This is a genomic window from Granulicatella sp. HMSC30F09 (genome assembly GCF_001806915.1).
Classification (GTDB): domain Bacteria; phylum Bacillota; class Bacilli; order Lactobacillales; family Aerococcaceae; genus Granulicatella; species Granulicatella adiacens.
The window spans coordinates 1-55,906 of the sequence record NZ_KV786418.1 but is presented as its reverse complement, the minus strand read 5'-3'; the positions used below and the strand labels follow the sequence as shown (position 1 = coordinate 55,906).

General features: G+C 42.0%; 54 protein-coding genes and 1 pseudogene. 40 read left to right on the top strand and 15 right to left on the bottom strand.

Going from position 1 to position 55,906, the window contains the following annotated elements:
- Positions 1-463: 463 nt before the first annotated feature.
- Entirely contained in the window at positions 464-598 is a 135-nt protein-coding gene (locus tag HMPREF3103_RS09680) for a hypothetical protein (RefSeq protein WP_256365583.1), read from the bottom strand.
- Positions 599-932: 334 nt separating this feature from the next.
- On the opposite strand from HMPREF3103_RS09680, the gene HMPREF3103_RS03435 reads away from it, so the two are divergent.
- From HMPREF3103_RS03435 to HMPREF3103_RS03390, 10 genes are all read left to right on the top strand, one after another.
- Entirely contained in the window at positions 933-2,210 is a 1,278-nt protein-coding gene (locus HMPREF3103_RS03435) for a DUF6161 domain-containing protein (protein ID WP_070437221.1), read from the top strand.
- 226 nt (positions 2,211-2,436) lie between these two features.
- Entirely contained in the window at positions 2,437-2,709 is a 273-nt protein-coding gene (locus HMPREF3103_RS03430) for a hypothetical protein (protein WP_070437220.1), read from the top strand.
- A complete protein-coding gene (locus HMPREF3103_RS03425) occupies positions 2,651-2,941 on the top strand; it encodes a helix-turn-helix domain-containing protein (RefSeq protein WP_070437218.1) in 291 nt (96 codons plus the stop codon). Before HMPREF3103_RS03430 ends, HMPREF3103_RS03425 begins: the two co-directional genes overlap by 59 nt.
- A 94-nt stretch (positions 2,942-3,035) precedes the next feature.
- Positions 3,036-3,281, top strand: a complete 246-nt coding sequence (locus HMPREF3103_RS03420; RefSeq protein ID WP_070437216.1) for a DUF2922 domain-containing protein — start codon at positions 3,036-3,038, stop codon at positions 3,279-3,281.
- Between the two features lie 227 nt (positions 3,282-3,508).
- Complete coding sequence (locus HMPREF3103_RS03415; RefSeq protein ID WP_070437214.1) at positions 3,509-4,432, top strand: hypothetical protein; 924 nt, start codon at positions 3,509-3,511, stop codon at positions 4,430-4,432.
- Positions 4,425-4,991 (top strand): restriction endonuclease subunit S, encoded by a 567-nt coding sequence (locus HMPREF3103_RS09450; protein ID WP_070437212.1) that lies wholly within the window; start codon positions 4,425-4,427, stop codon positions 4,989-4,991. Before HMPREF3103_RS03415 ends, HMPREF3103_RS09450 begins: the two co-directional genes overlap by 8 nt.
- Positions 4,992-8,063 carry a type I restriction endonuclease subunit R gene (locus HMPREF3103_RS03405; protein ID WP_371440377.1) on the top strand — a complete coding sequence of 1,024 codons (3,072 nt, stop codon included), beginning with the start codon at positions 4,992-4,994 and terminating at the stop codon, positions 8,061-8,063.
- 1 nt (position 8,064) lies between these two features.
- On the top strand, positions 8,065-9,294 hold the full coding sequence (locus tag HMPREF3103_RS03400; protein WP_246826950.1) for a restriction endonuclease subunit S: 1,230 nt from the start codon (positions 8,065-8,067) through the stop codon (positions 9,292-9,294).
- 16 nt (positions 9,295-9,310) lie between these two features.
- Positions 9,311-10,924 (top strand): type I restriction-modification system subunit M, encoded by a 1,614-nt coding sequence (locus HMPREF3103_RS03395; RefSeq protein ID WP_070437208.1) that lies wholly within the window; start codon positions 9,311-9,313, stop codon positions 10,922-10,924.
- A gap of 40 nt (positions 10,925-10,964) precedes the next feature.
- On the top strand, positions 10,965-11,519 hold the full coding sequence (locus HMPREF3103_RS03390; protein WP_070437206.1) for a restriction endonuclease subunit S: 555 nt from the start codon (positions 10,965-10,967) through the stop codon (positions 11,517-11,519).
- Here HMPREF3103_RS03390 and HMPREF3103_RS03385 read toward each other — a convergent pair.
- Positions 11,508-12,440 carry a site-specific integrase gene (locus tag HMPREF3103_RS03385; RefSeq protein WP_070437204.1) on the bottom strand — a complete coding sequence of 311 codons (933 nt, stop codon included), beginning with the start codon at positions 12,438-12,440 and terminating at the stop codon, positions 11,508-11,510. The two genes, HMPREF3103_RS03390 and HMPREF3103_RS03385, sit on opposite strands and share 12 nt — an antisense overlap.
- A 220-nt stretch (positions 12,441-12,660) precedes the next feature.
- Here HMPREF3103_RS03385 and HMPREF3103_RS03380 point away from each other — a divergent pair, with 220 nt between their 5' ends.
- The 3 genes from HMPREF3103_RS03380 (at position 12,661) to HMPREF3103_RS03370 (ending at position 15,460) form a co-directional block, all read left to right on the top strand.
- The gene (locus HMPREF3103_RS03380; protein ID WP_246826949.1) at positions 12,661-13,122 is read left to right on the top strand and encodes a methyltransferase family protein; all 462 of its coding nucleotides are present in this window, start codon (positions 12,661-12,663) and stop codon (positions 13,120-13,122) included.
- A 70-nt stretch (positions 13,123-13,192) separates the two neighbouring features.
- On the top strand, positions 13,193-14,269 hold the full coding sequence (locus HMPREF3103_RS03375) for a hypothetical protein (RefSeq protein WP_070437202.1): 1,077 nt from the start codon (positions 13,193-13,195) through the stop codon (positions 14,267-14,269).
- A 408-nt stretch (positions 14,270-14,677) separates the two neighbouring features.
- Complete coding sequence (locus HMPREF3103_RS03370; RefSeq protein WP_148128798.1) at positions 14,678-15,460, top strand: hypothetical protein; 783 nt, start codon at positions 14,678-14,680, stop codon at positions 15,458-15,460.
- Positions 15,461-16,011: 551 nt separating this feature from the next.
- Here the strand turns inward: HMPREF3103_RS03370 and HMPREF3103_RS03365 are convergent.
- Complete coding sequence (locus HMPREF3103_RS03365) at positions 16,012-16,776, bottom strand: class I SAM-dependent methyltransferase (protein WP_049554899.1); 765 nt, start codon at positions 16,774-16,776, stop codon at positions 16,012-16,014.
- A gap of 552 nt (positions 16,777-17,328) precedes the next feature.
- Positions 17,329-18,681, bottom strand: a complete 1,353-nt coding sequence (locus HMPREF3103_RS03360) for an MATE family efflux transporter (protein ID WP_070437224.1) — start codon at positions 18,679-18,681, stop codon at positions 17,329-17,331.
- 280 nt (positions 18,682-18,961) lie between these two features.
- Between HMPREF3103_RS03360 and HMPREF3103_RS03355 the strand changes: the two genes are divergently transcribed.
- The 6 genes from HMPREF3103_RS03355 (at position 18,962) to mscL (ending at position 24,732) form a co-directional block, all read left to right on the top strand.
- The gene (locus tag HMPREF3103_RS03355) at positions 18,962-20,377 is read left to right on the top strand and encodes a Y-family DNA polymerase (RefSeq protein WP_070437200.1); all 1,416 of its coding nucleotides are present in this window, start codon (positions 18,962-18,964) and stop codon (positions 20,375-20,377) included.
- Positions 20,374-20,736, top strand: coding sequence for a hypothetical protein (locus tag HMPREF3103_RS03350; RefSeq protein ID WP_070437199.1), 363 nt, complete (start codon positions 20,374-20,376; stop codon positions 20,734-20,736). Before HMPREF3103_RS03355 ends, HMPREF3103_RS03350 begins: the two co-directional genes overlap by 4 nt.
- A gap of 88 nt (positions 20,737-20,824) precedes the next feature.
- Positions 20,825-21,523 carry a GNAT family N-acetyltransferase gene (locus HMPREF3103_RS03345; RefSeq protein WP_070437198.1) on the top strand — a complete coding sequence of 233 codons (699 nt, stop codon included), beginning with the start codon at positions 20,825-20,827 and terminating at the stop codon, positions 21,521-21,523.
- Positions 21,524-21,674: 151 nt separating this feature from the next.
- Positions 21,675-23,123 (top strand): amidase, encoded by a 1,449-nt coding sequence (locus HMPREF3103_RS03340; protein ID WP_070437197.1) that lies wholly within the window; start codon positions 21,675-21,677, stop codon positions 23,121-23,123.
- 11 nt (positions 23,124-23,134) lie between these two features.
- Positions 23,135-24,256: an NAD(P)/FAD-dependent oxidoreductase gene (locus tag HMPREF3103_RS03335; RefSeq protein WP_070437196.1), complete on the top strand. Its 1,122-nt coding sequence runs from the start codon at positions 23,135-23,137 to the stop codon at positions 24,254-24,256.
- A gap of 92 nt (positions 24,257-24,348) precedes the next feature.
- The gene (mscL, locus tag HMPREF3103_RS03330) at positions 24,349-24,732 is read left to right on the top strand and encodes a large conductance mechanosensitive channel protein MscL (RefSeq protein WP_070437195.1); all 384 of its coding nucleotides are present in this window, start codon (positions 24,349-24,351) and stop codon (positions 24,730-24,732) included.
- Positions 24,733-25,695: 963 nt separating this feature from the next.
- Here the strand turns inward: mscL and HMPREF3103_RS03325 are convergent.
- Complete coding sequence (locus tag HMPREF3103_RS03325; protein WP_070437194.1) at positions 25,696-26,490, bottom strand: nucleotidyltransferase domain-containing protein; 795 nt, start codon at positions 26,488-26,490, stop codon at positions 25,696-25,698.
- Positions 26,491-26,612: 122 nt separating this feature from the next.
- Between HMPREF3103_RS03325 and HMPREF3103_RS03320 the strand changes: the two genes are divergently transcribed.
- Complete coding sequence (locus tag HMPREF3103_RS03320; protein ID WP_070437193.1) at positions 26,613-27,026, top strand: EamA family transporter; 414 nt, start codon at positions 26,613-26,615, stop codon at positions 27,024-27,026.
- Positions 27,027-27,066: 40 nt separating this feature from the next.
- Here the strand turns inward: HMPREF3103_RS03320 and HMPREF3103_RS09380 are convergent, their stop codons facing one another.
- Positions 27,067-27,411 (bottom strand): hypothetical protein, encoded by a 345-nt coding sequence (locus tag HMPREF3103_RS09380; protein WP_083278716.1) that lies wholly within the window; start codon positions 27,409-27,411, stop codon positions 27,067-27,069.
- Between the two features lie 855 nt (positions 27,412-28,266).
- On the opposite strand from HMPREF3103_RS09380, the gene tet(32) reads away from it, so the two are divergent.
- From tet(32) to HMPREF3103_RS03260, 12 genes and pseudogenes are all read left to right on the top strand, one after another.
- Entirely contained in the window at positions 28,267-30,186 is a 1,920-nt protein-coding gene (gene tet(32) / locus HMPREF3103_RS03310; RefSeq protein WP_002602099.1) for a tetracycline resistance ribosomal protection protein Tet(32), read from the top strand.
- A gap of 81 nt (positions 30,187-30,267) precedes the next feature.
- A pseudogene (locus HMPREF3103_RS03305) lies at positions 30,268-30,722 on the top strand (helix-turn-helix domain-containing protein).
- A gap of 213 nt (positions 30,723-30,935) precedes the next feature.
- The gene (locus tag HMPREF3103_RS03300) at positions 30,936-31,703 is read left to right on the top strand and encodes a class I SAM-dependent methyltransferase (RefSeq protein WP_002602097.1); all 768 of its coding nucleotides are present in this window, start codon (positions 30,936-30,938) and stop codon (positions 31,701-31,703) included.
- A 204-nt stretch (positions 31,704-31,907) separates the two neighbouring features.
- Positions 31,908-32,354, top strand: coding sequence for an RNA polymerase sigma factor (locus HMPREF3103_RS03295; protein WP_002602096.1), 447 nt, complete (start codon positions 31,908-31,910; stop codon positions 32,352-32,354).
- A complete protein-coding gene (locus HMPREF3103_RS03290; RefSeq protein WP_002602095.1) occupies positions 32,344-32,547 on the top strand; it encodes a helix-turn-helix domain-containing protein in 204 nt (67 codons plus the stop codon). The genes HMPREF3103_RS03295 and HMPREF3103_RS03290 overlap by 11 nt, the downstream gene beginning before the upstream one ends.
- A 533-nt stretch (positions 32,548-33,080) precedes the next feature.
- Positions 33,081-33,479 carry a plasmid mobilization protein gene (locus HMPREF3103_RS03285; protein WP_002602094.1) on the top strand — a complete coding sequence of 133 codons (399 nt, stop codon included), beginning with the start codon at positions 33,081-33,083 and terminating at the stop codon, positions 33,477-33,479.
- A complete protein-coding gene (locus tag HMPREF3103_RS03280; protein WP_002602093.1) occupies positions 33,451-35,073 on the top strand; it encodes a relaxase/mobilization nuclease domain-containing protein in 1,623 nt (540 codons plus the stop codon). The genes HMPREF3103_RS03285 and HMPREF3103_RS03280 overlap by 29 nt, the downstream gene beginning before the upstream one ends.
- Before the next feature lie 186 nt (positions 35,074-35,259).
- The gene (locus HMPREF3103_RS09550) at positions 35,260-35,451 is read left to right on the top strand and encodes a hypothetical protein (RefSeq protein ID WP_006058351.1); all 192 of its coding nucleotides are present in this window, start codon (positions 35,260-35,262) and stop codon (positions 35,449-35,451) included.
- A complete protein-coding gene (locus tag HMPREF3103_RS03275; protein ID WP_002605636.1) occupies positions 35,441-36,199 on the top strand; it encodes a phage replisome organizer N-terminal domain-containing protein in 759 nt (252 codons plus the stop codon). The genes HMPREF3103_RS09550 and HMPREF3103_RS03275 overlap by 11 nt, the downstream gene beginning before the upstream one ends.
- Positions 36,196-37,053, top strand: coding sequence for an ATP-binding protein (locus HMPREF3103_RS03270; protein ID WP_002605635.1), 858 nt, complete (start codon positions 36,196-36,198; stop codon positions 37,051-37,053). The genes HMPREF3103_RS03275 and HMPREF3103_RS03270 overlap by 4 nt, the downstream gene beginning before the upstream one ends.
- Positions 37,050-37,232, top strand: a complete 183-nt coding sequence (locus tag HMPREF3103_RS03265) for a transposon-encoded TnpW family protein (protein WP_002605634.1) — start codon at positions 37,050-37,052, stop codon at positions 37,230-37,232. The genes HMPREF3103_RS03270 and HMPREF3103_RS03265 overlap by 4 nt, the downstream gene beginning before the upstream one ends.
- Before the next feature lie 100 nt (positions 37,233-37,332).
- The gene (locus tag HMPREF3103_RS03260; RefSeq protein WP_002605633.1) at positions 37,333-38,943 is read left to right on the top strand and encodes a recombinase family protein; all 1,611 of its coding nucleotides are present in this window, start codon (positions 37,333-37,335) and stop codon (positions 38,941-38,943) included.
- Between the two features lie 111 nt (positions 38,944-39,054).
- Here HMPREF3103_RS03260 and HMPREF3103_RS03255 read toward each other — a convergent pair whose 3' ends face one another.
- The 4 genes from HMPREF3103_RS03255 to HMPREF3103_RS03240 are packed head-to-tail and all read right to left on the bottom strand — an operon-like array spanning position 39,055 to position 40,530.
- On the bottom strand, positions 39,055-39,393 hold the full coding sequence (locus HMPREF3103_RS03255; protein ID WP_070437192.1) for a hypothetical protein: 339 nt from the start codon (positions 39,391-39,393) through the stop codon (positions 39,055-39,057).
- Positions 39,394-39,408: 15 nt separating this feature from the next.
- The gene (locus tag HMPREF3103_RS03250) at positions 39,409-39,759 is read right to left on the bottom strand and encodes a hypothetical protein (RefSeq protein ID WP_070437191.1); all 351 of its coding nucleotides are present in this window, start codon (positions 39,757-39,759) and stop codon (positions 39,409-39,411) included.
- A gap of 30 nt (positions 39,760-39,789) precedes the next feature.
- Positions 39,790-40,122 (bottom strand): hypothetical protein, encoded by a 333-nt coding sequence (locus HMPREF3103_RS03245; RefSeq protein ID WP_070437190.1) that lies wholly within the window; start codon positions 40,120-40,122, stop codon positions 39,790-39,792.
- A gap of 15 nt (positions 40,123-40,137) precedes the next feature.
- A complete protein-coding gene (locus HMPREF3103_RS03240) occupies positions 40,138-40,530 on the bottom strand; it encodes a hypothetical protein (protein WP_070437189.1) in 393 nt (130 codons plus the stop codon).
- A gap of 89 nt (positions 40,531-40,619) precedes the next feature.
- On the opposite strand from HMPREF3103_RS03240, the gene HMPREF3103_RS03235 reads away from it, so the two are divergent.
- Complete coding sequence (locus HMPREF3103_RS03235; RefSeq protein ID WP_168132815.1) at positions 40,620-41,354, top strand: YaaA family protein; 735 nt, start codon at positions 40,620-40,622, stop codon at positions 41,352-41,354.
- Positions 41,355-41,397: 43 nt separating this feature from the next.
- Here HMPREF3103_RS03235 and HMPREF3103_RS03230 read toward each other — a convergent pair whose 3' ends face one another.
- The 4 genes from HMPREF3103_RS03230 to HMPREF3103_RS03215 form a co-directional block, all read right to left on the bottom strand.
- Positions 41,398-42,027, bottom strand: coding sequence for a hypothetical protein (locus HMPREF3103_RS03230; RefSeq protein WP_070437188.1), 630 nt, complete (start codon positions 42,025-42,027; stop codon positions 41,398-41,400).
- Between the two features lie 179 nt (positions 42,028-42,206).
- Entirely contained in the window at positions 42,207-42,947 is a 741-nt protein-coding gene (locus tag HMPREF3103_RS03225; protein ID WP_070437187.1) for a MerR family transcriptional regulator, read from the bottom strand.
- A gap of 369 nt (positions 42,948-43,316) precedes the next feature.
- Positions 43,317-43,730: a peptide deformylase gene (locus tag HMPREF3103_RS03220; RefSeq protein WP_070437186.1), complete on the bottom strand. Its 414-nt coding sequence runs from the start codon at positions 43,728-43,730 to the stop codon at positions 43,317-43,319.
- 12 nt (positions 43,731-43,742) lie between these two features.
- Positions 43,743-44,288 (bottom strand): TetR/AcrR family transcriptional regulator, encoded by a 546-nt coding sequence (locus tag HMPREF3103_RS03215; RefSeq protein WP_005606218.1) that lies wholly within the window; start codon positions 44,286-44,288, stop codon positions 43,743-43,745.
- A 136-nt stretch (positions 44,289-44,424) separates the two neighbouring features.
- Between HMPREF3103_RS03215 and HMPREF3103_RS03210 the strand changes: the two genes are divergently transcribed.
- Together HMPREF3103_RS03210 and HMPREF3103_RS03205 are read left to right on the top strand one after the other, a co-directional pair.
- The gene (locus HMPREF3103_RS03210; RefSeq protein WP_005606217.1) at positions 44,425-45,126 is read left to right on the top strand and encodes an ABC transporter ATP-binding protein; all 702 of its coding nucleotides are present in this window, start codon (positions 44,425-44,427) and stop codon (positions 45,124-45,126) included.
- Between the two features lie 14 nt (positions 45,127-45,140).
- Positions 45,141-48,596, top strand: coding sequence for an FtsX-like permease family protein (locus HMPREF3103_RS03205; protein WP_070437185.1), 3,456 nt, complete (start codon positions 45,141-45,143; stop codon positions 48,594-48,596).
- Between the two features lie 334 nt (positions 48,597-48,930).
- Here the strand turns inward: HMPREF3103_RS03205 and brnQ are convergent, their stop codons facing one another.
- A complete protein-coding gene (gene brnQ / locus HMPREF3103_RS03200) occupies positions 48,931-50,247 on the bottom strand; it encodes a branched-chain amino acid transport system II carrier protein (RefSeq protein ID WP_070437184.1) in 1,317 nt (438 codons plus the stop codon).
- Between the two features lie 168 nt (positions 50,248-50,415).
- Here brnQ and HMPREF3103_RS03195 point away from each other — a divergent pair, with 168 nt between their 5' ends.
- The 5 genes from HMPREF3103_RS03195 to HMPREF3103_RS03175 all read left to right on the top strand — a co-directional run bounded on the left by HMPREF3103_RS03195 (position 50,416) and on the right by HMPREF3103_RS03175 (position 55,592).
- On the top strand, positions 50,416-51,354 hold the full coding sequence (locus HMPREF3103_RS03195; RefSeq protein WP_070437183.1) for a nucleoside hydrolase: 939 nt from the start codon (positions 50,416-50,418) through the stop codon (positions 51,352-51,354).
- Between the two features lie 130 nt (positions 51,355-51,484).
- The gene (locus HMPREF3103_RS03190) at positions 51,485-52,249 is read left to right on the top strand and encodes a hypothetical protein (protein WP_083278713.1); all 765 of its coding nucleotides are present in this window, start codon (positions 51,485-51,487) and stop codon (positions 52,247-52,249) included.
- 108 nt (positions 52,250-52,357) lie between these two features.
- Positions 52,358-52,819, top strand: coding sequence for a Dps family protein (locus tag HMPREF3103_RS03185; protein ID WP_049554872.1), 462 nt, complete (start codon positions 52,358-52,360; stop codon positions 52,817-52,819).
- A gap of 769 nt (positions 52,820-53,588) precedes the next feature.
- A complete protein-coding gene (locus tag HMPREF3103_RS03180) occupies positions 53,589-54,647 on the top strand; it encodes a PTS sugar transporter subunit IIC (protein ID WP_039848954.1) in 1,059 nt (352 codons plus the stop codon).
- A gap of 18 nt (positions 54,648-54,665) precedes the next feature.
- Positions 54,666-55,592, top strand: coding sequence for a 2-dehydropantoate 2-reductase (locus HMPREF3103_RS03175; protein ID WP_070437181.1), 927 nt, complete (start codon positions 54,666-54,668; stop codon positions 55,590-55,592).
- The last annotated feature ends 314 nt before the right edge of the window (positions 55,593-55,906 follow it).

The window sequence follows — 55,906 nt, the reverse complement described above, 5'->3', positions numbered from 1 at the left end:
TTTTATTTCTGGAGAATAATAATTATTTCTCCCTTTTTTAACTATCTCTAACCCATAACGTTCAATCAATTTAATCATGTAGGAAAGATTTCTCGCATCTATACCGAACATATCTGCAAGTCGTGAGCCGGTGCCAATCGTCATCTCAGGACCTGGCATCCGTCAGGATAAGGTCGAACATTACGACGAAATCTCTTGTGACGAAGGAGCCATCAACCGCATCAAAGGCCGCGAATTCGTCTGGACACTGCTCGATTATCTAGAGGTGGTGCCGAAACAGGGGAACTAAAAACATTAGAATAAAATCAAAATCGAACAAACATAAGAAACCAGGGCGAGGGCTCTGGTTTTTTTAGAAAACAATACTATAGAAATTTCATTTGAAAAATAAAACGCAGTCCAAAAGCTAGATTTTCGGTCTAACCTTTGGACTGCGTTTCAAGATCCTGGTCTTAAATTTTGGTTATAGAGGCTCTGCCATGCAAGCTACCCATCGTGTAATCGTATCTAAGTAATTTTGAATATTGTTTAAGATGATAAAATTCGAAGCATCAATTAGCAATTGTAAAGTTGAAATAATTAATGAGATTTTTTCCATCGTAATCACCTCACTAGTAGTCTTTTTTTGAAAACTTACTGTTTTGGTCATTTTATAATAAATTACAACGATTAAGGGTAGCCACATGAGACCGTGCGTTTGCACGGCACAACCTCTAAAAACAATATTATACTATTAGTTTTGAACTGTAAATAATTTTATGATTCAATAATACATTTATGAATTAATATAAATATAAGAGCAAAGTAATACTATAAAAGAGCAAAATTATCATCAAAGATAAAGACTATATATGATAAGTTTAATTTATGGAGAGGAAGAAGCATTTAGAATTACGAGAGAAATAGTAGATTTTATTTAGAAAGGTGTTTTTATGGGCTTTACGAAGAAACAGATATCTAATTTTTTGGACGATAAAATTTTATTTAGATTTTCGATAGAAGAAGAATATGTAATCAATTATAATCGACAGAGTGAGGAATATACTTTTGATGAATTAGAGAAAATTGCTAAAAGTAATTTTGAATATTGGGATTCAGTTTCGGAAGATTATTTTTCTCAAGAATGGGCGAATTTAAGTAGGAATATTACTAGAGTAAGAGAATATCTATCAACTATAGAAGAATTAGACTTACAGAACATACGTAATTATTTCTATAACAATATACCAAGTAATCGAGAAGAGATAGATAAAAATAAATATTTGTATATAATTTCAATTAAGTCGCCTATCGATAAAGATACAGAATTTGGAGCAATTAAAAACTTTGTTTCATTCTATACTCAACATTTCACAAATTATCTTAATGAGGCAGTAAAAAATTTTATTAGATTATCCAAAAATATGCATGAGGTTGGTCATGATTTAACAAGTACATATCGATATGATTTTTATCCTGCGTTATATCTGCTGAAACAACATCTCTCAGATCTTAAGGAAAGTAAGGATAATTTTGAAACTAATATAGTGTTACCTATAAAGAGTAAACTACAAGAAATAAGTGATGATTCAGACGAACAATATAAAGAAATAACAACTTTTATAGAAACAAAACACAACGAAATTCAGAAACAGTTTGACGAAAAAACTATAGAGTTGAAAGAATTTCAGAGTTCTATGGATACCTGGAAAGAACAAAAACAAGCTCAATTAAATGATTTAGAGGAAACGTATAAAAATAAACTGTCTTTAGAAGCACCTGAAAAACATTGGCATATTTGTTCGAAAGAATATAGAGAGAAAGCAAAAAGTTGGACATGGGTACTTATTGTTGCTGTATTAGTTCTAATATGTTCTTTAGCAGGACTAGTAATGGTTATACATGATTATTCGCTGGATACTATTCAAGAAATTCCTTTTGTTTCTAAATCATTTATATTAATTTCTATTATATCTTTCTTTGTGTACATAATCAGAGTTCTGATAAAGATTGTAATGTCAAATCATCATCTGGCCACTGAATACGAACAAAAAGCTGCATTGACGAGGTTCTATCAAGCTCTAACTAAGGCGGGGACAGATATTACAAAAGAAGAAAGGATTATAATAATTCATTCTCTATTTAGTAAAACCGAGACAGGTTTGGTAAAAACAGATAGTTCAAATGATGTTGAAGCGATTCTTTCAGTTTTATCGAAGAATGCTAAATAATATAGAATGACTTAAGTAGTTAGCTGCTTAAGTCATTTTTTATTTATTCATATCTAATATTTTCACCTATACAATAAATTTTGGGCGTGTCGTGTAGATACTAAAAAGTAAACTACTTTGGAGGAGAATTTTTTACAAGAAAAGCAAAACAGTAACAGAAAAAAGCAAAATTAACATATTTGTTAATTAACATATATGTTAATTTTAGAATAGGGAGGTGGGGCATATGAAGCGAAAATTCATAGCATCAAAAGAATTGGTGGATCGGTTAGATAGTTATGATTATGATTATGATGAGATGGTGAAATTAGCTGCAGTGCTAAAAATGCTAGAAGAAGATGGTGTAACTGAAGAAATGATTCAAAAATGGGGAGTACATTATAAAGGAAAAAGTTATTTAGAGGTTGTAATAAGCAAGAAGAAAAAGGAGGAGACAGACGATGAGTACGTATCTAACTTCCAAACTAAAAAAGTTCGCATTGGAATACCCGAATTTTAATAAAGATCTTGAAAAGACTATTTTTTTACAAAGGGTAGCGCTACAGATGGTAAAACTTCAAAATGATAGTGGATTGGCGTTAGAAGAATTTGCACGAGAGCTTGAATTGCCGAACTCTCACATTTCAAGGTTGCAAAGCGGAGAACATAATCCAACGATACTCACTTTATTGGATATTGCTGAAAGATGTGGATATAAGTTAGAAATTAAAGTTAAAAAGAGTCGGAAATAAAATATTTTTCATAGTACATAGCTATTTAACCTCTAAATTTATTCTTATTAGTGTAGAGAGTAAAAAACTACCAAAATAAATCAGGAGGGAAAATATGGGACATGAAACAATTGTCGATAAAAAACTACATTTAGTCTTCAAAGGGAGTGATGGAGAAACAAAACGCCTTACTATTGCACGACCTCAAGATGAATTAAAGAAAATTGTCGCTGAAGCAGCAATGGATAAAATTAGTGAATCTAACCTATTTGAAAACGAAGGTGTACTATTATATACAGCTAAAAAAGATGCTTATTATAAGACGTGTAGAGTAGATGTGTTTTGCTATGATGAGAATTAAGATTAGAAGGATAGAAATGGGGCGTGTTTAGATTTTAAGTGCAGGGTTTCCGTCTCTAGAATTAAACTAGAGGATGGAAATCCTCTTTTTTTTAAAATTTTAAATCATCAGAATAGAACGATAATAATAAATTATTACAAAAAACGTTGATTTCGAATTATAGAAGTGTTATTATAGGTTTGTAGTAATAATTCATAATTACATTTTAAATAAAAGGAGATGCGGTTTTGGAATTTTGGGGATTGATAAAAAAGAATTGGTATAGAGTTATTCATACGGCGTTTGCGTTTTTTATTTATTTTTTTACTACTACTCAAGATGTTAGTAAGTTAGTGAAGATAATAAGTTTTTGTTATATTTTATTGCTAGGTATTATGTTTAGCTTTAATTTATACAAGAATAGGGCCTCATTTGAATATAATAAAAAAGATTCATTTGCAGAAGTGATATGGAAATGGTGCTTTAAAGTAACTACTTTATTGTTGATATTGTTTGCTTTGATTCTGATGAGAGATACGTTTGGTCTGAAGAGGATAGTAATAAATATTGGCTTTATTGTCGTTATATTGGCGGGTGTTTTTGAATTTGAAACTCTCGTATTTCTCATGATGGTATATTTTAAAAGAAAATTAGGATATTTACATATATTTTTGGGGATCCTATTTATCTCGCTCTTAAATAATATACATTTTATTAATTTGCTATTCGGTTCTGTGGGTATACTCTTTGTTTCTCAATTTATACTATCAGATAACTTTCTTGATTATTTAAAAAATCATTATTCTGAATATGACATGATTACAATCAAAAGATACATGAAAGCAAACAAGACTAGATTCTTAGCGTTTGCTTACCTGATAACATTTTCTGGGAATGTAATATTTGTGATTAAGCATTTGTTGCCAAGTGAGATCAAGGATGGTCTAAAAAGTATGATTCTTAATGCTTATAATTGGGTAAGTAGAACTAATATCCCAAATGAATTTGCGGACTTATTTTTGATCAATACTATAATCTTAGGAATCATCATTCTATTTTATACGCTCATAGACAATTTTTTAAAAGGGAAATTTAAAAAGAAAAAAGCTTCTATTTTGAAGTACATGAGAGAAAATTTACAAGAAAAGAAGGTGGGGAACAGTCATGGATAGAAGATTTTCAGATTATGTAACGTTTGTATCTGGCGTTAATCCGACTCGTGCTAGTAAACAAATAGACGATGTAATAGTCTATTACGAGCAGAGTGATTTTAATAATGATTTTAATCATTTGGATGGATATGAGATTGAAGAAAATCCTTCTGACTTTGGGAAACAGACGCTAAAAGAAGGGGACATTATTATCAGTAATATTCAACAAAAAGCTGTGATGATTGGGAAGAGTAATGCTGGTAAGGTGATTCCGTTGAATTTTACAAAAGTAGAATTTAATAAACAGACGCTTGATAAGAATTACTTTTTGTATCTATTTAACAGTAATAAATTTATACAACGCCAAAAAGAGAGGGAGCAACAGGGGAATTTACTTCAAAAGCTTTCGACAAAGGCCTTAGGTGATTTGAAAATTCCCGTAATTCCTTTGGAAAAGCAAAAGAAAATTGGGGAGGCATATAGTGAAACTTTAAAATTACAAGGAGAATTAATTAGGTATTCAGATTTATTAGAGCAATTTTCAACACAAATTTTAGAAAAAACATTACAAGGGGATTAGATGATGGTGGATGAATTAAATAAAAGCGAATTAATATTTGAAAATAAAGTGATTGATTATCTTACTAAAATCGGTGGCACAAAACAATGGGAATATCGTCCTGAAATTAAAGATACAGAAGCTTTATGGGACAACTTTAAACGTATTCTAGAACAAAATAATAGAGGCCGATTAGACAAGGAACTTTCAATTGTTGAGTTTAACCAGGTGAAAAGGGTTATTAACCAATTAGATACGCCGTATAAAGCTGGGCAATTCCTGTATGGGGTCAATGGTGTTAGTCAAGTTGAAGTGGACTTAGACAATGGGGAACATGTCTTTTTAACCGTTTTTGACCAAGCGCAAGTAGGCGGAGGAAATACTGTTTATCAAGTGGTGAACCAAATCGAGCGAGAAAAGGTGATTCCAGGGAAACCAAATAGACGTTTTGATGTGACGCTGTTAATCAACGGATTACCAATTATTCAAATCGAATTGAAGAGTGCGATGCGTCCCGCCAATGAAGCACTCAATCAGATGGAACAATATATTGCAGAAAGCCAGTACAGCGGTATTTTCTCAACATTACAGATTTTAATTGCCATGACGCCTAATGAAATTAAGTATATGGCAAATACAACTAGAGACAAATTTAACAAGGCTTTTGCGTTCAAGTGGCAAGATGAGGAAAGTACAAAACCAATCAATAACTGGATGGAATTTGCAGATAAGGTATTGTCGATTCCGATGGCACATGATTTATCTACTCGTTACATGGTATTAGATGGAACGAAGAACAAGGAAAGTATTAAAGTGATGCGTCCTTACCAAGTTTATGCAACGAAAAGAGTGCTTGAAAAAGTAGCTCAATATGACTTTAAATATGATGATGGCAAACTTGGGTATGTATGGCATACAACGGGCTCGGGCAAAACGATCACAAGTTTTAAAACAGCATGGTTAGCAAGCCGTCTTCCGAACGTTAATAAGGTTGTGTTCTTAGTGGACCGAATCGCTTTGACCAGACAAACGGTTGATGCCTATCAAGCTTATGATCCGCTTTCTAGAGGGGAAGGCGAATCAGGAGTTGTCAATGATACAGCTAATGTGTCTGATTTAAAGACAAAATTAACAAGAAAAAGCGATAAGAATATTATCGTAACGAGTATTCAAAAGATGGCACGTTTTGTATCGAGAGATTCTTTCAAGCCTTTGAATCATAATATTCTATTTATCGTTGACGAAGCTCACCGTTCAACGGGAGATGGTTCTGATACAGAAGGGATGCTACAAAGTATTCGCAAAGCTATTCCAAACGCTGCTTGGGTAGGGTATACAGGAACGCCTCGTTTTGAAGGGCAAAAAACAAAAGAAGTCTTTGGAAGTTTACTTCATGCATATACGATTAAACATGCGATTGCGGACCATAATGTTCTAGGATTTAACGTTGAATTCAAAGAAACGATTGAACCAATGGAAAATCCTTCAGAGGAAGATATCGATGATATGATTCGTGCTAGCGTGTATGATACTGATCCTGTACACGTGGAATTAGTCGTTCAAGATGTCTTGTACAATTGGAAAGAAAAATCAAATAATTATAAATATAATGCATTGTTTACAGTTCATGTAGGTGGCAATAAACCTTCAATTCCTCGTGCGATGGAATACTTTGATAAGTTTATGGAGGAAAATCAAAAGTTAGAAGAAAGACGATTAAAGATTGCGATTATCTTCTCGGCTGATACGTCAAATAGTGATAGTCAGTTGCAAACGAATGAAAGTCTTGATCGTGCACTTGCCTCATATAATCAAATGTTTGGAACGACCTTTGATCGTACGACACTAAAAGCATACTCTGAAGACTTAGCTAGACGATTAAACAAAACAGCTGATGATAGAAAATATTTGGATTTAGTGATTGTTGTTGATCAACTATTAACAGGGTTTGATGCACCAGAGTTGAATACTTTATATGTGGATAGAACGTTGAAAGGTGGAAATCTGATTCAAGCGTACTCTCGAACAAACCGTGTTCATGACAGTGTAGCTAAACCTTGGGGGAACATTGTAAATTATCGTTGGCCAAAACAAAATGAATATGAAATGAATAAGGCTTTTGCGGTTTATTCGGATAGGCACTCTGCTGATGAGCAAGTCGACCTGATCGATCTGATTGAGGTGAATATAGAAGATAAAATTATCTCTAAACCATTTGGTGTTGCAGTAAATGATATGAAAGAATTAGTCGATGAGTTAAGAGATTTAACGGATAATTTTGATAGAATTCCGCCTAGCGAAGAAGATCAGAAACAATTATTTGAGAAGTTGAAAAATTATAACAGATTAATGACTCAATTAAAACAATATACCGTAGATGAAGAGGGGAATCGTGTATCCGCGTATGATGCACCTGAAGAATTTTACGACCGTATCGGAATGACTCCGGAGGAAGAAATTAAATTAACGGTTGTGATAGCAGATGAGTTAAAACGACTTATGGCTGAAAACGAAGAAGTTGATATTTCTCATATTGAATTGTCAATGGTTCAAATTAATGAAGTGAGAATCAATTATGATTACTTAGTAGACTTGATTGCGAAAATGGCAGATGAAATCCATGCTCATCAAAATGAAGATGCTGAAGCTACAAGAATCGAAATCAATGTTGAGATTGCTAAGTCTGACAACGAGGAAGAAAAAGAAAAAATGCGTCGATTTGTGGAAGCTATCTATAGTGGAGACTTTGTATTTGATAGTTATCCTGCACCAAGAACTGTGGAAGCGATGGATCGTGCGAGAGAACGAGCGGTAACAAAATCAAACACACGTGAAGTAGCCGAATTTGTTCGAAAATGGGGGCTTGATAACAGTACGCTGGTAAAAGACTTGTTAGCATTAATCGAGAAGCATTCGATTGGACAAGATGACTTGGATAAACAAGGGGAAATTTCAGCAATCCTAAACGCAGCACGTGCGGATTACCCAGAATTGGCAGAACCTGATATTGCTGAATTATCATGGATTAAATATAGAAACGAATTTAGAAAAGCAATCTACAAACTTGCAGATGATATTAAGAGAGGTGAATAGAGTGGGAGAAGGACAAAAGAATGTACCTAAGTTAAGATTTAAAGGGTATGAAGACGCTTGGGAACAGCGGAAGTTAGGAGAAATTGCTGAGAGTACTTATGGAGGAGGAACTCCGAAAACTACGGTAGAAGAATTTTGGAATGGTGGAATACCGTGGATTCAGTCGTCAGATATACAAGAAGACCAAGTTTTCAACGTTCAAGTTAGAAAGACTATAACGGAGAAAGGTCTAGCAAATTCTGCTGCCAAACTAATACCTAAAAATTCAGTCGCAATTGTTACTCGAGTAGGTGTTGGGAAATTAGGACTAATTCCATTTGATTTCACTACCAGTCAAGATTTTTTGTCGTTAAGCAATCTGAACATTGATAGTAATTTTGCAGTATATTTACTTTTCAAAAGATTACAATTTGAAAGTAAAATGGCCCAAGGAACATCTATTAAAGGTATAACCAAAGAAGAACTCTTATCAAAAGAAGTAAAAATTGCCCATATTGATATGGAACAAAAATCGATTGGTTATTTTTTTCAAAATTTAGACGACATTATTACTCTTCATCAGCGTAAGTATGACGCTTTAAAATCGATGAAAAAAACACTACTTTTAAAAATGTTTCCTAAAGATGGAAAAGATGTTCCGGAAATTCGTTTTAAAGAATTTACTGACGCTTGGGAACAGCGGAAGTTAGGTGAAGTCTCTCAAATTGTTGGTGGCGGTACGCCAAGTACAGGAATTCCAGATTATTGGGATGGAGATATAGATTGGTATTCTCCAGCAGAAATAGGCGAGGAAATTTTTGTTTCATGTAGTCAAAGAAAAATAACGCAACTAGGGTTAGAAAAAAGCTCAGCTAAGATTTTGCCTGTAGGGACGGTGTTATTTACTTCAAGAGCAGGAATTGGAAATACAGCAATACTTGAAAAAGAAGGATGTACAAATCAAGGTTTTCAATCCATTGTGCCCAAAGATAATGAACTAGATTCATATTTTATTTTTTCATGCTCACATTTGCTAAAAAAATATGGAGAAACTAAAGGTGCGGGGTCTACTTTTGTAGAAATTTCGGGCAAGCAAATGTCTTTAATGCCTTTGAATATTCCAGAAATTAAAGAACAAAAGTCTGTAGGAAATTTTTTTAGAAAGTTAGATAGCATCATTACTCTTCATCAGCGTAAGCTTGAAGAACTGAAAAATATGAAGAAAACACTACTACAACAGATGTTTGTATAAAAAAGGAGAGAATAAAATGACGAAAACAACCGAAATTACATCGAAGCTTTGGGAGATGGCCAATAAACTACGTGGAACAATGGATGCTAGTGAGTATAAAAATTATATTCTACCATTTATGTTCTATCGTTATTTATCTGAGCATCAAGATGATTATATCCGTAACAATGGATTAGAAGATTTTTATCAAAATCCAGAAGATATAGAAGAATATTATGAAGATATTGCCAGAAGCCTTGGCTATGTGATTGAACCCCAATTTACATGGAATAGCATTGTTGACAGTATTGAAAATCACAAAATTAAAGCAAGTGATTTCCAAGATATGTTTGAGGCTTTTCACAAACATGCGAAACGAAATACAGATTCAGAACAAGAATTTGCAAATGTCTTCTTTGACGTGAACTTAGGAGATACTCGCTTAGGTTCTGGGACAAATGAACGTGCAAAAGCTTTGAATGATATAGTACTGATGATTAACGAATTCGATTTTAAAGATGAATCAGGACATGACATTCTTGGAGATGTTTACGAATACTTGATTGGTCAATTCGCGGCTAATGCAGGAAAAAAAGGTGGAGAATTCTATACTCCTCATGAAGTAAGCCAAATTTTAGCTCGTTTAGTGACAGATCATGTTGCTACACAAGGAAACCAATTCCGAGTATATGACCCAACAATGGGTTCAGGCTCGTTATTATTAACGGTACAAAGAGTATTCTCTGGAAGCGACGTTTCAAAAGTAGAATTTTATGGACAAGAGCTTAATACAACGACTTATAATCTTGCTCGTATGAATTTGATGATGCATGGAGTTTCATATGCCAACATGAACCTAAAAAGAGCAGATACATTAGATGCTGATTGGCCTTTTACTACTCAGAACGGAATTGAGGTTCCAAAGAAATTTGATGCGGTAGTAGCTAATCCGCCATATTCACAAAATTGGGATATTAAGAACATTGACCGCGAAAAAGATGTCCGTTTCAAAGGTTTCGGTGTTGCGCCTGCTTCTAAAGCTGATTATGCATTTGTGCTACACGGATTGTACCATTTAGATGAAAAGGGAACAATGGCTATTGTATTACCACACGGTGTCTTATTCCGTGGAGCTTCTGAAGGGAAAATCCGTGGGAATATTTTGAAAGAAAACTTACTTGATGCTGTAATTGGTTTGCCAGCGAACTTATTCTATGGTACAAGTATCCCAACAGTAGTTTTAGTATTCAAAGGTCGTGAAGCACGTGGAGAGAGAAAAGATGTCTTATTTATCGATGCTTCGAAAGAATTTGAAAAAGGCAAAAATAAAAATACACTATCTGAAGAAAACATCAATAAGATTGTTGAAACTTATCATAATCGTGAAGATGTTGACAAATACGCGCATGTAGCAACGATTGAAGAAATTAAAGAGAATGATTACAACTTAAACATTCCTCGTTATGTAGATACGTTTGAGGAAGAAGAAGTCGTTCCATTAACGGATATTGCTAAAGAGTTAAATGAAATTCAAACAAATATCGATGAAACGACAAAATCATTGATGAGTATGCTAGATGATTTAGTAGGTACTACTCCTGAAGCACAATCAGAGTTAGAAGAATTTAGAAAGTTATTTGGTACTAACTAATTATGAAAAGTAGAGGTGAAAACCTCTATTTTTTTGTTTTGTGAGTAGGGATAAAGCATACACTTGGGAACAGCGGAAGTTAAAAGAAATTGGTGAAATTCAAACAGGAAATACACCACCAACGACAGATTCTCAAAATTATTCTGAAGATGGAATGTTGTGGGTCACTCCAACAGATATTGAAGAATTAGTGATTACGAAAACTGCAAAAAGAATTTCGGAGATTGGAAAAAAGAAAGCAAGAATAGCTTCAAAAGGATCGGTTTTAGTAACCTGTATAGCCAGTATTGGTAAAAATACACTGCTTAGTGAGGATGCGGCTTTTAATCAACAAATTAATTCTATAAGTCCAAACGGAGAATATGATTCGTACTTCTTGTTAACGCAATCCTTTAAAATATCCGAAAAAATGGCAAACAGTGCAGCTACTGCTACTATGCAAATTGTGAATAAATCTCAATTTTCTAATTTAGATACTATTTTGCCAATTTATACTGAACAGGTAGAAATTGGAAGATTATTTCTTTATCTTGACAACATCATTACTCTTCATCAGCGTAGGTCATCAAGGATTATCAAATCATCAGCTGCTTAGTTCTGCTAAAGATCTCATTACAAGATCAATGTCTTTATTTTCTAGCTCTGCAATAATGTGTAGATAAGTTTTTTGAGTTGTTGTCATGCTTGCGTGTCCGAGTCTTCGGGCTACACTAGCGATTGAAACACCAGAGAATAATAAAAGAGAGGCGTGAGTATGTCGAAGCCCGTGGATGGTAATAATGGGAATGCCACAATGGATACAATGTCTTTCTAGGCGTTTATTTGGAGTGGAATTCCATACTTTCCCGTGTACAAATATAGGTTCGTTTTCCGGGAGACCGCGGAGTAATTCAGTAAACTTAATGACCGTTTGCCAGTCGATTTGGATTTTTCGGTTTGAAGTAAAATTTTTAGTAGGAAGAAACCCCGTATTGTTTTTATAGTCCCATGTTTTGTTGATAGTTATAGATTGATGCATAAAATCAAAGTCTTTTGGGGTTAATCCTAACGCTTCAGAAAACCTCATCCCAGTTTTAGCAATTAAATAGATAAGCCAGTCCCAATCAAGTGTAGGGCCTAGTGTTAAATCAGAAAGCAATTTATGAACTTCAAATTGATTCAGAAATTTTTGTTTCTTATTTCGAGCGGTTTTTCCTTTTATGATTGCTTTCCTAGTTGGATCACGTTCAATCCACCCTTCATCAATGGCATCTAAAATTGCTGCTTTTAATTGATGATGAAAGTCCATAGTTGTTTGTTTTTCGTGGACTTCTGCATAATCGTTTAAGAGTTGCTGATAAGTAGTACGTGTGAGTTCACAAATTTCAAGAGTTGGAATTAATCGTTTTAACCATAATTGTGTCATTTTATATTTTTCCATTGTTACATTTCGAATCGCGCCTTCCTTATAAATATGAATCCAGCGATTGTAGTATTCATAAAACAATTCGTGTTCAGTATTTTGATTTGAGTTCATTTATTTACCTTCTTTCATAGGAAGAAATGACCTAGCTGATGATTACATTAAGTATAACGCTACAGGGCTAAGTTATTGAGAAATCTAACAGTTTTTTCTTTCCCCACCTATGCTATAATAAGCATGAATAGAGAGGGTTTTCATGATTGGAGGAGAGCGGATGAATGGTTTTTGGTTAGTGATACCTTTATTAATCATTTGATTTGGATGGTTATCCGTCTTGAATAAACAAGCAGTTCAGCGGGCAGGATATTATGCTCCTGTTCAAGCGGGAGAGGTTCTTCCTTTTTATATTTATCAAGTTTCCAATGTCGTTTTATTTTTATATTTATTTGGTACTAAAGTAGAAGCAGATTTTTCCCTTTACTTCTATGGAGGGGTTATTTGTTATTTTATAGGGATTATTTTGTGTATGATTACTACGATGAACTTTGCATTTCCTAATGCGGAAGGATTGAATACTAATGGTCTTTATCATTTTTCGCGCAATCCGATGTACATCGCTTATTTTGTTTATTTTCTTGGCACTTCTTTATTGACGCAATCGGGTATCTTATTTGTAATATTGATGTGTTTTCAAATTTCAGCTCATTGGATTATTCTTTCAGAAGAACGATGGTGTATAGAAAAATTTGGGGATTCTTACAAAGAATATAGGCCAAAAGTTCCTCGCTATCTTTAGAGGAATCCTTTCCCACCTATGCTATAATAATCATGAATAGAGAAGGTTTTCATGATTGGAGGAGAAGAGGATGAAGGGAAGACAATTATTTGCATCAGCGCTCTGTGTATTGGCGCTGGCAGCGTGCAACAAAAGACCTGAAGAGGCGGTGACGACCACCGAGGCACCAACCACCGTTCAAGCGACAACCGTGACAGAGACGACGGTGCAAGAAGTACAGGAGACGTATTTTGAACAGTTGCATTTAGCGTATAATCTAGTGGCCAAGGATGCTGATGCCCAGTCTGGCTTGCAAGCAGCTCGCGAGGAGAGCCAGAAGTTGATTACTGCTCATCCAAGCGACAAGGCCATGATCGAGAAGCACTATAAGGACTTGGAACGTCTCATTCAGCACAATTCAACGGGATTTGCCAAATTCATGCAGGAGTGGAATCAAAGAAGAGACCAGCACTACCAACCGCTTCAAGAAGCGCTGGATTTAACAGCGGCGAAGGTGAACGGCGAGGCTACCTCTTGGAATATGATGGGGAAGGTGACGTCGAATGACTATCAGATTCTTATCGTGGATGCTTATATCGACAACACGAACCACCAGGCGTATCTCTTTGGCTATAAGGGCGATGAACCGATTTTCTTACATGCCCGTTCTGTCTCGCGAGATACGCTGAAGGATGCAAACTTTGAAGAGGTGGAGAATGCGGATCTCCGGGCAGGATTCCTCAATCATGTCACTTGGAAACCCAAAGCGCCCCAAAGTAACCCATCGATTGCGGATGTGATGGCCATTTATGCACGTAAGAAGGGCGAAGTCTATGAGCGCACGAGTCCCGCGACGCAGCGGTTGTTCTATGATTTAGCCGTTCCAGACCAACTCTTCCAATATGCGACGGTTGCTGGAATGAAGGCGAAGTTTACATGGGGAGAGCTCACATTTAAACAAGGCGACGTCCCTTATGAAATCGTGGAGTGCTATGTGTCCGAATCCGGAACGACGGTGATTGTGTTTGCCAAAGTCGGCAATGGCAAAGTGATTTTAATCGGGCAAACAGCGCCAGAGACGGTGAAGAACGCGGATGGAACGATCAAGTCGAGCATCGTGAATCTCCAGCCGTACAATAGCGAAACATTATCACGTGCAACGTGGTAAGACAGGAGAAGTAGAATGACAGAAGTACAACAACTTGAACAACTAATGAATGAGATGCTGCCGGGATTGCAGCTCTTTGCTAGAGATATCAACCTCACGCCAGAAGAAGTAGCGTGTTACCAAGTCGGCGCGGTCGTTCGTAATCCCGCCTTTACCGATGCGACGTGTCGTGTTGGGGGCATGGTGACAACGCACCGCTATGGTATTCTATCGAACCATATGATGGATTTGTCTTATGCAGAACATGGAACCAACTGGGGACTCTGTATTGCCAACCGCGACAGCCACTTTAAGGTGCTGGACATTTACGAGCATGAAGGGAAGACGCAGATTCTGCTCTTGCATTTGCCGGACGATTATCTTTGGAAATGGTTAGAAGATCTCACGATACACCTTCCTGGAAACTTAGTGGACGATTGTAGAAGTCGTTTCTTGAATAAAGCGTTTGGGGAACCGATTCCGGAAGTAACGAGTGAGGATTGGATGGAACGATGTGGGTTTCCGATAGGGGTTGATATGGAAGGGAAGCTATTTTCAAATGAAATCCCGATAGCAAAGCAAATGCGACCCGTCAAAGAGGCTTCGTTTAGAAGTTTCTACCATGAACTAGTGTATATTCGCTGTGCAGCACTCATCGAAGACGTGATGCCAGAAGTAGCCCAGCCAGGAGACACAGGGCTTGTCCTCTACGGATATATCGACGAGGAAGCTGGCGTGTCGTTCCAACCGCTATGGATCGCTAAAGAGAATGAATCTACGCTAGACATGCGCCTCATTCCAGAAGAGACGATGTATCTGATTCGCCTGGCGAACCTCGATGACTGCGAGTTCTGTTCGATGAAATGGATTGAAGTTGATCCGTATATTGCAGACCGTGCAAGACGCGTTATTGCGGAAGTGTATGACACAAAGAGCAAGGAAAAAGAAGAGACACGAACCTTCCAAGGCCTCGACCAATTCCGCCACCGCGAGCATCCCGATGACTTTGGCGTAGCGGTCTACTACGAAGACAAGAGTAAGGAACCCGAGCGCTTATGGGTCCGCATCTCGCGCGTGGAAGGCAACCAGTGCTTTGGCATGCTCTTGATGAACTCGAAGCATCCAGACGGGCCAAAAGAAGGCGACGAGATTATGTTCCGCGTCCTTCAGAACGAAAAAGGCGATCTCGAAGTTGTGTCGGTTCAAAAATAGCAAAAAAGACCGAAGGCTTCCTTTTACCTTTTGGATATCTTCATAGTAAAGGAAATAACTGTACCGGCAAGAGCCAAGGTCTCTTTGCCTACCGAACTTCAAAGGGCGTCATGTTGATAAAATCAACAGACGCCCTAATTCATTTCGGTTACACTCGTTATTTCCATTACTATAGAATCCAAAAGGCCTAGGAAGCCTTATTTCGTGACTATGTTCGTAAGGTTGAACTACGCAATCATCGAGACTCGCATTTTCCTTCTTTCATAAAAAGCACCGGCTATTTTAAGTTATTCTATGCACTAGCAGTTCATTTTAGAGCGCTCTGCAATGTAAAGAAATACTGAAAAGAGACAAAAATTCCTCGGTTCTATAGTGTGAATGGTAAGGAGGAACAACCAATGTGAATTACTGAGTCTAGAAATTTGATTTCGTAGACTCAGTTTGAAGCTTGGTAGGAGCCAAGACGAAGACTTGGCCCGGTGTCCTTACCATCAACACTATGAAGATACCGAGGGATTAATTTCGTCTCTTTTCTTATTTGTTCTATCACATTACAGTTTAACGCAGAGTGTAGCGATATAGTCATTTCCATAATGGGATAATCGATTTCTTTTGTCACACGATTCATAAAAATCAATCATCGCGAGACCATTTTTCAGTTGTCCTCTAATCTGACTTTCTAAGGTGTGGCTAAATTCATATCCGTATTCTGGATTGATGGTGATTTTGCCTTCCGCTTCAAGCTCTTTGGAATTAAACGGGATGGAGAACTTTAACAGTAATTCCTCATCGGGTTGGTCCCATACAACGTCAGCGTCATACATGTATATCCAAGGATTCATAAACCCGACCATTAACAAGCCACCCTTTTTCAATACGCGAGCGGCTTCTTTATACATATTTTCTAAATCTTCTATATATACATTTGAAACCGGGTTGAAAACAATATCAAAAGTTTCATCTTCAAATGGAAATGGTTTTGTCAGATCGCCTTGAACCGTATTGATTGTTAAGCCTTCTCTTTTAGCCACCATTTCATCTCTTTGTAATTGTGATGTGGAAAAATCCATTATGGTGACATCATACCCTTTTGCGGCAAAAACGGGACCCTGCTGTCCGCCACCACAAGCTAAGCCTAATATCTTTTTCCCGTTGGCTTTTTCAAACCATTCTTCCGGAACTTTTTTCCCAACCGTTAATGCAACTGAAATTGGCACTTTTCTAGCTTCTTCTAATTCTTCATGTGTCAATGGTTCAGTATAGGTATTTTGTACATTATTCCATCGATCTTGATTTAATTTTATATAAGGATTCATCTTATCATCTCCGCTTTCTGTATTCTCAAGTTCATTATACTATTGCTGGGAAAAGTAGGGAAGTGTCTACTGCATTTCAATACAGAAGCGCTTGAAACTATCTAGCCTTTTTCCGCCATCCAATTAAAGAAGTATAAACAAAATAAGGGCTTCTGGGACCTCGCGGATTCTATAGTAATGGAAATAACGAGTGTAACCGAAATGAATTAGGGCGTCTGTTGATTTTATCAACATGACGCCCTTTGAAGTTCGATAGGCAAAGAGACTTCGGCTCTTTCCGATTGTTGCACCTAATATTGTGAGGTTCAACAAAGAAAGGTCACTGAAGTTTCTTGCATCACCCCTCAAACTATAGAAATGCTGAAAAGAGACAAAAATTCCTCGGTTCTATAGTGTGAATGGTAAGGAGGAACAACCAATGTGAATTACTGAGTCTAGAAATTTGATTTCGTAGACTCAGTTTGAAGCTTGGTAGGACTGAGATTTTAGCTCAGTCCGATATCCTTACCATCAACACTATGAAGAAACCGAGGGTTTTATTTTGTCTCTTTTCTAAAATATCTCATGCCTTACTTCTTTAATGAGCGGATGACGCAAGAAGGCGTAGGAAAGATAGATGGCCATCAGGCACCAAATAATCGGCTCTGCAAAAATCACCCCAAGATAGCCCGCCTGCGGAATCACAAACACTACAAAAAGCACCTTCCCAGCCAGCTCGATAAAACTCGACACAAGCGGCGTTACCTTTTGCCCAAGCCCTTGCAGACTATTTCGCAAAATCAACAGAAGCGCTAACGGCACATAAAAGAGCGAGCCGATGCGGTTATACAGCGCGGCATTATCCAGTAGAAGCGGGTCGCTCGATCCAGAGACGAGTTCGTTTAGGAATGGACTTGCAAAGAATAAAATGATGCAGACCAGAATCGCCCATCCAAACGCTAGAAGGCTTCCTTGACGAATCCCTTTGGCAATCCGGTGCACTTTGTTGGCACCGAAGTTTTGCGAAGTGAAGGTCGTCATTGCCGCCGCAATTGCCGCAAATGGCAAGGTTGAGAACGCGAAAATCCGTCTAGCAGAAGTTTGCGCACTGATGATGACCGGTCCAAGCGCGTTGATGGAAGTCTGTAGCATCACAGATCCTAGAGAGACGATGGATGACATGAATCCCATGGCTAATCCTTGGCTGATGAGGTCTAAATACAGTTCATCGTCGCGGACAAAATCACTTTTGGCCGGAATAAGGAAGCTGGCGCGTTTTTTGATATAGATAAAGCAGAGAACAGCCGATATGCCCTGAGCAATAATCGTCGCAATGGCCGCAGCTTCAACGCCCATGTTGAACGTTGTAATGAGTAAAATATCGAGGAAGATATTCGCCACCGCTGAGAAAATCAAGAAGTAAAGGGCAGCCTGGCTATCCCCCACAGCACGCAGCAACCCCGCGCATAAATTATACGCAAACGTCACCGCGATCCCGAGCACGATGATCGAGATATACGCATAGGACTGGTCGATAATACTAGCGGGTGTTCCAAGAAACTCGAGCAGTGGATACATTCCAAACGTTCCTCCAAGAGCTACGAGGAGACTGAGAACGGCTCCGATGACAATAGTGGCCGAGACAGCGCGTTTCAAGAGGCGATGGTTATTGGCTCCGTAGTAGCGTGCGATGATGACGCCCATCCCATTTCCGACGCCGAGTGCGAATCCGACAATCAGTTCAAAGATAGCTGCGGTCGCCCCGACAGCCGCCAGCGCATCCTGCCCAAGGAACCTCCCTACAATCATAATATCGGCAGTGTTATAGAGTTGCTGGAATATATTTGAAATAACAATTGGAATTGCAAATGTAATAATGGACCGCAAAATCGGTCCGTCTGTTAAGTTAATAGCGGTCTTTTTCATAAGGGAAATTATACTCGCACGCTTGGCGAAATTCAAGAACGTTCCTTGTAAAAAATTCCTTTTTGAGGGACTTCATTTTTTGAAAATCGAGAAGGAATTTCGCTTGAAAGAGAACATATGTTCGTGTTATAACTAAGGTAGTTCAAACAGATTCGGCACTAAAAGAGAAAAAATCTAACAAAAATCGCCTTGGAAACGTTGATACAGAGCGGTTTCTAGGGTGAGTGTGCAAAATTAGTCATTTTAAAACCGAAGCATCGCAAGAAGGGAGGTGTGTTCGATGAGTCTGATTGACTACAGTTTGGAACCAAGAAGCGACATTGCGTTTATCGATATGAAGTCGTTCTATGCCAGTGTCGAATGTATCGCCAGGGGTCTTCATCCGCTCAAGGCGTCGCTATGTGTGATGAGTCGCGCGGATAATTGCAAAGGGCTTATTCTGGCGTCTTCTCCCGTCTTCAAGAAAGTCTTCGGGCGCAAAAATGTCGGTCGGACCTACGATTTGCCGTTTGATATTCATACGCGTCGCTTTTCTTATTATACGGCCGAGCGTCAAGGGCTCCCCACGGATGCGGCCTTCGTGCGTTTCATCGAGGCGTGGGCGAGAGCGACCGTTATTGTCCCGCCAAGGATGTCCGAGTATATCCGAATCAATATGCAGATTCAGCGCATTTTGCAAAATTTTGCCACAACGAGTGAGATTTATCCATATTCCATCGATGAAGGATTTGTCGACTTGACGACTTCCTTGAATTATTTCTTCCCGGATAAGGCACTGTCCAGAAAGGAAAAATTAGATCTCTTGTCCGCGCAAATTCAGCGGGCGATTTGGAAGGAGACGGGCCTCTATTCAACGGTGGGGATGTCTAACGCGAATCCGCTCCTTGCTAAACTCGCCCTCGATAATGAGGCTAAGAGTGCGAAGAATATGCGCGCCAACTGGTCGTACGAGGACGTTGAAACGAAGGTCTGGGGAATCGAGAAGATGACGGATTTCTGGGGGATTGGTAGTCGCATGGAAAAGCGGCTGAACCAACTGAAGATTTACACGATTAAGGAATTGGCGCATGCAGATGCCGATCTATTGAAGAAGCATCTGGGGATTATGGGCGTGGAGCTATGGTTTCATGCGAATGGCATCGATGAGAGCAATGTCCATCATCCCTACAAGGTGAAATCACACGGCATCGGGAATTCGCAAATTTTGCCGAAAGATTACCGTCGTAAGGGCGATATCGAGTTGATTTTAAGAGAAATGGCCGAGCAAGTGGCCGTTCGCCTGCGCAGAGTCCGCAAGAAGACGACTTGTGTATCGATTCATGTGGGGTACTCCAGAACGGAGGAGAAAAAATCGATTCAGGCGCAACGCAAAATCGACCCAACGAATCAAACGAAGCCTCTGACGGAAGTGGTATTGGATTTGTTTCGCCAGAAGTATACGAGTGGTGCGGTGCGTCGGGTAGGGATTTCCTATCAAGGGCTCGTGGATGAGGCGATTACAGTGTATTCATTGTTCGACGATTACGAGCAAGTCGAAAAGGAAGAAAAATTACAAAAGGCTGTCGATACGATTCGCGACGAATTCGGCTTCACCTCGCTCTTGAAGGCGAACTCTCTATTGGAATCGTCCCGCGTGAAGGCGCGCAGTCAGCTCGTCGGAGGGCATTCTGCAGGAGGGTTAGATGGATTGACATGAATATGCGTATGTATTTACCGTATAAAGCAACCAGAGAATACACAGACCGTGGTATGGCGAAGTGGCAAGGCTTCTTCTTGTCCGAACATACGAGTGAAATCGCCAAGGAGAAGCGGATGGAGCATTACACGAGTCGCCTCACGAAAGAGGAAAAATGGACGCTCCTCACACAACTCTACGTTCACCGGCAACTGGCGTGTTTTCGCGTGAAGAAGAAGGAAGGGCATGAAATGGTGGTCGGTGTGCCTGTGGAATTGAGCGACGAAGCCGTCTACGTGGAGTCGCAGGCAGAAGCAAGGTGGCTGTCTATCAGCGACCTCCAGGAGCTCTATTTAGTGGAGACAGAAGAGGATGAGTAGGGTAGGAAGTCCTCATTTTTACAAAGAAGTGGTATAATAAGGTACTTTGAGAAGTGATGAGACTGACAGATAGAAGGTAGAAGAGGATATGAAGACAAATGAATTTGGACAAGTGATTGGGGAAGCTGTTCCTGGATTTACTCCAGGGGGACTTCCAACGGCGGCGAGCATTGAAGGAAGATATACGCGCTTGGAGAAGCTGAACGAGTCGCATAAAGAAGCCCTATATGCCGTCTATGGGCCCGATACTCCTGCTCAAATGTGGACGTATTTGGCGGGAAGTTCGGTTGCCAATGAAGCCGAATGGGACGATTTTTTTGAGCGTTTATTACGAGATTCCTCCAAATTTTATTATGTAATTTTGGATAAAAATACCCAAAAGGCGCTGGGAACCTTCGCGTTAATGCGTCTTGATACAGCAAATCGAGTGGTCGAAATCGGTTCGGTGACTTATTTACCCGAGTTACAGCGAACCAGAATTGCGACCGAGGCGCAATATTTAATGGCGCGGTATGTATTTGAAGAGATGGGGTATCGCCGTTATGAATGGAAATGTGATGCGCTCAATGAACCTTCGAAGCGTGCCGCAGAACGTCTAGGATTTACCTATGAAGGGCGATTCAGACAAGCCGTCGTTTATAAAGGGCGAACTAGAGACACGGATTGGTATTCGATGATTGATCAAGAGTGGCCTAAGCTAAAGGAACGGTTCGAGAAATGGTTGCTTCCAGAGAACTTTAATGAAGAGGGAGTACAGTACCACTCCCTTTCACAACAATCCTTATGAAGTATTAGGATGAAGCGTTAGAAATTAGAGCGGTAGAAATACCGCTTTTTTGCTAGGAATAGAATGAAAAGTAAAGAGAATCTTTACGAACTGCCCCTTTACCCTCTTTCTTTTTCCTTGTACAATGAAGCTGTAGAGAGGACGTGGAACTATGTGGAAAGACGCCATTGAGATGCGAGAGGCTGTAAGGAATCAGGAAGTCTCTCCGGTTGAATTAGTACAAGAAAGTTTAGAAAAAATCCAAGCATTCAATCCCGAGTTGAATGCGGTTGTTCACATCCAAGCAGAGCGGGCGCTAGAAGAAGCGAAGACGCGCTCGTTTGAGGGCTTGCCGTTTGGAGGAGTGCCGCTTCTATTGAAAGACCTCGGGCAAAATCAAGCGGGGGAACCGTCCAGTTGCGGCAGTAAACTATTAAAGGACATCCCGATGAAACGCACCGACAACTTTGTGAAACGTCTGGAAGAAGCCGGGTTTATTATCGTGGGGCGGACGAATATTCCCGAATTTGGATTTAAAAATATGACGGAGGCCAAGCTCTGGGGGCCGGTGAATAATCCCTATGACCTGAAACGCAATGCTGGTGGGTCTAGTGGTGGAGCAGCAGCGGCCGTTGCAAGCGGCATGGTGCAGATTGCTGCAGCCAGTGATGGCGGCGGTTCGATTCGTATTCCCGCAAGTTTCTCAGGACTATTAGGTTTGAAGCCGAGTCGGGGTCGAATTCCTGTCGGTCCTGGTAGTTATCGTGGCTGGCAAGGAGCTTCGGTGAATTTTGCGATGACGAAGAGTGTGCGCGATACGCGTGAATTGTTGCGTGCCTTGCAAGTGGAGCAGAAGGATAGTCCGTTTTTAGTGCCACTTATTCGCGAGTGGGAAGTCCGTTTAGAGCGTCCGCTTCGAGTGGGCGTCATTGAGAAATCCCCGATTGAGAGCGTGGTCGCTCCAGAAGCCAAAGCCGCGCTTCGTAAGGCGGTTCATTTCCTTGAAGAAATCGGCTGTGAAGTGGAACCCATCGGCTGGCCTGTCGACGGTGTGGAAGTGATGAAGAATTACTATTTAATGAATAGTGTCGAGACCGCAGCAATGATGCAAGGCTTGGAAGCTAGTCTTGGACGAGCGCTTACCAAGGACGATATGGAACTGATGACATGGGGTATTTATCAATCCGGTCAGCACATTCTTGCCAAAGATTACAGTGTGGCTCTTGCGAAATGGGATACTTACGCGCATGCAATGGAGAAAGTCCATGAGGAGTTTGACCTCATTTTAACGCCGACCGTGAGTGATGTGGCGCCTCTTCAAACGCAATTTCCGATGGAGGAATCGGTTCGTCAAGCGCTCAACCAGATCGAAGAACTCAGTGTCCCTGAGCAACAAAGTGTGATTTGGCGGATGTTTGATCGCACGTTAGCGTTGACGCCATTTACGCAATTATCGAATATTACAGGTGCGCCTGCGATTAGCTTACCGGTATATCTGAGCGAAAAAGGCTTACCAATCGGGGTGCAATTTATGGCAGCTCGTGGGCAAGAGGCATTGCTTTTGCAAGTGGCAGAGTGGTTTGAAGAACAAGGGCAATTTGAAATGAGACAGTTCAGCTAGGAGTGAACAAGATGACAAAATCAGTAGCAATCGTAGGAGCTGGGATTGTAGGGGCAACGGCGGCCTACCAACTCAGTAAAAAAGGAATCGACGTGACCGTTTTTGATGCGGGAGTCGGCCAAGCAACCAAGGCTGCAGCGGGAATTATTTGTCCGTGGCTATCGCAACGCCGCAATAAAGACTGGTACCAACTCGTGTCTCATGGGGCAGCGTATTATCCGATTTTGATGGAACAGTTACGTGCGGATGGAGTTACGGACTTGCCGTATGAACAGGTTGGGGCGTACATTTTCAAACATACTGAAAAACAACTGAAAAAGGTCGAAGAAATGGCGGTCGAACGCCGAGTGGATGCGCCGATGATCGGGGAAGTAGAGGCGCTGTCGAGAGAAGACGTCGCAAAGGTGATCCCAGGATGGGCAAATCCAGATGGAGCTTTATATTGTAGCGGTGGCGGTCGTGTGGACGGAGAAAAACTTGTAGCGCTTCTTCTAGAACAAGCAGCCAAAAACGGGGCTACAGTGAAGCATCAAAAAGTTTCTTTATCCAAAGAAGGCGAAGAGATTCGAGTGGTAACCGGTGAAGAGGTTCTTTCTTTTGATGCCGTAATTCTCTCCAGTGGCGCTTGGGTCAAGGAATTATTAGAAGACCTCGACTACTATGTGGATGTTCGTCCGCAAAAAGGGCAATTGATTGAATTGGAACTGGAAACGAGTGAAGATACGTCGAAATGGCCGGTGTGTATGCTTCATGGGGAAATCGATATCCTCCCGTTTCCTGATGGCAAGATTTTAGTCGGGGCGACGCATGAGAATACGCAAGGGTTCGATTTAACCCCAGATGAAGCGTTGTTAAACGGCATGTATGCAGAAGCCTGTGCGAGTTTGCCAGCGTTAAAAGACGCGAAACGAAGCGGGATCCGTGTAGGAACTCGCGCGTATACTTCAGATTTTCTACCGTTTTTTGGGAAAGTTCCAGAAACTTCTAATGCCTTTGTGGCGAGTGGACTGGGTTCTTCCGGTTTGACGAGTGGCGTGTGGATTGGCGAATTATTAGCGCGGTTATCGGCAAAAGAGAGCGTTGATTTTGCCGTTGAAAACTATCTTCCAAAAAATTATATAAGAAAAACATAGAAACATAACATAATTTTATTTGAGTTTTGAATCAAAATTTAGTATTCTATTAAAAGTAATTATGTAACTTTTTATAAAAGGAGGAAAAACGAATGTTAAAAGAGTTTAAAGAGTTTTTAATGCGTGGGAATATCGTTGAGTTAGCTGTAGCCGTTATTATCGGTGGTGCTTTTAAAGCAATCGTTGATTCGTTAGTAAAAGACATTATCTCACCAATCATCGCTATGGTGGCTAACACTGGCGATATCGCAGCAGTTTCATTTAAATTAGGTTCTGCTCAAATCGGTATTGGAGCGTTCATCGCTGCAATCATCAACTTTGTAATCGTTGGAGCGGTATTATTCTTAATCGTTAAAGGAATGAATAAAGCTTCTGAATTAGCAAAAAGAAACAAACCTGCTGAAGAAGCTGCGCCAGCTGCACCAACTGCGGAAGATTATTTAAAAGAAATCCGCGACTTATTAGCAAACAAATAATCATTCAGAAAAGCCGAGAAACCTCTCGGCTTTTTGTGTGCAAAAAAATAAATAAAATGGTGATGAAATAAAAGGATAAAATTCGTTGAACCATTGTGAATGAGTGTGTGCTTGAAAGAACAGGCGAAGCTTCGCTTCGTTTCTTTGGATTTTAGAGGAAAGTGCATCGTCGGATAAACGAGTTCAGAATCAGTTTTATTATTGAAAGAGATATAGTGGGGCACCGGTTCGAGCCTAGGTCTCTCACCTTTAAAGCCTCAAAGGGGACGTACGGAATAAAATTCCTACGTCCCCTAATTCGTTTTAATGCTTAGTCCCACTATTCTTTCAATAAACTGATTCTTCTCGTTTATCCTCCTTAGGTGTTTGGATGGAATCCAAAGAAACTCGCACACTTCTATTTTTCAAACACAATGCTTCGACGAATTTTTCTTTATTTTTTGAGCGAAAAACGAGAGGTTTCGGATTTCAATGATTAAAATTTGCTTCGTCGCTAAAACAGGATGTGAGAAAAGGCGTTTATAGGCGATGACGGTTCGTAGGTTAGACGCAAAGGACTGCTTGCAGTCGTGCAAAATCCTTCACAGTGCGAAGGATTTGGGGGTGAGCATTGCGGATTATGTTGAAATGTAAATTTATAAAACATTACAATTTTAAATACTAGCAGTGTGAGCCTGAGTTCAACTCCAAACAGGATGTGAGGGCGAGTGGTCAGCTTTCGACCCTTTACCGAAATTAACGCAAGCGTCCGATAAGGACGTGCGGATAATTGTCGGAAAGGAACGCGAAAGCTACGAGCCCAAACTCAACTCCAGGATACGAGGACGAACGCCCAGGGCAGAAACATCGGACTGATATGGTGCAGAAAGACAGAAGCAAAAAACGGGTTCACAGTGTGAATCCGTTTTGTTTCTTAGTCTTTTGCCCGCACAGTCTAATAAACCACTGCGAAGGGCGCTATTCTTAGATATTTGTTGTTTCAATAAGGTTCTTTAGTTGTTTTAAGAGTTGGTTAAAGGTGTCTAGTGTTGCTTGGGATTGGTCCCATTGATAGAGATTTTGGAAGTAGGCTTGGATGTTTGCTTCAAAATCTTGTGGGAGAAGAGTGCAGTTTTTCTTCGCATAGGATAGCATTCGTTTTTCGCCTGGGTGTAATTGCTCGTTCAATGCAAAGAGTAGGTCAAAATAAGAAGCAAAGAATTCGCTACTTCTATGGTTCAAGGCGAGAATGTCCTTGCGTTTGAGAGCTTTTTTGATTTGTTTGGAAAAAGCGGGCAAGGATGTCTCGAGTAAAAGGGACTGTCTCTGGATGATATTTCGCTTCAGAGTCGCAGGGTAAGGTATGCGGTATTTGTTCTGTAGAGCGCTGTATCGGTTCTCTTGGTCGTATAGAACTTTGCTATGAAGTAAGTTGTACCACATACAAGTCGTGTAGGCATTATGAGGCTGATGTTCTAGAACCACCTTCTGTAATTCTTGATCAAAATCATCCAAGGAACGATAGATAAATTCAATTTCGATTCCGTTATTTAGAATGCAGTCATCTTCCAATTCCCAAAATTGATTTTGGATTTCCATATATGAGCAGTACTTGCTTAGCAGTTTTTGTCGGATTTCAGGGGAAATCGGAGCTTTCAAATAAACATAGACATCATAGTCCGAATCTTGATCATACTGTTCTCCAGCTCTGGAACCTCCAAGAACCACAGCTTCTACTTGTTCTAGTTGTGCTAATTCTTCAAAAAGTTTTTCAGGCATCCTTTTTCCTCCCTTTCAGTCAGTAAGTTCATTGTAGCAAAAATTCATTCAGATGCAATCTATATTTTTTTAGAAAAAAATAGGTATAATAGTAGAAAGATGTAATTAAAGGGGTCTTTCAAATGTGGATTGTATTTGCGTTGTTATCGGCTGTGTTTGCGGCGTTAACGTCGATATTTGCCAAAATAGGGATTGATGGAGTGAATTCGAATTTGGCAACGGCAGTGCGGACGGTTGTGGTTGTTGTGATGTCGTGGTTGATGGTGTTTATCACGAATAATCAGTCAGGACTGGCACAAATTAGTAAGAAGAGCTGGGTATTTCTCATTTTATCCGGGATTGCGACAGGGGCGTCATGGCTGTGCTATTACCGAGCGCTCCAACTAGGAAAGGCGACTGAAGTGGCTGCGGTGGATAAACTGAGCATTATTTTCACTTTGATTTTAGCGTTTATTTTTTTGCACGATACATTTACGGTGAAATCGCTCATCGGCTGTGCACTCATTGCAACCGGGACAATTTTGATGGTGTGGTAACTATAAAACAAGCGTACGGATATTCCGTACGCTTGTTTTGCTAACGAACAACATTGTAGAAAAAGTTTAAGATGACAAAGACGGCAACTGTGAGGAAAATTCGGATAATTTGACCGTATATCTTATCTTCGTGTGTTCTATCATACCAACTGGCCCCGATGCAACAGCAGACTGAACCGATAGCCCAAAGGATCATCCCCATTGGTTTAATGGGCATAAACATTGTAGCAGAGAAACCAGCGAGTGCTCCGCCGATGCTCATTAAGTACCCTTGTGGTGATTTTTTATCTTCTGAAAACATTTTTAACCCCTTCGAAACATTGAATATTCCGAAGAAAAAAGCGATAACTGCAAGACCTTGTAATATTAAAATTAATCCCAGCATATAATGCTCATGTACGGTAAGGAAGCAAGCAACCGAAAACAAGAGATAGACCGCCAGCACTACACTATTCCGAACCAAAGACCAAAAGATAAGCATTGTGGGAAAATCTAAACTTTTGGATTTTCCTACAATGCCGACTACGGCGGAATCCTTCCCACTCCTTATATCTTTATTTCCGTATACATTGAATTTGTATTTAGTAAATGCTATAATGTCCCTATTCAAATTATAAATGTGTTGAATTAGTTACATGTACATATTTTTTGTGCCGCATAAATACCCTGTTGAGGTTGTCGTTCTTTGTCCAGATGTGGAAACAATAAAAGGAAGGGAACGATACAGGGAGAAAACAGGCTATTCCGGCTTTACGGTTGAAACCTTATACGATACATTTATGCAGACAACACCACGGATCGGCTTTTGGCTGGACAATTCCAACCAAACACCACAGCAGACAGCAGAAACCATTCTGAACGCCAGAAAGTCGGTATGATTGTTACATATAAGGGGAAGAAAAATTTCTTTTAGGTACTTTCTTTCCTAAAACTAATGTGATATAATAGCATCATTCCAAAAAAGGAGTAAAAAATATGCGGCAAGGTATTCTTAAATAAAACTATAATCAAATAGTGGGAACAAAGGATTATGATAGTCCCTTTTGTGGGGGCTTGGTTTTTTGTACCCAATTTAAGAATACTTTTGCCTTATCAATTTTGACATATCCGAAAAACAGCAATCACAAACAGGTGTATGCTGTATATGTGTATGTCCGCAAATTATAATCCCCAGTGGTAAAAGTATTTTACTGCTGGGGATTTTTATGCCCTTTTGGGGCTGTAAAAGGAGGACAATCACATGAAAATAATCAATATTGGAATTCTCGCCCATGTAGACGCAGGAAAAACAACATTGACGGAAAGCCTGCTGTACACCAGTGGAGCGATTGCGGAACAAGGAAACGTGGATAAAGGAACTACAAGAACAGACACTATGATTTTGGAACGGCAGCGCGGAATTACCATTCAGACAGCGGTTACTTCTTTTTGCTGGAATGATTATAAAATCAATATCGTGGACACTCCCGGTCATATGGATTTTTTAACCGAAGCATACCGCTCTTTATCTGTCCTTGACGGAGCTGTTTTAGTCATTTCGGCAAAAGACGGCGTACAGGCACAAACCCGTATATTATTCCATGCGCTTCAGAAAATGGACATTCCGACAATTATCTTTATAAATAAGATAGACCAAAATGGGATCGACCTGCGGCGTGTTTACCAAAGCATTAAAGATAAACTTACCAGTGATATGATTGTCATGCAGGAGGTTTCCCTGTCGCCAAAGATAACCATGACCGATATTTCTGATTTGGACAAATGGGATATGATTATTTCCGGAAGCGATGAACTATTAGAACGATATGTTGCAGAGGATTCTTTGGATATACAGGAATTACAATATGAAAAGTGCAAAAGAACCAGATGCTGCTCTTTGTTTCCTGTTTATCATGGGAGTGCAAAAGACAATTTAGGAACAGAAAAACTGATTGAAGCGATTACAGAAACTTTCATTACAGAAACAGACGATATTCAGTCTGAATTATGTGGATATGTTTTTAAGGTTGAGTATACAGAGCGGAAAAAACGGCTTTCTTATTTACGCCTGTATCATGGGACGCTCCATTTACGGGATACCCTGCTGCTGTCAAAAAAGGAAAAAATAAAGATTACAGAAATGTGTATTCCGTCAAATGGTGAAATCGTCCCGGTTGACCATGCCTGTCCGGGAGAAATTGTTATTTTAGCTGATGATACTTTGAAACTGAACGACATTCTGGGAAATGAAAAACTCCTGCCTCACAAAACACGGATTGATAATCCCATGCCATTACTTCGGACAACGGTAGAGCCGCAAAAGCCGGAGCAAAGGGAAGCCCTGTTAAATGCCCTCACAGAGATTGCTGATACAGACCCTCTTTTGCATTTTGACATTGATACTGTTACACATGAGATTATATTATCTTTTTTGGGAAAAGTACAGTTAGAAGTTATTTGTTCGCTATTAGAAGAAAAATATCATGTGGGCGTGGCTATGAAAGAGCCTTCGGTTATTTATCTGGAAAGACCGCAAAAAAAAGCGAGCTACACGATTCATATTGAAGTGCCGCCGAATCCGTTTTGGGCATCTATTGGTTTGACTGTAACACCGCTTCCTGTTGGAAGCGGAACACAATATAAAAGCGAGGTATCTCTCGGCTATTTAAACCAAAGTTTTCAAAATGCCGTCATGGAGGGTGTGCGTTATGGAATGGAGCAGGGCTTATATGGCTGGGGAGTGACAGACTGCCAAATTTGTTTTGATTATGGAGTTTATTACAGCCCGGTCAGCACCCCCGCTGATTTTCGTTTTCTTGCGCCTGTCGTGTTGGAGCAGGCATTGAAAAAAGCAGGAACACAACTGTTGGAACCATACCTTTCCTTTACCCTTTTTGCACCGCAGGAATATCTTTCACGGGCTTATAATGACGCACCAAAGTATTGCGCAATCATTGAATCAACCAGACTTGAAAAAGATGAAGTTATTTTTAAGGGGGAAATCCCTGCCCGTTGTATTGGTGAATATAGAAATGATTTGAATTTTTATACAAATGGAAGAAGTGTCTGCATTACAGAATTAAAAGGGTATCAGGAAACTTCCGGCGAGCCTGTGTTTCAGCCACGCCGCCCGAACAGCCGTTTAGACAAGATCCGGCATATGTTTCAGAAGATAATGTAACATCTTGCGCAATGCAAACGTTCATTGCTGGCTATTGCGAAATATCATTGATAAAATCAGCATCAGAGAGGAGGAACCATTTTGAACCAGAAACAGACGGATATTACAACAGGAAAGCAAATACGTCATCTGCGAACACAATCGGGAATGACACAGGAAGAACTGGCTGGGAAATTGAATGTTACCCGGCAGGCGCTATCGAATTGGGAGAGAGATGTTAATGAACCCGATTTAAATACGTTGAAAAAAATTTGTTTTCTTTTTGGAGTCCACATGGACGATTTTGCGAAGGAGGTAATAACAAAAATGGAAACATGTGAAAAAAAGAGAAACGACAATTTAATAAGTATGATATGGCAATTGGACTTTTTTATGGTGTCGGGATATTTCTTGGCATTGGTATTTTCTTTGTTGGCGGTTTTATGACAATGTCGGGTGCAGGGTGGGGAGCATCACTATTTGGCGGTGGCTGTTTTTCTCTTGTATTTGGCTTGATATGCCATGCAGTTATTACATTGAGAAGAAATGACAAATGATGACATATCCTGCTTTCTAGTCTTTTCGGTCATATCGCGTAAAAAAGCCGCTGCTTTTGGCTTTCCAATAGCGGCGGCAAAGGGAAATATCCTTTGAATACCTTACAGAAGAAAAGTTTTGCAGCATTATAAAAATAAAAGCCTATACCATTTTGGAAAGAAAAGATACATAATAGTCAAGACGGCAACAATCAGAAGTTATGGAGGGTAACAATGGAATATAGTAAGGAAGATTTAATGGAAGCAAAAAGGCAAATTTTGGGAGTGGGAGAGAACATGGGAACAGAGGAAAGCAAAAAGATCTGGGAGAAAAACGCACAATTTTGGGATGATGCAATGGGTGACGAATCCAATGAATTTCACAGAGAGGTAGTACGTCCCAAAGTAACGGAACTTCTCTCTCCTGATCCTTCGGATTACATTTTGGATATTGCGTGCGGCAATGGAAATTATTCTTCGTATCTTGCACAGAGAGGCGCTTCGGTCGTCGCTTTTGATTACAGCAAAAAAATGATAGAATTGGCTAAAAGACGGCGATCACAATATGCAAAACAAATTGAGTTTTGCGTAGCGGATGCGACCAATAGAGAAAGCTTATTAGGATTAAAAAGAAATCGAGCCTTTACGAAAGCAGTTTCTAATATGGCAATTATGGATATTACGGATATTGAACCGCTTTTTATGGCTGTTTATGAACTATTGGAGGAAAACGGGATTTTTGTCTTTGCAACGCAGCACCCTTGTTTTATCACATTGACTGAAAAATATATGACACCGCACAGTTACTATGATATAGCGATCGAAGGGCAGCCGGAGGAGCAGATTTATTATCATCGTTCCATACAAGATATTTTTAACCTTTGTTTCAGAGCTGGATTTGTCATTGATGGATTTTATGAAGAATGTTTCAAAAACAATAAAGAAATTCCTATGGTAATGATAGTAAGGCTTAAAAAGGTAAAACGTGATAGCTTAAAATAAATTCAAGTTTGCCGGATAAATAGCAAACCCGGCCGAGCCAGTCAACGGTCAAGATGAACGGGCTTCGCCCGCCGTTGACAGCCCCGCCCGGTTTTGCAGTTAGGCAGTCAAGGAGCGACAGCCTAAAGTGCTGCCGCCCCTTACTATCATAAAAAGCAACTACTAACCAGCCACAGCCCTTTTGGGAGGAAAGGGGGATTTTCCATGACCTGTACAGAAGAATATCGGGAACATATCGAGTACACTTTCCATGCCTTTTGCAAAGTCGTTATCCGAAATGCAACGATCAACGCAGCGAGGACACGGAGCAGGAAGCACAAAAGAGAAATATCCCTTGAATACCTCACAGACGAAAAGCACTACCCTTTAGGCACGACAGATGAATATTTCCAAGCCCCGGAGCCGGACGAGGAATACATACTTACCCTTTGCGGCGATACGGTCATTTTCAGCAGCGGTTTACTTGCGGAAGCCCTGTCACGGCTGGACGAACGGGAGCGGGAAATGATTTACCTGTCCTTTTTCAAGCGTATTCCACAGCACGAAATTGGCAGACAGTACGGGCGCAGCCGCAGCACAGCGGGCTACCATATCCGAAAAGCCCTACGGCAGCTCCAAGCGGAAATGGAGGGAATGGCATATGAGAAATAATAGGCTTCTCCCCTATGAAACAATCGTCCAAGCCGCCAGCGGGGAGCCGGAAGCGGTGGGAACTGTATTGCAGTATTACCGCCGCCGCATACAATGTGCCGCCCGTGTGAATGGACGGGTAGACCAAGATACAGAGGACTACATCACCCAGACGCTTCTCACAGCTATTTTCAAGTTCCGCTTTGGGAGATAGCCCTACCGCCTACAACTGAATAACCGCCGCTTCGCCGGCAACCAGAAAGCAGTAAATCTATTCAACAGATTTGCTGCTTTTTTTCGTTCCTGTTTGGCATTTTTGAAAATCCCCAGTATGAAAAAACAAAAGGGAAAATAGCCGCCGCAGTTGGCAAAATCCCTTACTTATCCGTAGAGGGTATCAAAGAAAAAAATACTGCCATTGTCCGCCTATTCCGGCTTGCGTGGTGTTGTAGGGAATAGAGGGGAAATTCTAAAAATCTCCGTCCATTTTGCTTTGCGTGGTGTTGTAGGTAGTGAAAGGAAAATTTTCAAGATAAGCCGGAATAGCGGGTAGCAAAGCCCTTTTGAAACGTTTTGTTAGCGGAAAGGACGGGAGCCGGGGAACGCCGGAGTTTTTCAGAGCAAGATTCTACCGAGGTGCCAAAATTCGCTCTCCGCTTATTTTTGCCCCTGCGGGAATCTTGTTGGGGAGTGCCTTCCCCAAACCCTGCTATGCGCCCTGTCGGGCGAGAAAGGAGGTCACAGACCATGCGAAAGAAATACAATACGCCCCACCGCCGTCATGTGGTAAAGACCCGCATGACCGATGAAGAATACGCCGACTTCACCGGGCGGCTGGCGGCTTATGAAATCAGCCAGTCCGAGTTTATCCGGCAAGCCATACGGAAAGCGACCATACGCCCCATTGTCACCGTTTCCCCGGTCAATGACGGGCTGCTTGCCGCCCTCTCCAAGCTCACGGCAGAGTACGGGAAAATCGGCGGCAACTTAAACCAGATTGCCCGGAGCCTGAACGAATACGGAAGCCCCTACCGGGGGCTGGAAAAGGAAGTGCGGGGAGCCGCCGCCGACCTTGCCGCCTTGAAGTTTGAAGTCTTGCAGAAAGTAGGTGAAGCCGTTGGCGATACTCAAACATATCAGCTCTAAAAATGCCAACTACGGGGACGCTGAAAAATACCTCACATTCGAGCATGACGAGTTTACCATGAAGCCCACCCTTGACGCAGACGGGCGGCTCATACCGAGGGTAGACTACCGCATATCCTCTCTGAATTGTGGCGGGGAGGATTTTGCCGTTGCCTGTATGCGCTCCAATCTCCGCTACGGCAAGAACCAGAAACGGGAGGACGTAAAGAGCCACCACTACATCATCAGCTTTGACCCACGGGACGGCCCGGACAACGGCTTGACCGTTGATCGGGCGCAGGAGCTGGGCGAGAAGTTCTGCGCCGAGCATTTCCCCGGACACCAGGCCCTTGTCTGCACCCACCCGGACGGACACAGCCACACCGAAAATATCCATGTGCATATCGTCATTAACAGTCTGCGGATTGCGGAGGTTCCCATGCTGCCCCACATGGACAGGCCAGCGGACAGGAAAGCAGGCTGCAAGCACCGCTGTACGGACGCAGCTATGAACTATCTGAAAGCCGAAGTCATGGAGATGTGCCACAGCGAGGGGCTTTACCAGATAGACCTTTTGAACGGCAGCAAAGAACGCATTACCGAGCGTGAGTATTGGGCGCAGAAGAAAGGACAGGCTGCCCTTGACAGAGCCAACGCCCCTATTGCTGCGGACGGTATCGCGCCCCGGCAGACCAAGTTTGAAACGGATAAGGCGAAGCTGCGCCGGACTATCCGGGAAGCCCTTGCCGCTGCTTCCGGCTTTGATGAGTTTGCCGCCCTGCTTCTCCGGCATGGTGTGACCGTCAAGGAGAGCCGGGGGCGGCTAAGTTACCTCACGCCGGACAGGACGAAGCCAATTACCGCCCGGAAGCTGGGGGACGATTTTGACCGGGCTGCTGTCCTCTCCGTTTTGGAGCAGAACGCCGCCAGAGCCGCCGAAAAACCCGCAGCCATAGCGGAATACCCCGGCAGTATCAAAGACCGCTTACGGACGAAAAAAGAAGCGAAAAACGCCCCGAACAATGACGCTGTACAGCGCATGGTAGACATAGCCGCCAAGCGAGCCGAGGGGAAAGGACGGGGCTATGAGAAGTGGGCGACCATGCACAACCTCAAACAGATGTCGGCTACCCTCATGCTCTACCAGCAGTATGGCTTTTCTTCCCCGGACGAGCTGGACGCTGCCATTTCCGCAGCCAACACCGCCACGCAGGAGAGCCTTGCCGGACTGAAAGGGCTGGAAGCCGCTATCCGGGAGAAAAAGGAATTGCAGCGCAACCTTTTGGGCTATATCGGCACGAAGCCCGCCCGTGACGGTCTGAAAGCGCAGAAATCGGAGAAAGCCCGGAGAGCCTACCGGGAACAGCACGAAAGCGATTTTATCATAGCGGACACAGCCGCCCGTTATTTCCGGGAGCATGGAATAACCAAGCTGCCAGCCAGCAAAGCCCTGCAAAGGGAGATTGAGCAGCTTACCGTCCAGAAGAACGCCGGATATAACGACTACCGGGAGAAACGCCAGCGGGCGCAGGAGCTTCAGACAGTCAGACGCAATATCGACCAGATTTTAAGGGGCGCACCGAGCCAGCAGAAAAAGCGTGAACAGGAGCGTTAAAGACCGCCCCGAAATGATACCGAAACCCTACAAAAATACAGGTATGATATGAACCCTTACCGCAATACTCCCCGACTTCCAAACGGGGCTTACAGGGCAGAAAAAGCCCGAAAATGATACCGAGAACATACAGAAAATGCCCCCTATCCCGCTACACCGATAGGAACGGCAGAAAGGAGCTTACCATTGCCGAGAATGAGCAAGAAGCGGCGGCTGGAATGGTCTTTCTTCCTCAACCACCGCAACCGTATCACTTACAACGACCTATGCCGGGGCTGCACCCGTGACTGCAAACAGAGCTTCCGGGCGGTTATCATACTATGCCCTCGCTATTATTCCAAACGCTGGAAAAAGGAGGACGCAGCCTATGGCAGATAACCGCAAATATTACTACCTCAAGCTGAAAGAGAGCTATTTTGACGATGATGCAATCGTTCTGCTGGAAAGTATGCAGGACGGCGTTATCTATTCCAACATTCTCTTGAAGCTGTACTTGAAATCGCTGAAAAACGGCGGGAAATTGCAGCTTGACGAGAATATCCCCTACACCGCCCAGATGATTGCGACCATTACCCGCCAGCAGGTAGGTACCGTAGAGAGAGCTTTGAAAATCTTTATGAAGCTGGGGCTTGTGGAGCCTTTGCCAAGCGGCGCACTCTACATGAGCAACATTGAGCTTTTAATCGGCCAGTCCTCTACCGAGGGGGAGCGCAAGCGCAGGGCGCGGCTGGCTTTGCAGGAACAAAAAGCCCTGCCGCAGACAGGGGCGGACAAATGTCCACCATATCGAGCGGACATTTGTCCACCAGAGATAGAGATAGAGAAAGAGATAGATATAGAAATAGAAAAAGAGAGAGAGTTAGAAACGGGACACCCCGCCCCCGCCGCCTATGGCAGATACCACAATGTCATTCTTTCCGATACGGAGCTTGACGGGCTGAAAACAGAGCTTCCCGGCAAGTGGGAGTATTACATTGACCGCCTATCCTGCCATATCGCTTCCAGCGGGAGGAAATACAAGAGCCATGCAGCCACGATTTTCAAGTGGGCGCAGGAGGACGCAGCCAAGAAAGCCCCGAAAAAGGGCATACCCGATTATACCTGTAAGGAGGGCGAGAGCTTATGACGAATGGATTTGATGAAATGATTTTGAATATGACCGACACCACGCCGGAGCCGGAGGACTACACCGGCGAGGACGGGCTTTTATACTGCGGGAAGTGCCACAAGCCCAAAGAGGGCTATTTCCCCAAAGAAACCGCCGCATGGCTGGGGCGTGACCGCCACCCGGCAGAATGTGACTGCCAGCGGGCAGAGCGTGAGGAACGGGAAGCCGCAGAGAAACAGCGCAGTCACCTTGAAACTGTCGAGCGGTTGAAGCGGCGGGGCTTTACAGACCCGGCTATGCAGGGCTGGACGTTTGAGAACGACAACGGCAAGTGCCCGCAAATGGAACACGCCCATTTCTATGTGGAGAACTGGGAAACCATGAAAGAGCGCAACATTGGCTATCTGCTATGGGGCGGCGTTGGCACAGGCAAGAGCTATTTTGCGGGCTGTATCGCAAATGCCCTTATGGAGCGTGAAATCCCCGTGTGCATGACAAACTTTGCATTGATATTGGGTGACCTTGCCGCCAGCTTTGAGGGCAGGAATGAATATATCTCCCGACTTTGCAGCTTCCCGCTGCTTATCCTTGACGATTTTGGAATGGAACGGGGAACGGAATACGGCTTAGAGCAGGTCTACAACGTGATTGACAGCCGTTACCGCAGCGGCAGGCCGCTGATCGTCACGACTAATCTCACGCTGGAGGACTTGCAGCACCCGGAGGACACCGCCCACGCCCGCATTTATGACCGTCTGATTGAAATGTGTTCTCCTGTCCGCTTTACCGGGAGCAACTTCCGAAAAGCCACGGCGCAGGAGAAAATGGGACAACTGAAAAAGCTGATGAACAGAAAGGAGAGCCGCCTATGACCAACACCCCAAAGAATGACCGCAGCACCCGCCGCCCGGATTGCGTGACGGAAATCCGCATAGGTAATTCTGTCCTTGTCGTTTCCGGCTATTTCAAGCAGGACACCACCGCCACCGCCGCCGATAAAATGCTGAAAGTGCTGGAAGCGGAAGCTGCTACACAAAAATCGGCAATTTGACGGGACGTAAAGAAGCAGAAAGGACTGTACAGCCAGCCCCGGCGTGTGGTATGATAGTCATACGGAATAGTGGGGCTGGCTGTCGGAAATGGAGGACACTATGTTAAGACAGACCACCCGAAACCTTATTACCGCCCTTTATCCGAGATTATCCCACGAGGACGAGCTGCAAGGTGAGAGCAATTCTATTTCAAACCAGAAGCGTATTCTTGAAACCTATGCGAAGCAGAACGGCTTTTCCAATCTGCAATGGTACACAGATGACGGTTATTCTGGGGCGAACTTCCAAAGACCCGGTTTTCAAGCCATGCTTGCGGACATTGAAGCCGGAAAAGTCGGCACCGTTATCGTCAAGGATATGTCACGGTTAGGGCGAAACTATCTGCAAGTGGGAATGTATACGGAAATGATTTTCCCACAGAAAGGCGTCCGCTTTATCGCTATCAATGACGGAGTGGACAGCGCACAGGGCGACAATGATTTTGCCCCTCTGCGGAACATTTTTAACGAATGGCTGGTGAGAGATACGAGCAAGAAAATCAAAGCAGTAAAACGGTCTAAGGGTATGAGCGGGAAGCCCGTCACGAGCAAACCCGTATACGGCTACTTTATGGACGAGGACGAAAATTTTATCATTGACGGGGAAGCCGCCCCTGTTGTGCGGCAGATTTACAGCTTGTGCCTTGCCGGGAACGGGCCGACCAAGATAGCCCGTATGCTCACAGAGCAGGAGATCCCCACGCCGGGAACGCTGGAATACCGTCGGACGGGAAGCACCCGCCGCTACCACCCCGGCTATGAGTGCAAGTGGGCGACCAATACCGTGGTACATATCCTTGAAAACAGGGAGTACACGGGCTGTCTGGTAAACTTCAAGACGGAGAAGCCGTCCTACAAGACCAAGCACAGCGTAGAGAACCCCATTGAGAAACAGGCGATTTTCGAGAACCACCATGAGCCTATCATTGACACCCAGATGTGGGAGCGTGTGCAGGAGTTACGCAAGCAGCGCAAACGCCCGAACCGCTATGATGAAGTGGGCTTATTCTCCGGCATACTCTTTTGTGCCGACTGCGGCAGCGTCCTTTACCAGCAGCGTTACCAGAACGCCACCCGCAAGCAGGATTGTTATATCTGCGGGAGCTACAAGAAGCGTACCCGTGACTGTACGGCGCACTTTATCCGCACCGACCTGTTGACCGCCGGAGTGACCGACAATCTGCGGAAAGTCACCAGCTATGCAGCGAAGCACGAAGCCCGGTTTATGAAGCTGCTGATCGAGCAGAACGAGGACGGGGGCAAGCGCAGGAACGCCGCAAGGAAAAAGGAGCTGGAAGCCGCCGAGAAGCGTATCAGCGAGTTATCCGCTATCTTCAAGCGGCTGTATGAGGACAGCGTGACCGGGCGCATTTCAGACGAGCGTTTCACGGAGCTGTCGGCAGACTATGAAGCCGAGCAGAAAGAACTGAAAGAGAGAGCCGCCGCTATCCGGGCAGAGCTTTCCAAAGCGCAGGAAGCCACGGTAAACGCAGAAAAGTTTATGAATGTTGTCCGCAAGTACACCAGCTTTGAAGAACTTACCCCTACCCTTTTGCGTGAGTTTGTGGAGAAAATCGTTGTGCATGAGTGCAGCTATGACGAGAACGGCACACGCAGACAGGACATTGATATTTATTACTCTTTCGTTGGCAAGGTAGACCTGCCCGAATGACCGCCCGACCTATCCGGCGCAATGCGCAAACGCCGGATAGGAACGGCAAAATTTTTTACACTTCTACTACTTCTTTATCACACATCAGCAAAAGTTCCTTTCTTTAAACAATTATAAATGACGTAAAAATAGTGCAAATGTAATAATAGCCGCAATCGTTAAACTAAATAAATAAAACAGCGGAGTGGTATCATCGTTTGCTTCGTGATTCATTTTAGCTCCGCTATAATACAACACTATGGCGACAAACCAAGCTGCTATCGCGAGAGGATAGTAAAGGAATAGCAATGGAATGGTACCGAGAGAAAAAAGTGTACCTATGTAAACATAGTTATTTCCAGGCGTATTCTTTTTTCTATATTGGGCTACTAAGCTAACCGTTAAGTTTAATAGGGAGTAACCGAAAATCACGAATAGTACGTTATAAAAATCAAATAAAAATGCTAACATCTAAGAACCTCCTTATCATCCTAAGAAAAGTACAATCATAAATACTGCAATAAGGCCGCCGAAAGTTAAATTAATAAAGTAAAACGTTGGATTGGAATCATCGTTTGCTTCATGATTCTTTTTAGACCCGATAAACAGCAACACCAGTCCGCCAATCCAAGTCACTATCGCAAGAGGATAGGACCCGAATAGCATTGGAAGGGTGATGAGAGAGCACAGCGCGCTAAGGAAAATATAGTCGTTTCCAGGCGTGTTCTTTTTTCTGAAATAGGCACTGCTGCTAGCGAATAAATTGAAGAGAGAGTAAATAATGATACCAACTGATAAGTAAAATAACTTCACTAAAAGTCCAAATGCTTCCGCCATAAAAAATCCTCCTTTTAATGAACTCCTTTTTTAAACGAGCGCCAGTCCAATTGTGAGAAGGATTGCAATGGTGATGCGGATAACGTGATGTGATATATTGTTATTGCCATTTTCTTTTCCGTTTATATAGGCTCCCACGCAGCAAAGCGTTGCCCCAACAATCCATGTAACGAATGAAATTCCGCGAACCATTGCTAGTAATGGGATTGCAGGAAGTGCGATTAGGCCTCCTACAAAAATGAGGATGTTTCCTTTTGTTTTGTCTCCTTTTAGAAGAGCGACGCCTCCTGCGAGTAGATGTAAGAAAGCAAATGTAACGATAAAGAAACTAAGAATAGAAAATAAGATGAATACAAAGTCCATATGAGGTCCTCCTTGTTAGGCGATAATCATTAAAATTGTGAGTACGAGTGCAATGATGGCACGAGCTTTGTTTGGGTCTTCAATTTTGTCAGGAAACGGATTTCCATTCACAATACAAACGAGAAAATCTAGCATGGCATTTTCTGTTTTATAGGGCTTTTCGTGCTGGTTGTTCCAGTAAGACGCGTAAAGAATCAGCGCCCACGCTACAAACCATATGATATATCCAATAACTGATTTTTGATAGATGAGACGAATCGAATGGAGGGCGTTGACACCTCCAAAGAAAAGTAAGAAGTTTGCGAGTGAATATTTTTTGGCCCAAATAGCATAGATTCCAACGCTTAAAAATGGTAATAAATAAAATGAGGCGATGGAATTAATCAGAAGTGTCAATGGTTGAGGCATACAATTCTCCTTTAAGGTTGATAGTAATCAGTATAAATTGCGTCTTGTATTTTGTCAAAACTGGGGGAGTAAGGTACACTAAGGAGGACATGAACGAAGGGAGGATTAAGATGAAACTCATATTATCGCCTGCAAAGGAAATGAATGGTGACGCATTAGAGGAGCGCGACTGGGAAGTGAGTCCGGCTGCTAGAAAAGTAGTGGAGGCTGTGAGCGCAGTGCTTGAAGAAGACCTTGCCCGCGTTCTTGGAGTCAAAGGGAAGTTGCTTGAAGAAAATAAAGCCTTTATCGAAGGTTGGAAGGTGGCTAGGTCTGCTCCTGCCATTGAACTCTATAACGGACTGGCGTTTCGCTGGTTGAAGCTAGTCGAGGGATGGAATAAGGGATTAGGCTATGGAAGTGAGCATGTACGTATTTTGTCTGCCTTGTATGGGGCTGTGGCGCCTGATGCTTATATAAAGCCGTATCGCTTAGATATGTTACGACCATTGCGCGTTGAAGGGCAGAGCTTGAAGGCATACTGGAAAGCGGAGTGGGCTGAATTATTTGCAGAAGGGGAAACGGTAGTGAACTGTGCTAGTGATGAGTTCAGCACGTTACTCGACCGCACGCGTTACAACTGGATAGACGTGGAATTTTACGAACGCAGGGACGGAACGTTGAAACAACACTCCACAACGTCGAAAAAAGGACGCGGGTTGCTAGTGGGGTTTGCCATGCGCGAACAAGTGACCGACGTGAAGCAGTTGGAGGCTTTTAGTGAAGACGGATTTATGTATGATGCAGAGTTGTCGACACCGAATAGATTAGTATTTGTGAGGTAAAAATGAAAGAGCAGTAAGCTTTTAAGCTAACTGCTCTTTTAGATTATAAATCTGAGGATGTAAATTTTTCGTATACAGCAAGTGAGACACTAACTTCATATTGTTCTGCTAAAGTTTGTACTTTAATTTCTCCGTTTTTATTAACATAAGGTGTCTTATATTTCCCACCTTTAAGGTTAATAAAACAATAATAAGGGTTTTCATAATCATAATTTTCAAGTTGTTGAAAATCAAATTCAGAAAGGTAACCGATATAATGAAGATCACCATTGCTTAATTCAGCATATAAATTTAATGTAGGAAATCCGTGTTCATTAGGTTGAGCAACTGTACTAGAACCCCAAACATTATCTTTCCAATATTGATAAACTTTCTCTCCAACCTCTACAAAGGTGATAATCTCTTCGTGAGACATCTCCTGAAATTGCTCTTTTCTCGGGATATCTTTGCAAGCATCTTTCATAATATAATGAAACCAAGATTGATTTTCTTTTGTGTTTTCGAACTGAATTGGAAACTGAAACCTTTTCAATTCTGGCTCTTTTACTGGCTCAAGAGGTTCTTGAGTCGAAGAATTAGATATTTCTTGCGGTTGTTTAGTAGTAAGAGTAGTTAGAACAAAAACGACAATAAAAGGTAATAAAATTACAGAAAAAAGAAAAAGTAAATCCATACTATTTGCACCTCTCCTAAGTTATTTTGATAAAATTCTCCCTATTAGAAATTATAGTGCAAGCATTATTCTAAAACAATACGAAAAATAGATTATAAAGCAAGAATAGAGAATTAAATGCAGTCTTACAATCAAACAAAAACGGAGTTAGACAAACGTCTAACTCCGTTTTACATTTCTTATTTTCTCTCCTGTGCGACATAGGCTTGGATTGCGTCGCAAGCGTATTGGCCCACACCTTTGCCGTATTTATCGAGGTTCGTTCTGAACTCTTCGTTTTGAGCGTAGCCGAATCCGATGCTTGAGAAGACATCGATCGAGCAGTCGAACGCGTAGGCGCACATGTGTTGGTGGAGTTGTTTTGCTAAGTCCACGTTTACAGCGTCTGTTGCTGGAAGGCCTTTTTCAATATTTTCAGCAAACGCGAACCAGATCTTGTTGAAGCCGTCTGCTATGATTTCTTCCTTGCCTTTTTGTTTTTCTGCAGTCTCGTTCAACACTGTTTCACCGTACTTTTCAGTCGCGGCCTGTTTATATTTTTCGTTATCTTTAAAGGTGAACCCTTTGAATTTTTCTTCTGTTGTCATTGTCATTTTCCTTTCTTTCGACTCAATGGTCTTTTCTAATGTGTCGATTAATGTTAGAAGACGTTCTTTTTCTTTGTGCATTAAAATCAACTGATGTTTCAAGTGAGGCAACAGATCTTCCTCTTCTTGTTTTATGAGATTTTTGATGTCTTTTAGTGAAAATCCTAAATACTTATAGTACAGGATGGTTTGAAGAAGGGACAATTCCTCTTCACTATAGTAGCGGTATCCATTCTCATGTTTTTTAGGGGATAGTAAGCCGATTTCGTCATAGTGATGTAAAGTGCGCACCGATACACCACTAATTTCGCTCACCTGTTTGATTAAATACATATTCTCAACTCCTAACAATTTGAAGTATAATCTATAACGTAACGTAAGGGTCAAGCCTTTTCTCTTTTTTCTTTTTCTTACTATATGAAACGAAGAAGATGACACACCTCGCGTCGCAAGGAGGACGTCCCGCCTTCTCGGAACAAGTCTCCTTCTTCGTCCATTTAGAAGCGCAGTAAGATACGATTACGGAAATCTTGCGGACTCATCGTAGCAGTAATGGGGGATAGCAACCAATGTGAATTAGGGCGGGTTAAGGAACAACCTTTACCCGCCCTTTGAAGCTTGGTAGAGCTTGAGAACAAGGCTCAAGCCGTTGCCCCATTACAGCTATGATGAAACAATCCGCAAGGATTGGAGTAATCGTATTTATATGAGTATACCTTCTAAGTGATCGATCTCATGTTGGATGACTTGCGCTGTGAAGTCGGTGAACGTTCCCGTATGCTTCTTGCCGCTTGGGTCGGTGTACGTTACTTCAATCGTTTTATAGCGCGTCGTTTTCTTCGTTCCAGTATGACTTAGACATCCTTCTTCTGTTTCATAGGGGCCTTGCTTCTTCGTAATACGCGGATTCAGCATCACCAAATCCATCGGTCCAATCGCTACAATAATAATGTTCTTCTTCACACCAATCATATTCGCTGCCATCCCCACACAACGGTCGCGGTTAGCGCGAAGCGTATCTTGTAAGTCGCGGACTACCTGAGCATCGGCTTTCGGATCGGCAACACTGGATTTTTGGCTGAGGAAGAGGGGGTCTTTCATAATATTTTTTTGCATGAGTTTGCTCCTTTATACTGACATTCTAAAAAAGATTTTTGCGATTTCTTCGGGACTTTCTACGCCACCTTTTTGAATCCAGTGGAAGAAAATCGCGCTATTACTATAAATAAAGACTTCTGCGGCATAGTCTTCCGGTAGCGGATAGACGGTCTTGATGGTCTCTTTAATCGGACCGATTTGTTTGGATAATTCCAGTAAGAAATTTCGGACTAGATGAGAAGTATAGTTAAACCGGTTGAGCGAGATGGCATGAATAAAGTCGAAATCTTCTTTTAAATACTCGAAGATTTTAACGATGGGCGCAAATGCTTCTTCTTTCGTTTTCGGCTGGTCTTTATTTAATAAGAAAATAATGTTTTGTAAAATCTCGTCAATCAGCTGGTCGATCATATCAAATTTATCGACATAATGCAGATAGAAGGTTCCACGGTTGATTCCGGCTTCCTTTGCTATATCGCTCACGCTAATCGCTTCGAAGTCCTTTTGTTTCAGGAGTCTCGTGAGCGCAACTTTTAAATCGCTTTTTGTGGTGGTTTTACGTTTTTGAATCGTCATTTTTTAAACTCTTTCTTAAATCAACACATTGTTGAGTATTGTGTATTGTTTTTTCGCTAGGCCTATTATAAAGTATGAATGAAGGATAATCAACACGGTGTTCATTTAACTGCGTTGATAGAAATGAGGGATAGACATGGCTTATATCGAAATGAAGAATAGCTATAAACGGTATCATGTCGGAGATACAGAGATTATCGCGAATAATGATGTGAATTTTGAAATTGAAAAAGGCGAATTAGTAATGATTTTAGGGGCCAGCGGTGCAGGGAAATCAACGGTTCTGAATATTTTAGGGGGTATGGACACCAACGACGAAGGACAAGTCCTTATTGACGGCGTGGACATTTCGACTTTTGATGAAAAACAACTCACTTACTATAGAAGAGACGATGTTGGATTTGTCTTCCAATTTTATAATCTAGTGCCGAACTTAACGGCGAAGGAAAATGTGGAACTAGCGGCTGAAATCGTAAAAGACGCTCAAGATGCAGAGGAAGCCTTGAAGGCAGTGGGGCTTGAACACCGCATGAATAATTTCCCGTCGCAATTATCCGGTGGGGAACAACAACGCGTTTCCATCGCACGTGCGGTTGCCAAAAATCCAAAGTTATTACTTTGCGACGAGCCAACCGGAGCGCTCGACTACCATACAGGAAAACAAGTGCTTCAAATTTTACAAGATATGTCGCGTAACCAAGGCGCAACGGTCATTATCGTAACGCATAACTCTGCGCTTGCGCCGATTGCCGACCGCGTGATTTATATGCATGACGCGCGCGTGAAGAAAATGGAACTCAATCCAAATCCACAAGATATTCAAACGCTTGAATATTAGAAGGGGGGAGGACGTTGAATAAGAAGACATTAAATAAGGATATAAGGAACTCACTTCGCCAGTCGAAGGGCCGCTTCCTTTCTATTATGTTACTCATGATGCTCGGGGCATTTGCTCTTGTGGGCCTAAAAGTATCGGGGCCGGATATTGAAGACACCTTGAACAGCTATATGGAACAGTCCAACGCTGCCGATTTATTCGTGGTGGCAGGCTACGGGTTAAGTGGCGAAGACCAAGCCGAGATCAAGCAAGAGAACGCCGATGTGGAGTTTGGCTATTTTGCCGATACGGTGATTGGCGATACGCCGAACGCGATTCGTGTGTTCTCTCAGACGACAGATATTTCAACATTCGAATTGGTGAGTGGTAAGTTGCCTACGAAATCAAATGAAGTGGCGCTTGCCCAAACGATGGCGAATCAGTACAAGATTGGCGACACGATTCGATTGAATGAATCCGGAAGTTCCACTCTATTAAAAGAGCATGAATTTACGATTACTGGTTTTGTGAACTCTAGCGAGCTCCTTTCGAAGACGATTAAAGGTGTATCGAGTGCGGGGAGCGGGGACCTTAGCGGGTTTGCCGTAGTGCCAAAAGACACCTTCGATTCTGAAGTGTATACGATCGCTAGACTTCGTTATCCAGATTTACGCAAATGGAAAACAACGAGTCGTGAGTATGCAGATAAGGTAGCGGCGTTGCAACAGGCTCTGGAAGAAAAGTTGGCCGACAATGGAACGGTGCGCTTAGACGCATTGAAGGCGACGGCCGACGATAAGATTTCAGAAGGTAAAGAAAAAATAACCGATGCCAAGACGCAACTCTCGGATGCCGAGAAGAAATTAGCAGATGGTAAGAGTGAAATCGAAAAGAACGAAAAGACGCTTGCAAACGGGCAAAAAGAAGTAGCTGACAACGAAGCAATGATTGCTTCTGGAGATGCGAAGTTAAACGCTGCATGGAATCAGTTGGAAGCTAGCCGCGAACAACTCGAAAGTGCCCGTGTGCAAATCGAACAAGCCGTGGCTACTTTAGCCCAGAAGAAAACTCAGTTGGATGATGCAAGTGCCAAGTTAACAGAAGCCGAGACGCAACTCACGGCCAAAAAAGAAGAGCTTGCAAGTGGACAGGAACAGCTTGAAGCCGGCAAAACGCAATTAGCACAGGCCAAAGCGCAACTAGAAGCGGGTAAGGTAGACCTCGAAACGAAGAAGACAGCCTTAGCGCAAGGAAAGGCACTTTTAGCTAGTGACCCTGCTGCGGCTGCTGCAAAAGGAATTACCAAAGAGAGCCTTCAAGCGATGGAGACAGCTTTAACGCAAGCAGAAGCCCAGCTTACTCAAACAGAGGCGACACTTACGGCCAAAGAACAAGTGCTCACTCAAAAAGAACAAGAACTCACAGCGGGTCAAACGGCGATTTCAAATGCTGAGGCTGAACTTGCATCGAAGAAACAACAATTACTCGCAGGGCAAGAAGCATACCGACAAGGCCTAGCCAAGTATTATGCTAGCTACAGCCAGTACGTCGATGGGCTAGAACAATATCGCCAAGGAGTAGCAACTTTTGAAGCCAACGCTGGTACTTTAGAAGAAGGCAAGGCGAAACTAACTGAAGCCAAGAAAACGTTAGCGGACGGTGAAGCTAAACTCGCGGATGCCAAAACGCAGCTAAAAGAAAGCGAAGAAACGTACAACGAAAAGAAAAAATCAGCCGACAAGGATATTCAGAAGGCGGAATCGGACCTTGAAAAGGCGAAAGTGGACGTTTCAAAACTCACGAAACCGAAGTACTCCGTATACACGCGCTCGACGATGCTTGGAAGCGAAGGATTCTTCAATATGAAGACGACAGCCGAAGGGATTACGTCGGTGGGGAACCTCTTCCCGATTGTGCTTTATGCCGTTGCGGCTCTTGTAACGGTAACGACGATGACGCGTTTTGTGAATGAAGAACGAATCAATGCCGGAGTGTTGAAGGCGCTAGGGTATGAAACAAAAGACGTGATGAAGAAATTTGCCGTGTATGGATTTGCGGCAGGGGTCTCAGGAACTATTCTAGGTATCTTACTTGGAACGTATGCATTGCCAAGTGCTTTAGGTGCGACCTTGATGAAGGATACGGTATTGCCAAGTATCCAGTTGAATTTCCATCCACTCATCGCCGTGATTGCGATTATTTGCTCGCTTATCTGTAGCGTGGTACCTCCATTATGGATTGCCCGCCGTGAACTTCATGAGCAAGCTTCAGCGCTTCTCTTGCCGAAAGCTCCAGTGGCTGGGTCGAAGATTCTTCTCGAGCGTATTCCGTTCATTTGGAACCGCCTCAGCTTCACGCATAAGGTAACGGCGCGGAATATTTTCCGTTATAAACAACGGATGTTCATGACGATTTTCGGGGTGGCTGGGAGCGTGGCACTTCTATTTGCAGGACGCGGTATTCTCGGGTCACTAGACGGGATTGCGGATCGTCAGTTCAAGGAATTGATTACCTATGATGCGATTGTGTCAAAAGAGTCCGTGTTGACGGTTTCCGAACAAACAGCATTACAAAACTATTTAACTTCTTCAAACGTGACGGCCTTTAGCGACGTCTATAGCGAATCGGTAACACGTGAAGTGCCAGGCGTGGACGATGAGCAGTCTATAACCGTACTAGTTGGACAAGAGGAAAATCTTTCTCCGTATCTTCATTTGAATGATGCGAAGACGAAGAAAGCTGTGACACTTCCAGAGAGCGGCGCGTTGATTTCCAAGAAATTAGCCAAACTCTTAAATGTGCAAGTCGGCGACACCTTTACGCTTCCAAATAAGGACGGTGAGGATGTGACGTTAACGGTTGGAGGCATCGTAGAAATGTACGCCGGACACTTCGTCATCATGACCCCAGAAGTGTACGCTAAGGCTTATGGAGTGGTGCCACAAGACAACGCGATTTTCGTTCAGTTTAAAGACAAAGATGCTTCTAGCGTACAAAAAGCCGCAGCAGACTTAATGGCTCTTGACGGGGTGAAAGCCGTTGTGCAAAACACGTCCATGGTGAGTCGTATCAATACGATTGTTGGTTCGTTAAGTCGCGTAATGATGATTTTAACGGCTGTGTCGATTTTACTTGCGGTGGTCATCTTGTATAACTTAACAAATATCAACGTAGCCGAACGGATTCGCGAGCTCTCAACCATTAAGGTGCTCGGTTTCTTGAACAAAGAAGTGACGATGTATATTTACCGCGAAACGATTTTATTATCGGTGATTGGGATTGTTGTGGGATTGTTGTTTGGGCGAGTGCTGCATAGGGTGATTATTGAGACGGTGGCGCCGGGGTTTGTTATGTTTAATCCCGCGGTCAGATGGTTTGTATATGTGTTGCCAAGTGTGATTGTGATTGTCATCTTGGTGGCGCTAGGGTATATGGTGAACCATCTCCTCCAACGCATCGATATGCTAGAAGCCCTCAAGTCTGTGGATTAGAAACTATTATATAAGCAAAGAAAAATCCTTACGGATTCATCAATAATGATTGTAAGTCGGGTACCGGCTGTAGCCTATGGTCTACAGCCTACCGAGCTTCAAACTGACTCTAGGAAATAAATTTCCAGAGTCAGTAATTCACATCGGTTACTAAACCGTACTACAATCATTATTGGATCCGTAGGATTTTTTCTTTGCTTCTTTTGTGCCTACAGATTTGGGGATCTGCATTTGGAGCAGGGATTACCTATATCACATGGCAACCATATACAAACCGTCCTTTTTAGAGAGGGGCGGATGGGAAACAAAAAACGGAGCGCGGGGCTCCGTTTTTTTAATCAAATTCAAGTTGTTTTGGTTTTAAGATGGCGGATGCAATGGTGAAGAGGATGGCGCCTATAAAGGTTGGGACAATCCACTCAAGGCCGTATGTGGCTAGTGGGAGAGTTCCAATCCATGTGGCTGCATCTCCTAGTAGGTTTCCGCCTAGTAGTTGTGAAAGTGTGTTGATTCCTTGTACAAGTCCAACGATTCCAGCTCCGACGACCGCTCCAAGATACGTCCAGTCGTATGGGATGTATTGGTCAAATGCCGAGAAGAGAATGAGTGCGATCACGATTGGGAAGATGAAGGTCAATACTGGAACGGCGAGGTTAATGAGTGAATCCACGCCGACAAGCGAGATGATGAATTCCACAGCTACCGTGACAAGAATAATTTTCTTGTATTGTAATTTTCCTTTAGAGACTTCTTCAAAATACTGACCGCAAGTGGTTGTTAGTCCAATCGCAGTTGTGAGGCAGGCAAAGCAGACCGCAAGTCCCATCGCGAGTTGCCCCCATGAGCCGAGTAAAGTTTTAACAATGGTTGTTAAAATAGCAGAACGTTGCTCAGTTGAGTCAATCACGGTACTCATACTTGCACCGCTGTATGCTAGTGTTGAGTATACGACAGCGAGTAGGACGAAGGCTACGATGCCAACTCCGAACATCATTCTGAATTGTTCTTTTCGATTTAAATACCCACGACGCGTAATATCTTTCATCACGACTCCGGCTAAGAGAGGAGCTCCGAGCACGTCCATAGTTTGATAGCCTTCTTTAAAACCTTGTGCGAATAGTCCGCTTCCGTCTGTTGTGGCAAATGTTGCATTTGGTTGAAGGATGGCTCCGACAAAGATACAGAAGAGAATAAGTAATAGAATCGGTGTTAAGTATTTTCCGATGGCATCCATGACGGAGTTTTCCTTGTATGTAATCCAAAGGACAATCCCGAAGAAGACGAGGGAAGAGATCCATTGTGGTGCATCAGGGAAATACGATTGTACGAAGATCTCATGCGTTGACGCTCCGGTACGCGGAACCGCAAAAATGGGCCCGATTAAGAGAACGCAGATAGCATTCAAGACGCCTGCAAAAACAGGATGGATTCTACGTCCAACCGCTAGTGCACTTCCGCCAAGAGTGGCAACGACCATCACAGCAACAACGGATAGCAGAGGGTCGCTGATTAAAAATGCAAAGGTTGCAGTTCCCCAATTTTCTCCTGCAGACACTCCTAGATAAGGTGGGAAAATTAAATTTCCGGCTCCAAAGAAGATGGCAAACAGGGCAAAACCGATAATGATAATATCTATGAATTTCTTTTTCATGGAACCACTTCCTAACATTAAAAAATAATTAAAAATAGTTTAACATAAACTGAGAATGAATGCACTTGAAAACAAAACCTAACGTTGGATAAAATAGTTTCTTTATTGTTCGTTTTTAAGTATAATAAAGCGTGCAAGAAAACCATTTTAAAGGAGCGTAACTCATAAATGCGAAAAGTTTATTTAAACCACGATGGTGGCGTGGATGATTTAGTATCATTATATTTACTATTAAAAATGGAAGACGTGGAATTAGTAGGGGTCGGCGTCATCGAAGCGGACTGCTATTTAGTACCAGCGGTGGAAGCCAGCAAGAAGATTATTCATAAGTTCGGTTCTGAAAAAGACAAACAATTGAAAGTCGCTTCTTCAGACTCACGCCCTGTGAACCCATTCCCGAAAGAGTGGAGAATGCACGCCTTCACAGTAGACGCACTTCCAATCTTAAACGAACATAAACCAATCACGGTGCAAGACTCATCATTAAAAGCACACGAAGATTTAATCCGTGCCTTAAAAGAATCGAATGAGAAAGTGGACCTTGTATTCGTAGGACCATTAACAGACTTAGCTCGTGCGTTAGATCAAGACCCAACCATCGAAGAAAACATCGGAAAACTTTACTGGATGGGTGGAACTTTCCTTGATATGGGGAACGTGGAAGACCCTGAACACGACGGAACTGCAGAGTGGAATGTGTACTGGGATCCATTTGCGGCAAAACGCGTTTGGAAATCAGGCATCCAAATCGAACTTGTGGCGCTTGAAAGTACAAACATGGTGCCATTATCTCTTGATGTCCGCGACCGTTGGGCAAAAGAACGTGCCATCGAAGGCGTTGACTTCTTAGGGCAATGTTACGCCATCGTGCCTCCTCTTACTCACTATGTAACGAACTCAACATACTTCCTATGGGACGTGTTAACGACCGCTTCATTCGGGAAAGAAGACCTTGTCAAACGTTCTGTGGTAAATAGTGACGTGATTGTTGCCGGTGCGAGCCGTGGCCGTACCGTTAAAGCCGAAAATGGCCGCCCAGTCGACCTTGTTTACCACGTCGACCGCGATGCCTTCTTCGACTACATCACGAATTTGGCGAAAAAATAATATAAATAGCTTCTGGCGCTCTCGAAAGAGAAGCGTCTTTTTGTGCAAAAAAACTAAAAAAGTAAGCAAAATAATTATAGAAACTCCTAAGATTAATTGAGAAAATTAGTTAGTGTTAGGAGGAGTGAAAATGGAAAAAGTTAAATGCCGACTATGTCAGAAAGAATTTGATATTTCAGAAATGAGTAAGGAACATTATCCCGCAAGAAGTGTGGGGAATGTGGATATAATAGCTTTTGATAAAGTTGGAATGGTTGATAAATTCCTAAATGGAGAGATACTGGACCGTTTAAAGAGAAGAGAAAATGTAGAGAAAATTGTAGATGATACGTTTGATAAAGATTTAGTAAAAGAAGAGTATCCCGAAGGAAGGACTGCGTTGTCGTTTTGTAGAAATTGCAATACTTTTTTAGGAAAGTACGACAAATCCTATTTAAATTTTTTTAATGTCGATGGAGACCCGAATAAAGTTAAAGGATTCAGCAAACGAACTAAACTCAATATTATTAAAGCAATTTATGCAAAATTCATATCCATTCCCGAAGCGGAAAATGAAGAATTTGACTTTCTTGAATTTATAAACGACGAAAGAAGTGAAGAATACTTAGGTAATTGGAGTCTGTATTTTATTAAAAGAGATTTATCAACAGATTTTTGGGGATTTAATGATATTCGAACAGGTGTGTTGCATTATGATGAAGGTATTGTTTACCAATTGTCGGACGAAAAATTCATTTATAATTTAATGAATTTTGAAAAACACCCATCTTTCAATATGACAAATATATTTGAGATTCTAGAAAAAAACTACAAAATGTTTTATGGAGAAGATTCTGAAAATAGGTATAATGACTTTATAATGTTAAGTTTGTTAGAAACTGAAGAAGATGATTAATGCGCAGGAAAATTTTCCTGCACTTTTTTATTGACTTTACTCATTAGAATGATTATAATTTAAATATAGTTTAGAATAATTCTAAACTAGAAACAGGAGGTAATAGATATGTCAAAAGAACAAACAAAACAAGTATTAAATCAATTAGTGGCTGATTTAAGCCAACAATCAGTAATCGTACACCAAGCTCATTGGTACATGCGCGGTGCAACTTTCATCACAATGCATCCATTAATGGATCAACACATGGAATTGTTAGACGCTCAATTAGATGAAGTATCAGAACGTCTAATCACATTAGGTGGAGCACCTTATTCAACATTACGTGAATTTGCTGAAAACACTAAGATTGCCGATGCTAAAGGAAACTACAGCGACAGCATGGAAGACCGTATCCGTCATTTATTAGTAGGATACCGTTACTTAATCGACCTTTACCAAAAAGGTATTGAAGTAGCTGGCGAAGAAGGCGACGATGTTACACAAGATATCTTCACTGGTGCAAAAGGTGCATTAGAAAAATTAGTTTGGATGCTTACAGCAACAATCAACGAAGCACCAGGTTTATAATTTTTGAAGACTCTAGGGCTGGGCAGTTTGTCCGGCCTTTTTCTTTTGTTCAAATTTTTGAAAATTATCATATATGATAATTAACATATATGATAATTACCATATATGATAATTTCATCCAAGCAAAGTTCAAAAGTGTAACCTTGTCTAATCATTAAGCCGTTAGAAAGCACTCTGCCCCTTGGAACTCATCCCACCATAACGAAGCTTTTTTAAGATTGACTTTAATACATTCCCAGCACAGTGATATTTTCAGAAGAACCAAGATAAAAGATTGTAGGCGTTATGCAAACATAAATTCACTAAGCAGAGATTACGAAGAATCTTACGGATCCTATAATCGCAGTGGTGGGGAATCGTATCAAATGCGAGGGAGAAAGACAGAAACACCCTAGATACATTATTGTATCTAGGATGTTTCGTTTTCTTTCCCCCACACAGTTGAATAGGTATGAGCAAACTGTTTACAGTGTAGCTCATACCATTCAACCACTGTGACTAAAGGGAGTTAGGAATTTATTCCTTACTCCCTTTTTGAGGCTTTGAAGGTGAGAGACTTTAGGCTCGAACCGGTACCCCACTACAGCGATTATGGAAACATCCGTAATGATTCGTAGTAATCAAAACTTTTTAACAGGAAACTAATTTTATATTTTGCAGAAAAAATGTAACGGTCTACGGTCTTTTATATGATTTTATAAGAAAATATCACAATACTAGTTGCTGGGTATGCTATAATAAAGCCAATCTTATGAAAGGTGGAAGCTTTATGGAACAAAAGAAATACAGCGGGAAAGAGTTCACGATGAACGTCCTTAACGCACTTGCATTAGGCGTGGTCGTTACACTTATCCCTGGAGCATTACTGGGTGAATTAGTGAAGGCGTTGTTACCAGTATTCCCACAAGGCCAATTGATAATCCAAGCAACACAAGTGGCCAATACATTAATGGGAGCAATTATCGGATTGATGGTCGGTCAATTCTTCAAATTCACTCCAATTCAAACAGGAGCGTTGGCACTAGCAGTCTTATTTGCAGGTGGAGTTGCGAATTTCAATCCTGACGTAAAAGGAATTGTGTTTAGTGGTACAGGAGACATCATTACGATGGGGCTTACTGCAGCGTTAGGAGCAGCAGTCATTTTATGGATTGGCAATAAAGCAAAAGCATACTCTATTATCGTGATTCCAACGGTGTTATTAGTCGTTGTTGGTGGAATAGGTCGTCTTGCGTTACCAACCATCAAAACTTTAACAACCTTACTAGGACAAGGAATCGGAAATCTATTATCATTACAACCCGTTATTATGTGTTTATTATTAGCCGTTATTTTCTGTATGTTAATCGTTTCTCCGTTTACAACAGTAGGGATTGCCGTGGCGATTAGCCTTAGCGGTGTTGGTTCAGGGGCAGCAAACCTTGGAATCTGTGCGGCTGGTTTCGGTCTTGCGATTGCGGGATGGAAAGTGAATCCAAAAGGAACTGCGATTGCGCATTTCATCGGTTCACCAAAAATGTCGATGGCGAATGTGTTGGCAAAACCAAAAATCTTATTACCAATGATGTGTACATCTGCTGTACTTGGTGTGTTAGCCGCTTTATTGAACATCCAAGGAACCCCTCAAAGTGCAGGTTTTGGGTTCAGCGGATTAGTAGGACCCATCAATGCGTTGAACCTAGCTGAGGGCGGATGGAGTGTGATGAATATCGTTATTGTGACACTTATTTTCGTCGTTGCGCCAATCGCGTTAAACATCGTATTCGTTCATTTATTCGAAAAAGTGTTAAAATGGATTCAACCAGAAGATTACAAATTAACCGTTTAAGAGAAAAGGGGAGTTAAAATGAAAATCGCAATTGCGGGTGCAGGAGCAATGGGATGCCGTTTCGGCTACATGTTAACAAAAACAGGGCAAGAGGTGACGTTGATCGACGAATGGCCAGCGCATATCGAAGCCATCCAAAAAAATGGATTGAAAGTCGTTGATGGAGAAAACACAGATACGATTGATATCAAAATTATTCGCCCAGAAGAAGCAACAGAAGAAGTAGATGTGGTCATCGCATTTACAAAATCAATGAAATTAGGCGAAATGCTTGAAAAGATTAAAGCGATTATCCACGAAGATACAAAAGTGCTTTGTCTTTTAAATGGTCTAGGACACGAAGACACAATGGCAAAATACGTTCCTCGTAAAAACATTATTATGGGGGTAACTATTTGGACTGCGGGTCTAATCGAACCAGGGGTAGCGCGACTAGGCGGAACTGGTACAGTGGAAATGCAAGCGGCAGACCCAAGTGGTGTAGTGATTGCTAAAGAATTAGTAGAAGTGATGGACAAAGCGGGCTTGAACGCAAGCTACAGCGAAGACGTTCATTTTTCAACATGGCGTAAAGCGTGCGTAAACGGTACGATGAACGCAACATGTGCCATCTTAGATGCTAACATCGGCGAAGTATTCGATACTTCAACAGCAGAAGCGATTGTAACGCAAATTATTGCTGAATTTGTCGCTGTTGCGGAAAAAGAAGGCGTGCATTTGGATCCAGCTGCGATGAAAGATTATGTGTATACAGCGTCTAATAAAGTTCGCGGACACTATCCTTCAATGCACCAAGATTTAATTCAAAACCACCGCTTTACTGAAGTGGACTTCTTGAATGGCTTTGTGGCTAGAAAAGGGAAGGAATATGGCATTCCAACACCTTACTGTCAATTGATTACAGAGCTTATCCACGCGAAAGAAGATATTCTGAAAGTTAAATAGTAGGGTAATAAAAAGAACAATTTAAAGAATCAGTTTGTTATTGAAAGATTAATAGTGGGGTAGCGGCGAGAGCCTGTAGTCTCTCGCCTTCGGAGCCTCAAAGTAGAAGCAAAAACTTGCAGTTTTAGCTCCTACTAATTCGCATCCGATGCGATTCCCCACTATTCTTTCAATAAACTGATTCTTTTTCATTGTTCTTTTACGTGGATAGTAGTCCTAATTATCTCTTTTGCGTCAACTAACAGTTAGGTAATAAAGCACACAAAAAAGGAGCTAGGCGAGTTGATATGTACCCAGATTCCTGGACACATTAA

Excerpts from the sequence above, each read along its gene's own strand:
- HMPREF3103_RS09680 (WP_256365583.1), bottom strand. The coding sequence starts at position 598 with ATGGAAAAAATCTCATTAATTATTTCAACTTTACAATTGCTAATTGAT.
- HMPREF3103_RS03435 (WP_070437221.1), top strand. The coding sequence starts at position 933 with ATGGGCTTTACGAAGAAACAGATATCTAATTTTTTGGACGATAAAATT.
- HMPREF3103_RS03430 (WP_070437220.1), top strand. The coding sequence starts at position 2,437 with ATGAAGCGAAAATTCATAGCATCAAAAGAATTGGTGGATCGGTTAGAT.
- HMPREF3103_RS03425 (WP_070437218.1), top strand. The coding sequence starts at position 2,651 with ATGAGTACGTATCTAACTTCCAAACTAAAAAAGTTCGCATTGGAATAC.
- HMPREF3103_RS03420 (WP_070437216.1), top strand. The coding sequence starts at position 3,036 with ATGGGACATGAAACAATTGTCGATAAAAAACTACATTTAGTCTTCAAA.
- HMPREF3103_RS09450 (WP_070437212.1), top strand. The coding sequence starts at position 4,425 with ATGGATAGAAGATTTTCAGATTATGTAACGTTTGTATCTGGCGTTAAT.
- HMPREF3103_RS03405 (WP_371440377.1), top strand. The coding sequence starts at position 4,992 with ATGATGGTGGATGAATTAAATAAAAGCGAATTAATATTTGAAAATAAA.
- HMPREF3103_RS03395 (WP_070437208.1), top strand. The coding sequence starts at position 9,311 with ATGACGAAAACAACCGAAATTACATCGAAGCTTTGGGAGATGGCCAAT.
- HMPREF3103_RS03385 (WP_070437204.1), bottom strand. The coding sequence starts at position 12,440 with ATGAACTCAAATCAAAATACTGAACACGAATTGTTTTATGAATACTAC.
- HMPREF3103_RS03375 (WP_070437202.1), top strand. The coding sequence starts at position 13,193 with ATGAAGGGAAGACAATTATTTGCATCAGCGCTCTGTGTATTGGCGCTG.
- HMPREF3103_RS03365 (WP_049554899.1), bottom strand. The coding sequence starts at position 16,776 with ATGAATCCTTATATAAAATTAAATCAAGATCGATGGAATAATGTACAA.
- HMPREF3103_RS03360 (WP_070437224.1), bottom strand. The coding sequence starts at position 18,681 with ATGAAAAAGACCGCTATTAACTTAACAGACGGACCGATTTTGCGGTCC.
- HMPREF3103_RS03355 (WP_070437200.1), top strand. The coding sequence starts at position 18,962 with ATGAGTCTGATTGACTACAGTTTGGAACCAAGAAGCGACATTGCGTTT.
- HMPREF3103_RS03350 (WP_070437199.1), top strand. The coding sequence starts at position 20,374 with ATGAATATGCGTATGTATTTACCGTATAAAGCAACCAGAGAATACACA.
- HMPREF3103_RS03345 (WP_070437198.1), top strand. The coding sequence starts at position 20,825 with ATGAAGACAAATGAATTTGGACAAGTGATTGGGGAAGCTGTTCCTGGA.
- HMPREF3103_RS03340 (WP_070437197.1), top strand. The coding sequence starts at position 21,675 with ATGTGGAAAGACGCCATTGAGATGCGAGAGGCTGTAAGGAATCAGGAA.
- HMPREF3103_RS03335 (WP_070437196.1), top strand. The coding sequence starts at position 23,135 with ATGACAAAATCAGTAGCAATCGTAGGAGCTGGGATTGTAGGGGCAACG.
- mscL (WP_070437195.1), top strand. The coding sequence starts at position 24,349 with ATGTTAAAAGAGTTTAAAGAGTTTTTAATGCGTGGGAATATCGTTGAG.
- HMPREF3103_RS03325 (WP_070437194.1), bottom strand. The coding sequence starts at position 26,490 with ATGCCTGAAAAACTTTTTGAAGAATTAGCACAACTAGAACAAGTAGAA.
- HMPREF3103_RS03320 (WP_070437193.1), top strand. The coding sequence starts at position 26,613 with ATGTGGATTGTATTTGCGTTGTTATCGGCTGTGTTTGCGGCGTTAACG.
- HMPREF3103_RS09380 (WP_083278716.1), bottom strand. The coding sequence starts at position 27,411 with ATGCTGGGATTAATTTTAATATTACAAGGTCTTGCAGTTATCGCTTTT.
- HMPREF3103_RS03300 (WP_002602097.1), top strand. The coding sequence starts at position 30,936 with ATGGAATATAGTAAGGAAGATTTAATGGAAGCAAAAAGGCAAATTTTG.
- HMPREF3103_RS03295 (WP_002602096.1), top strand. The coding sequence starts at position 31,908 with ATGACCTGTACAGAAGAATATCGGGAACATATCGAGTACACTTTCCAT.
- HMPREF3103_RS03290 (WP_002602095.1), top strand. The coding sequence starts at position 32,344 with ATGAGAAATAATAGGCTTCTCCCCTATGAAACAATCGTCCAAGCCGCC.
- HMPREF3103_RS03285 (WP_002602094.1), top strand. The coding sequence starts at position 33,081 with ATGCGAAAGAAATACAATACGCCCCACCGCCGTCATGTGGTAAAGACC.
- HMPREF3103_RS03275 (WP_002605636.1), top strand. The coding sequence starts at position 35,441 with ATGGCAGATAACCGCAAATATTACTACCTCAAGCTGAAAGAGAGCTAT.
- HMPREF3103_RS03270 (WP_002605635.1), top strand. The coding sequence starts at position 36,196 with ATGACGAATGGATTTGATGAAATGATTTTGAATATGACCGACACCACG.
- HMPREF3103_RS03265 (WP_002605634.1), top strand. The coding sequence starts at position 37,050 with ATGACCAACACCCCAAAGAATGACCGCAGCACCCGCCGCCCGGATTGC.
- HMPREF3103_RS03260 (WP_002605633.1), top strand. The coding sequence starts at position 37,333 with ATGTTAAGACAGACCACCCGAAACCTTATTACCGCCCTTTATCCGAGA.
- HMPREF3103_RS03255 (WP_070437192.1), bottom strand. The coding sequence starts at position 39,393 with ATGTTAGCATTTTTATTTGATTTTTATAACGTACTATTCGTGATTTTC.
- HMPREF3103_RS03250 (WP_070437191.1), bottom strand. The coding sequence starts at position 39,759 with ATGGCGGAAGCATTTGGACTTTTAGTGAAGTTATTTTACTTATCAGTT.
- HMPREF3103_RS03245 (WP_070437190.1), bottom strand. The coding sequence starts at position 40,122 with ATGGACTTTGTATTCATCTTATTTTCTATTCTTAGTTTCTTTATCGTT.
- HMPREF3103_RS03240 (WP_070437189.1), bottom strand. The coding sequence starts at position 40,530 with ATGCCTCAACCATTGACACTTCTGATTAATTCCATCGCCTCATTTTAT.
- HMPREF3103_RS03235 (WP_168132815.1), top strand. The coding sequence starts at position 40,620 with ATGAACGAAGGGAGGATTAAGATGAAACTCATATTATCGCCTGCAAAG.
- HMPREF3103_RS03230 (WP_070437188.1), bottom strand. The coding sequence starts at position 42,027 with ATGGATTTACTTTTTCTTTTTTCTGTAATTTTATTACCTTTTATTGTC.
- HMPREF3103_RS03225 (WP_070437187.1), bottom strand. The coding sequence starts at position 42,947 with ATGTATTTAATCAAACAGGTGAGCGAAATTAGTGGTGTATCGGTGCGC.
- HMPREF3103_RS03220 (WP_070437186.1), bottom strand. The coding sequence starts at position 43,730 with ATGCAAAAAAATATTATGAAAGACCCCCTCTTCCTCAGCCAAAAATCC.
- HMPREF3103_RS03215 (WP_005606218.1), bottom strand. The coding sequence starts at position 44,288 with ATGACGATTCAAAAACGTAAAACCACCACAAAAAGCGATTTAAAAGTT.
- HMPREF3103_RS03210 (WP_005606217.1), top strand. The coding sequence starts at position 44,425 with ATGGCTTATATCGAAATGAAGAATAGCTATAAACGGTATCATGTCGGA.
- brnQ (WP_070437184.1), bottom strand. The coding sequence starts at position 50,247 with ATGAAAAAGAAATTCATAGATATTATCATTATCGGTTTTGCCCTGTTT.
- HMPREF3103_RS03195 (WP_070437183.1), top strand. The coding sequence starts at position 50,416 with ATGCGAAAAGTTTATTTAAACCACGATGGTGGCGTGGATGATTTAGTA.
- HMPREF3103_RS03190 (WP_083278713.1), top strand. The coding sequence starts at position 51,485 with ATGGAAAAAGTTAAATGCCGACTATGTCAGAAAGAATTTGATATTTCA.
- HMPREF3103_RS03185 (WP_049554872.1), top strand. The coding sequence starts at position 52,358 with ATGTCAAAAGAACAAACAAAACAAGTATTAAATCAATTAGTGGCTGAT.
- HMPREF3103_RS03180 (WP_039848954.1), top strand. The coding sequence starts at position 53,589 with ATGGAACAAAAGAAATACAGCGGGAAAGAGTTCACGATGAACGTCCTT.
- HMPREF3103_RS03175 (WP_070437181.1), top strand. The coding sequence starts at position 54,666 with ATGAAAATCGCAATTGCGGGTGCAGGAGCAATGGGATGCCGTTTCGGC.